This window comes from Desulfosarcina sp., from assembly GCF_033791525.1.
Taxonomy (GTDB): Bacteria; Desulfobacterota; Desulfobacteria; order Desulfobacterales; family Desulfosarcinaceae; genus Desulfosarcina.
This window is the reverse complement of record NZ_JASJGN010000389.1, coordinates 1-57,671: the sequence shown is the minus strand read 5'-3', so window position 1 is coordinate 57,671 and position 57,671 is coordinate 1. Positions and strand designations below refer to the sequence as shown.

General features: G+C 56.5%; 48 protein-coding genes (1 of these 48 running past the window's edge). 11 read left to right on the top strand and 37 right to left on the bottom strand.

Annotation, left to right across the window (positions count from 1 at the left end):
- Nucleotides 1-513 carry the 3' portion of a galactose-1-phosphate uridylyltransferase gene (locus QNK41_RS19270; RefSeq protein ID WP_319260297.1) on the top strand. It extends 537 nt beyond the left edge of the window, so 513 of the gene's 1,050 nt are visible here — the last part of the coding sequence; the start codon falls outside the window, past its left edge; it ends in the stop codon at nucleotides 511-513.
- 71 nt (nucleotides 514-584) lie between these two features.
- Here the strand turns inward: QNK41_RS19270 and QNK41_RS19265 are convergent, their stop codons facing one another.
- The 6 genes from QNK41_RS19265 to ilvD all read right to left on the bottom strand — a co-directional run bounded on the left by QNK41_RS19265 (nucleotide 585) and on the right by ilvD (nucleotide 9,468).
- Nucleotides 585-2,129, bottom strand: a complete 1,545-nt coding sequence (locus tag QNK41_RS19265; protein WP_319260294.1) for a 2-isopropylmalate synthase — start codon at nucleotides 2,127-2,129, stop codon at nucleotides 585-587.
- 230 nt (nucleotides 2,130-2,359) lie between these two features.
- Nucleotides 2,360-4,021, bottom strand: a complete 1,662-nt coding sequence (gene cimA / locus QNK41_RS19260; RefSeq protein WP_319260291.1) for a citramalate synthase — start codon at nucleotides 4,019-4,021, stop codon at nucleotides 2,360-2,362.
- 72 nt (nucleotides 4,022-4,093) lie between these two features.
- On the bottom strand, nucleotides 4,094-5,146 hold the full coding sequence (gene ilvC / locus QNK41_RS19255; RefSeq protein WP_319260288.1) for a ketol-acid reductoisomerase: 1,053 nt from the start codon (nucleotides 5,144-5,146) through the stop codon (nucleotides 4,094-4,096).
- 119 nt (nucleotides 5,147-5,265) lie between these two features.
- On the bottom strand, nucleotides 5,266-5,754 hold the full coding sequence (gene ilvN, locus QNK41_RS19250; protein ID WP_319260285.1) for an acetolactate synthase small subunit: 489 nt from the start codon (nucleotides 5,752-5,754) through the stop codon (nucleotides 5,266-5,268).
- Between the two features lie 278 nt (nucleotides 5,755-6,032).
- On the bottom strand, nucleotides 6,033-7,718 hold the full coding sequence (gene ilvB, locus QNK41_RS19245; RefSeq protein ID WP_319260282.1) for a biosynthetic-type acetolactate synthase large subunit: 1,686 nt from the start codon (nucleotides 7,716-7,718) through the stop codon (nucleotides 6,033-6,035).
- Nucleotides 7,719-7,800: 82 nt separating this feature from the next.
- Entirely contained in the window at nucleotides 7,801-9,468 is a 1,668-nt protein-coding gene (gene ilvD / locus QNK41_RS19240; protein WP_319260279.1) for a dihydroxy-acid dehydratase, read from the bottom strand.
- 328 nt (nucleotides 9,469-9,796) lie between these two features.
- On the opposite strand from ilvD, the gene QNK41_RS19235 reads away from it, so the two are divergent.
- Nucleotides 9,797-10,363, top strand: a complete 567-nt coding sequence (locus QNK41_RS19235; protein WP_319260276.1) for a YqgE/AlgH family protein — start codon at nucleotides 9,797-9,799, stop codon at nucleotides 10,361-10,363.
- A gap of 339 nt (nucleotides 10,364-10,702) precedes the next feature.
- On the opposite strand, the gene QNK41_RS19230 is transcribed toward QNK41_RS19235, so the two are convergent.
- Nucleotides 10,703-10,855: a hypothetical protein gene (locus QNK41_RS19230; protein ID WP_319260274.1), complete on the bottom strand. Its 153-nt coding sequence runs from the start codon at nucleotides 10,853-10,855 to the stop codon at nucleotides 10,703-10,705.
- Between the two features lie 307 nt (nucleotides 10,856-11,162).
- On the opposite strand from QNK41_RS19230, the gene QNK41_RS19225 reads away from it, so the two are divergent.
- Together QNK41_RS19225 and QNK41_RS19220 are read left to right on the top strand one after the other, a co-directional pair.
- The gene (locus QNK41_RS19225; RefSeq protein ID WP_319260272.1) at nucleotides 11,163-13,406 is read left to right on the top strand and encodes a dynamin family protein; all 2,244 of its coding nucleotides are present in this window, start codon (nucleotides 11,163-11,165) and stop codon (nucleotides 13,404-13,406) included.
- A gap of 30 nt (nucleotides 13,407-13,436) precedes the next feature.
- Nucleotides 13,437-14,255, top strand: a complete 819-nt coding sequence (locus QNK41_RS19220; protein WP_319260269.1) for an AAA family ATPase — start codon at nucleotides 13,437-13,439, stop codon at nucleotides 14,253-14,255.
- A 128-nt stretch (nucleotides 14,256-14,383) separates the two neighbouring features.
- Here the strand turns inward: QNK41_RS19220 and QNK41_RS19215 are convergent, their stop codons facing one another.
- The 7 genes from QNK41_RS19215 to QNK41_RS19185 all read right to left on the bottom strand — a co-directional run bounded on the left by QNK41_RS19215 (nucleotide 14,384) and on the right by QNK41_RS19185 (nucleotide 22,454).
- A complete protein-coding gene (locus QNK41_RS19215; RefSeq protein WP_319260266.1) occupies nucleotides 14,384-16,837 on the bottom strand; it encodes a heavy metal translocating P-type ATPase in 2,454 nt (817 codons plus the stop codon).
- Nucleotides 16,837-17,040 carry a heavy-metal-associated domain-containing protein gene (locus tag QNK41_RS19210; RefSeq protein WP_319260263.1) on the bottom strand — a complete coding sequence of 68 codons (204 nt, stop codon included), beginning with the start codon at nucleotides 17,038-17,040 and terminating at the stop codon, nucleotides 16,837-16,839. The genes QNK41_RS19215 and QNK41_RS19210 overlap by 1 nt, the downstream gene beginning before the upstream one ends.
- A 175-nt stretch (nucleotides 17,041-17,215) precedes the next feature.
- Nucleotides 17,216-18,970: a YcaO-like family protein gene (locus QNK41_RS19205; RefSeq protein WP_319260260.1), complete on the bottom strand. Its 1,755-nt coding sequence runs from the start codon at nucleotides 18,968-18,970 to the stop codon at nucleotides 17,216-17,218.
- Nucleotides 18,971-19,621: 651 nt separating this feature from the next.
- On the bottom strand, nucleotides 19,622-19,975 hold the full coding sequence (locus QNK41_RS19200) for a response regulator (protein WP_319260257.1): 354 nt from the start codon (nucleotides 19,973-19,975) through the stop codon (nucleotides 19,622-19,624).
- Nucleotides 19,976-20,239: 264 nt separating this feature from the next.
- A complete protein-coding gene (locus QNK41_RS19195; RefSeq protein WP_319260255.1) occupies nucleotides 20,240-20,737 on the bottom strand; it encodes a bifunctional nuclease family protein in 498 nt (165 codons plus the stop codon).
- Nucleotides 20,727-22,148: a tRNA (N6-isopentenyl adenosine(37)-C2)-methylthiotransferase MiaB gene (gene miaB, locus QNK41_RS19190; RefSeq protein ID WP_319260253.1), complete on the bottom strand. Its 1,422-nt coding sequence runs from the start codon at nucleotides 22,146-22,148 to the stop codon at nucleotides 20,727-20,729. The genes QNK41_RS19195 and miaB overlap by 11 nt, the downstream gene beginning before the upstream one ends.
- Nucleotides 22,149-22,166: 18 nt before the next feature.
- Nucleotides 22,167-22,454, bottom strand: coding sequence for a DUF4911 domain-containing protein (locus QNK41_RS19185; RefSeq protein WP_319260250.1), 288 nt, complete (start codon nucleotides 22,452-22,454; stop codon nucleotides 22,167-22,169).
- A gap of 115 nt (nucleotides 22,455-22,569) precedes the next feature.
- Between QNK41_RS19185 and recJ the strand changes: the two genes are divergently transcribed.
- From recJ to QNK41_RS19170, 3 genes are all read left to right on the top strand, one after another.
- Nucleotides 22,570-24,294, top strand: a complete 1,725-nt coding sequence (gene recJ / locus QNK41_RS19180) for a single-stranded-DNA-specific exonuclease RecJ (protein WP_319260248.1) — start codon at nucleotides 22,570-22,572, stop codon at nucleotides 24,292-24,294.
- Nucleotides 24,295-24,447: 153 nt separating this feature from the next.
- Complete coding sequence (locus QNK41_RS19175) at nucleotides 24,448-24,867, top strand: hypothetical protein (RefSeq protein WP_319260245.1); 420 nt, start codon at nucleotides 24,448-24,450, stop codon at nucleotides 24,865-24,867.
- Between the two features lie 8 nt (nucleotides 24,868-24,875).
- Entirely contained in the window at nucleotides 24,876-25,901 is a 1,026-nt protein-coding gene (locus QNK41_RS19170) for a ribonuclease Z (protein WP_319260242.1), read from the top strand.
- A gap of 100 nt (nucleotides 25,902-26,001) precedes the next feature.
- Here the strand turns inward: QNK41_RS19170 and mqnC are convergent, their stop codons facing one another.
- From mqnC to guaB, 11 genes are all read right to left on the bottom strand, one after another.
- Nucleotides 26,002-27,111, bottom strand: coding sequence for a cyclic dehypoxanthinyl futalosine synthase (gene mqnC, locus QNK41_RS19165; RefSeq protein WP_319260239.1), 1,110 nt, complete (start codon nucleotides 27,109-27,111; stop codon nucleotides 26,002-26,004).
- A 51-nt stretch (nucleotides 27,112-27,162) separates the two neighbouring features.
- Nucleotides 27,163-27,951 (bottom strand): MqnA/MqnD/SBP family protein, encoded by a 789-nt coding sequence (locus QNK41_RS19160; RefSeq protein ID WP_319260236.1) that lies wholly within the window; start codon nucleotides 27,949-27,951, stop codon nucleotides 27,163-27,165.
- Nucleotides 27,948-29,030 (bottom strand): CofH family radical SAM protein, encoded by a 1,083-nt coding sequence (locus tag QNK41_RS19155; protein WP_319260233.1) that lies wholly within the window; start codon nucleotides 29,028-29,030, stop codon nucleotides 27,948-27,950. Before QNK41_RS19155 ends, QNK41_RS19160 begins: the two co-directional genes overlap by 4 nt.
- 24 nt (nucleotides 29,031-29,054) lie before the next feature.
- Nucleotides 29,055-30,833, bottom strand: coding sequence for a UbiD family decarboxylase (locus QNK41_RS19150; RefSeq protein ID WP_319260231.1), 1,779 nt, complete (start codon nucleotides 30,831-30,833; stop codon nucleotides 29,055-29,057).
- The gene (locus QNK41_RS19145) at nucleotides 30,830-31,408 is read right to left on the bottom strand and encodes a UbiX family flavin prenyltransferase (RefSeq protein ID WP_319260228.1); all 579 of its coding nucleotides are present in this window, start codon (nucleotides 31,406-31,408) and stop codon (nucleotides 30,830-30,832) included. The genes QNK41_RS19150 and QNK41_RS19145 overlap by 4 nt, the downstream gene beginning before the upstream one ends.
- A 27-nt stretch (nucleotides 31,409-31,435) precedes the next feature.
- On the bottom strand, nucleotides 31,436-32,278 hold the full coding sequence (locus QNK41_RS19140; RefSeq protein WP_319260226.1) for a UbiA-like polyprenyltransferase: 843 nt from the start codon (nucleotides 32,276-32,278) through the stop codon (nucleotides 31,436-31,438).
- Entirely contained in the window at nucleotides 32,275-32,916 is a 642-nt protein-coding gene (locus QNK41_RS19135) for a hypothetical protein (RefSeq protein WP_319260223.1), read from the bottom strand. The genes QNK41_RS19140 and QNK41_RS19135 overlap by 4 nt, the downstream gene beginning before the upstream one ends.
- The gene (locus QNK41_RS19130; protein WP_319260222.1) at nucleotides 32,916-33,722 is read right to left on the bottom strand and encodes a 1,4-dihydroxy-6-naphthoate synthase; all 807 of its coding nucleotides are present in this window, start codon (nucleotides 33,720-33,722) and stop codon (nucleotides 32,916-32,918) included. Before QNK41_RS19130 ends, QNK41_RS19135 begins: the two co-directional genes overlap by 1 nt.
- Nucleotides 33,723-33,731: 9 nt before the next feature.
- On the bottom strand, nucleotides 33,732-34,868 hold the full coding sequence (locus QNK41_RS19125; RefSeq protein WP_319260220.1) for a DegT/DnrJ/EryC1/StrS family aminotransferase: 1,137 nt from the start codon (nucleotides 34,866-34,868) through the stop codon (nucleotides 33,732-33,734).
- Nucleotides 34,869-35,170: 302 nt separating this feature from the next.
- Nucleotides 35,171-38,713 carry a DNA polymerase III subunit alpha gene (dnaE, locus tag QNK41_RS19120; protein ID WP_319260218.1) on the bottom strand — a complete coding sequence of 1,181 codons (3,543 nt, stop codon included), beginning with the start codon at nucleotides 38,711-38,713 and terminating at the stop codon, nucleotides 35,171-35,173.
- Between the two features lie 180 nt (nucleotides 38,714-38,893).
- On the bottom strand, nucleotides 38,894-40,360 hold the full coding sequence (guaB, locus tag QNK41_RS19115) for an IMP dehydrogenase (protein WP_319260216.1): 1,467 nt from the start codon (nucleotides 40,358-40,360) through the stop codon (nucleotides 38,894-38,896).
- Between the two features lie 389 nt (nucleotides 40,361-40,749).
- Here guaB and QNK41_RS19110 point away from each other — a divergent pair, with 389 nt between their 5' ends.
- Nucleotides 40,750-41,358, top strand: coding sequence for an L-threonylcarbamoyladenylate synthase (locus QNK41_RS19110; protein ID WP_319260305.1), 609 nt, complete (start codon nucleotides 40,750-40,752; stop codon nucleotides 41,356-41,358).
- A gap of 1 nt (nucleotide 41,359) precedes the next feature.
- On the opposite strand, the gene QNK41_RS19105 is transcribed toward QNK41_RS19110, so the two are convergent.
- The 11 genes from QNK41_RS19105 to QNK41_RS19055 all read right to left on the bottom strand — a co-directional run bounded on the left by QNK41_RS19105 (nucleotide 41,360) and on the right by QNK41_RS19055 (nucleotide 51,003).
- On the bottom strand, nucleotides 41,360-41,650 hold the full coding sequence (locus QNK41_RS19105; RefSeq protein ID WP_319260213.1) for a hypothetical protein: 291 nt from the start codon (nucleotides 41,648-41,650) through the stop codon (nucleotides 41,360-41,362).
- The gene (locus QNK41_RS19100) at nucleotides 41,610-42,404 is read right to left on the bottom strand and encodes a ParA family protein (RefSeq protein ID WP_319260210.1); all 795 of its coding nucleotides are present in this window, start codon (nucleotides 42,402-42,404) and stop codon (nucleotides 41,610-41,612) included. Before QNK41_RS19100 ends, QNK41_RS19105 begins: the two co-directional genes overlap by 41 nt.
- Before the next feature lie 17 nt (nucleotides 42,405-42,421).
- A complete protein-coding gene (gene sppA, locus QNK41_RS19095; RefSeq protein WP_319260207.1) occupies nucleotides 42,422-43,318 on the bottom strand; it encodes a signal peptide peptidase SppA in 897 nt (298 codons plus the stop codon).
- A gap of 213 nt (nucleotides 43,319-43,531) precedes the next feature.
- On the bottom strand, nucleotides 43,532-45,274 hold the full coding sequence (locus tag QNK41_RS19090; RefSeq protein ID WP_319260204.1) for a 30S ribosomal protein S1: 1,743 nt from the start codon (nucleotides 45,272-45,274) through the stop codon (nucleotides 43,532-43,534).
- A gap of 188 nt (nucleotides 45,275-45,462) precedes the next feature.
- Entirely contained in the window at nucleotides 45,463-46,134 is a 672-nt protein-coding gene (gene cmk, locus QNK41_RS19085; RefSeq protein ID WP_319260201.1) for a (d)CMP kinase, read from the bottom strand.
- Nucleotides 46,110-47,333: a histidinol-phosphate transaminase gene (gene hisC / locus QNK41_RS19080; protein WP_319260198.1), complete on the bottom strand. Its 1,224-nt coding sequence runs from the start codon at nucleotides 47,331-47,333 to the stop codon at nucleotides 46,110-46,112. Before hisC ends, cmk begins: the two co-directional genes overlap by 25 nt.
- Before the next feature lie 24 nt (nucleotides 47,334-47,357).
- The gene (locus QNK41_RS19075) at nucleotides 47,358-47,894 is read right to left on the bottom strand and encodes a 2-oxoacid:acceptor oxidoreductase family protein (protein ID WP_319260195.1); all 537 of its coding nucleotides are present in this window, start codon (nucleotides 47,892-47,894) and stop codon (nucleotides 47,358-47,360) included.
- 41 nt (nucleotides 47,895-47,935) lie between these two features.
- The gene (locus tag QNK41_RS19070; RefSeq protein ID WP_319260193.1) at nucleotides 47,936-48,673 is read right to left on the bottom strand and encodes a thiamine pyrophosphate-dependent enzyme; all 738 of its coding nucleotides are present in this window, start codon (nucleotides 48,671-48,673) and stop codon (nucleotides 47,936-47,938) included.
- Nucleotides 48,674-48,727: 54 nt separating this feature from the next.
- The gene (gene vorB, locus QNK41_RS19065; protein ID WP_319260190.1) at nucleotides 48,728-49,798 is read right to left on the bottom strand and encodes a 3-methyl-2-oxobutanoate dehydrogenase subunit VorB; all 1,071 of its coding nucleotides are present in this window, start codon (nucleotides 49,796-49,798) and stop codon (nucleotides 48,728-48,730) included.
- Nucleotides 49,799-49,820: 22 nt separating this feature from the next.
- Nucleotides 49,821-50,045 (bottom strand): ferredoxin family protein, encoded by a 225-nt coding sequence (locus QNK41_RS19060; RefSeq protein WP_319260188.1) that lies wholly within the window; start codon nucleotides 50,043-50,045, stop codon nucleotides 49,821-49,823.
- Nucleotides 50,046-50,289: 244 nt separating this feature from the next.
- Nucleotides 50,290-51,003 (bottom strand): cobalamin biosynthesis protein CbiA, encoded by a 714-nt coding sequence (locus QNK41_RS19055; protein ID WP_319260185.1) that lies wholly within the window; start codon nucleotides 51,001-51,003, stop codon nucleotides 50,290-50,292.
- A 253-nt stretch (nucleotides 51,004-51,256) separates the two neighbouring features.
- On the opposite strand from QNK41_RS19055, the gene QNK41_RS19050 reads away from it, so the two are divergent.
- Complete coding sequence (locus tag QNK41_RS19050; protein ID WP_319260183.1) at nucleotides 51,257-52,438, top strand: DUF1343 domain-containing protein; 1,182 nt, start codon at nucleotides 51,257-51,259, stop codon at nucleotides 52,436-52,438.
- 286 nt (nucleotides 52,439-52,724) lie between these two features.
- Here QNK41_RS19050 and QNK41_RS19045 read toward each other — a convergent pair whose 3' ends face one another.
- Nucleotides 52,725-53,006 carry a hypothetical protein gene (locus QNK41_RS19045; RefSeq protein WP_319260180.1) on the bottom strand — a complete coding sequence of 94 codons (282 nt, stop codon included), beginning with the start codon at nucleotides 53,004-53,006 and terminating at the stop codon, nucleotides 52,725-52,727.
- A gap of 343 nt (nucleotides 53,007-53,349) precedes the next feature.
- Here QNK41_RS19045 and QNK41_RS19040 point away from each other — a divergent pair, with 343 nt between their 5' ends.
- Both QNK41_RS19040 and QNK41_RS19035 read left to right on the top strand, forming a co-directional pair.
- Complete coding sequence (locus QNK41_RS19040) at nucleotides 53,350-55,992, top strand: 1-acyl-sn-glycerol-3-phosphate acyltransferase (RefSeq protein ID WP_319260177.1); 2,643 nt, start codon at nucleotides 53,350-53,352, stop codon at nucleotides 55,990-55,992.
- Nucleotides 55,989-57,671, top strand: a 1,683-nt coding sequence (locus QNK41_RS19035; RefSeq protein ID WP_319260173.1) for a sugar phosphate nucleotidyltransferase, incomplete at its 3' end; no start/stop codon positions are given. The genes QNK41_RS19040 and QNK41_RS19035, both read left to right, overlap by 4 nt.

Below are 57,671 nucleotides of genomic sequence, written 5' to 3'. Positions count from 1 at the left end.
CACCTGCAGGTTCATGCCGACCGGATCGGCGCCAATCACCAGCGGTTCCTTTACGACCGTGCACTGACCCATTGGCAAGCCCTGCAGCGAGGGCTTTTTGGTGATTATGCCGCCCATGAAGTCCGTGCGCGAGAACGGTACATCGGCAGCACCGGACCGTGGATATGGTTGGCGGCTTTTGCGCCGGAAGGGTTTTTCGAGATCTGGGCCATCTATCCCGGAAAAACCTCCCTGATGATGCTGGACGAAAACGCCTGGCGCCATCTGGCCACAGGCATGATCCGGGTTCAACGGCTCTACCGCAGTCTGAACCGAAACGGGTACAATTTCGGCCTGCTTTCGGTGGAAACACCACAAAGCGCGCTGGAGTTGCGAGCCGTTATGGTGGTTCGTTCCAATTACGCCCCCTGGACCCGAAGCGATCACACCGGCTTCGAAGTCATGCTGGGGGATATGGCCACCTTTACCGCTCCGGAAGAGACCGCGCGGCTGGCCCGCGCCTTCTGGCAATGATGGCCCCGTTAATTTTCAGTTCCGTGAAATCAGCAGCCTGACATCGGTTGTCCGACGCCAGTCCTTCGCCTTTAGACCGACAGCGTCTGCGATGCCTTTACCGGGTGCGCCTTCAGATACTCCAGCCGGTTCAACCCGTTGATGTAAGCCTTGGCGCTGGCTGTGATGATGTCCGGATCGGAACCGCGGCCCAAGGCCATCAGGCCGTTTTCACGCAGGCGCACCGTCACCTCGCCCTGGGCGTCGGTGCCCCCGGTCAGGGCGCTGACGGTAAAACGGAGCAGTTCGGCCTTGGCGTTGGTCAACTCGGCGATGGTGTTGTATGCCGAATCGATGGGACCGTTGCCGTAGTTGGCGCCCTGAACCGAGCGGCCGTTGATGGAGAGCCGCACACTGGCCATGGGCAGGACCGTTGTCCCACAGGTGACGTGCAGATATTCCAGAGAGAAGACTTCGGCGGACCTGAGCACGCCCTCGGTGACCAGGGCTTCCAGGTCTTCGTCCATGACGTGCTTTTTCTTGTCGGCCAGGGTCTTGAACTGTTTGAAGACCGTTTTCAGTTCATCTTCGGACAGGTCGTAGCCCAGGTTTTTCAGGTGCGTGTACAGGGCGTGGCGGCCCGAATGCTTGCCTAACACCAGCTGGTTATGGCTCAATCCGATGGTCTCCGGCTTCATGATCTCATAGGTCATGGGGTTTTTCAGCATGCCATCCTGGTGAATGCCCGCTTCGTGGGCAAAGGCGTTGGCACCCACGACGGCTTTGTTGGGCTGGACCATGATGCCGGTAATCATGCTTACCAGGCGGCTGGTGGAATAGATGTGCTGGGTCTGGATGCCGGTGTCGAAGGGCATGAGGTTCCGGCGAGTGTGCAGGGCCATGATCACCTCTTCCAGGGAGGTATTGCCCGCGCGCTCGCCGATGCCGTTGATGGTCACTTCGGCCTGACGGGCGCCGGCATTGATGGCGGCGATGGTGTTGGCTGTGGCCAGGCCTAAATCGTTGTGGCAGTGGACGCTCAACGTGACCTTGTGCATGTTCGCGGTGTTGGCCATCACATACTTGACCATCTCCTCGAACTCCTGGGGGATGGCGTAGCCCACCGTATCGGGTAGGTTGATCGTGGTGGCGCCTGCTTCGATGGCCGCGCCAAACACCTTGCACAGGTAGTCCCGGTCGCTGCGGGAGCCGTCTTCGGCCGAAAACTCCACGTTGTCGGTGAAGGTCTTGGCGTACTTGACCGCCTCTATCGCTGCGTTGAGCACCTCTTCCCGGGACATTTTCAGCTTGTAGTCCAGATGGATGTCCGAGGTGGCGATAAAGGTGTGGATGCGGGGATTGACGGCGTGCTGGACTGCACCCCAGGCCTGGTCGATGTCGCTCTTGTTGGCCCGTGCCAAACCTGCAACCTCAGTGGTCTTCAGGCGTTTGGCGATTTCCGAAACCGCCTCGAAGTCGCCTTCGGAGGCGGCGGGAAAGCCCGCTTCGAGAATGTCTACGCCCAGCTTTTCCAACTGGACGGCCAGCCGCATTTTCTCGTTGGTATTCATGCTGGCGCCGGGACTCTGCTCACCGTCCCGCAAGGTGGTGTCGAATATTTTAATGCGCTCGGTCATTGCTGTTCTCCTTTGTATTGCATGCATGGTTGAAGATAAAACCCCCGGTTCACGTGAAGCCGCGGCGCTTTGGCAACTTAGAAAAAGCAGGTGATGCCGAGCATGGGCCGCGGAATCGGCCGAATGGTCGTTCCCGCGGCGTTGATACCTTCCTTGGCTGAATTCATGGTGCTTTGCTTCCTTGGTCAATCGGGTTGGGTGCGGTAGCTGCTGTTTTCCGGTTTTCGGCTTCAGGCGTTAAACGACATGGGCCATCCCTGTTTAAGATCTTCCGCCTCACTGCTTGGGGACGGGTTGCTGCGTCGTTGGGCTTCCTTGGCCAGCTTGAACTGAAAGCTGTCGGCCAGGGCCTGCCAACTGGCCTCGATGATGTCCTCGGAGACGCCGATGGTGCTCCAGATCTGGTCCTGGTCGCGGGATTCAACCAAAACCCGGACTCTGGCCTCCGTGCCCTCACGTCCGTCCACCACGCGCACCTTGAAGTCCACCAGTTTCATGGTGTCCAGGTCCGGGTAGAAATTGCCCAATGCCTTTCTCAAGGCATTGTCCAGGGCGCTCACCGGGCCAAGACCTTCGGCGGCGGTGATCTCGTGACTGTCACCCACCGAAATTTTAATGGTGGCGTGTGCAGAACAGGGTAGGTCCTTGTCCTTTTCGATGGTCACCCGGAAGGACTCCAGATCGAACAAGGGCCTGAACTGCTCGGTGAACTTTTCCAGCATGATCTGAAAGGAGCCGTCAGCCACGTCGAACTGATAACCCTCGTCTTCCATCTGTTTGATGGCGGCAACGATGGCCTTGCTGTCACTTCCGTTGGCGCCCAGGTCCACGCCCATTTCCCTGGCCTTGTACTCCACGTTGCTCTTGCCGGCCAGGTCGGACATGAGCACCCGGCGCTGGTTGCCCACGGTTTCCGGGTCAATGTGTTCGTAGGCCCGTGATTCTTTCATGATGGCGCTGACGTGAATACCGCCTTTGTGGGCGAAGGCACTGCGCCCCACGAAGGGGCGGGAGTTCAGCGGAACAATGTTGGCCGTCTCGCTCACATATCGGGAAATGCTTTTCAGTCCGGCCAATTTTTCTTGCGGGATGCAGGGCCGGTTCATTTTGCTGCTGAGAACGGGAATGATGGTGGTCAGGTCGGCGTTGCCGCAGCGTTCTCCGTAGCCGTTGATGGTGCCGTGAACCATGATTGCACCGCAGTTGATGGCGGAGATGGCATTGGCAGCAGCCATGCCGCAATCGTTGTGGGTATGGATGCCCAGTTTGAAATTCCCTGTATCGCCGAATCGTTGCTTCAGACCCTCGCTGACCGATTGGACGGTCGATTCAATTTCCTGGGGAAGGGTGCCACCGTTGGTGTCGCAAAGGACCAAAAAATCGGCGCCGGCGCCAAAGGCTGCTGCCAGCGTTTCCAATGCGTAGTCCGGGGAATCCTTGAATCCGTCGAAAAAGTGCTCGGCGTCATATATCACTTCCCGATCGTTGGCTTTGAGAAAGGCAACACTGTCGGCGATCATGGCCAGATTCTCCTCCAGGGTGTTGTCCATGATGGACTGCACGTGAAAGGTCCAGCTTTTGCCGAATATGGCCGCCGCCGGCGTTTCACTTTTCAGAATCGCATTCAGGTTGGCATCGTCGGCAGCATCGATGCCGGGCCTGCGCGTGGATCCAAACGCCGTGATGCGGGCAGTCTCGAATCGTTCCCGTTTGGCCAGGTCGAAAAAGCGGATATCCCGGGGATTGGATCCGGGCCAACCGCCCTCGATGTAGTGGACTCCCAAATCGTCCAACCGCATGGCGATCTTGAGCTTCTCGTCGGCCGTGAAGGTGATGTTTTCTCCCTGGGTACCGTCTCTCAATGTGGTGTCGTAGATTAGGATTGGTTGCATTATTTTTCTCCTGACACTGCAATGACTCCGGGAACAGGCTGGCTGATGGCTCCGGCCGGAACCCCATGCCATTTATTTTCGTCGGTTTTCCGGTCGCAGGGCGCGCACCGCGGCACCGGTCCGCCACATCTCGGAATCGTGAATAACTTTCAGCTCCGCATCCAACCGTTCCCGGTAATCCGGGGCGCTGTTGCATTCAAGGGTCCGTCGGGTCTCCTTACCGGAAACAACGCTTGTGTATAGTTGTTCGAACACCGGTGCCACGGCATCCCGGAAGCGGGGGGCCCAGTCCAGGGCGCCGCGCTGGGCGGTGGTGCTGCAGTTGGCGTACATCCAGTCCATGCCGTTCTGGGCCACCAGTCGTATCAGGCTCTGGGTTAATTCTTCCACCGTCTCGTTGAAGGCCTCACTGGGGCTGTGGCCGTTCTTGCGAAGTACGGCGTACTGGGCCTCCATGACACCAGCCAGGCACCCCATGAGCACACCGCGCTCGCCGGTAAGGTCACTGTGGACCTCTTTTTCAAAGGTGGTGGGAAAAAGGTAGCCGGAGCCGATGGCGATGCCTAAAGCGATGGTGCGCGCCCTGGCCCGTCCGGTATAGTCCTGATGAACGGCAAAACTGGAATTGATGCCACTGCCGTCCAGAAAGTTGGAGCGCACCGTGGTTCCCGAGCCTTTTGGTGCCGCCAGGATCACATCCACGTTTTTCGGTGGGACGATCCCGGTTTGATCCCGGTAAACGATGCCAAAGCCATGGGAAAAGTAAAGGGCATCACCTTCGTTGAGGCAGGCTTCGATTGTGGGCCACATGACCACCTGGCCGGCATCGGACAACAGGTACTGGATCACGGTGGCCTTCCGGGCGGCTTCCGCGATGGGGAACAGGGTTTTCCCGGGAACAAAGCCATCGGCAACGGCCTTGTCCCAGGAGGCTGACCCTTCCCGCTGACCCACAATGATCGCAATGCCGTTATCGCGCATGTTCAGTGCCTGTCCCGGCCCCTGGACCCCGTAACCGAGCACGGCAACCGTTTCTTTTTCAAGCAGTTCGCGTGCTTGCTGGAGGGTAAATTCTTCTGAGGTGATCACTTCTTCAGTCGTTCCGCCAAAATCGATATGAGCCATCTGTCACTCCTTGATTAATATTTTAATTCCGGTAGGTTATCTTGCGTTTTATTCCAAATCGGTTTAACAGCCTGTTAATACGCCGCCGCCACATACCCCAGCGGCATGCAATCGACAGTTTAGTGGGGCTCCCTGAACAAGGCGATGGTGCCTGTCCGGGCAATCTTCTTGATGCCCATGGGCTTGAGCAGGTTGATCAGGGCCTTCATCTTATCTTCGGTCCCGGTTGCCTCAATAATATAGTACTCGGAACCCACATCTACCACCTTGCATCTGAAAATATCGACAATCCGCAGTATCTCGTCGCGATTTTCCGGTTTGGCCCGAACACAGACCAGCGCCATTTCCCGTTGGACCGATCCGGACCCGGTAAGGTCTCTGAGCTTGATCACATTGATCAGTTTTCGAAGCTGCTTTTCGATCTGTTCAACAAGTGGTTCATTGGCTTTGGTGACGATGGTGATCCGGGATACTTGTGGATCGATGGTTTCCGCCACGCAGAGGCTTTCAATGTTAAATCCACGGCCGCTGAACAACCCGACGATCCGGGAAAGCACCCCGGGTTCATTGTCCACCAGCATGGTCAGGATGTGTTTCTCTTCTGTCATTAAGCGTGGTTCCCTTAAATTCAGCAAAAAGTGACGGTTAAAAAATCGTAGCCGTTTACGGGTTCAAAGGTTCAGGGTTCAGAGGTTCAGAGAGCACCGAAACCTCAGCCAAAGTAGCCACTTGCGATAAACGCTGATCCGGTGAATGTTTACATGCCTGAGTTACTCGCTCTGGGATTGGCGGTTTCATCAGGAATTTATTAGCCTGCGAACGAGGTCAACCAATAAAAAACCAACCCAGAACGGTGAACGCTGAACCTGTGAACGCTTACAGCAAATTATACCAGCAGCATTTCCGTGATGGGTGCCCCGGCCGGTACCATCGGATAGACGCACTCTTCCTTGGCAACCCTGAAATCCATGATCACCGGGCCGGGCGTTTCGAGACCCTGGCGCAGGACGGTTTCCACCTCGTCCGGCCGGGTGGCCCGCAATCCAACGGCACCAAAGGCCTCGGCCAGTTTGACGAAGTCAGGCGCGTGATCCATGCATGTGCAGGCATAGCGCTTGTCGTAAAACAATTCCTGCCACTGGCGGACCATGCCCAGGTAGCAATTGTTCAGGATGACCACCTTGACCGGCAGTTGGTACTGTACGGCGGTAGCCATTTCCTGGATGTTCATCTGGATGCTGCCGTCTCCGGCCACATCCACCACCAGGGCATCGGGGAAGGCCACCTGGGCGCCGATGGCTGCCGGCAGGCCGAAGCCCATGGTGCCCAGTCCGCCGGAGGTGACAAAACGACCCGGAGTGTCGAAAAGATAAAACTGGGCCGCCCACATCTGGTTCTGACCCACTTCCGTGGTGATGATGGCATCGCCCCGGGTCAGTTCATAGAGTTTTTCCACCACGTACTGGGGTTTGATCTCTTCCTCCTGGACGTAGGACAGCTTGAAATTCTGCTTCCATGCGTCGATCTGATCCAGCCAGGGGCTCCGGCTGGCCGTCAGCTTGTCCAGGTCCTCTTCCGCCAGGTAGCTGTTGATCACTTCCAGTGTGGTTTTGCAGTCTCCGACCACCGGGATGCTCACCGGCACGTTCTTGCGAATGGAGGTGGGGTCGATGTCGATGTGAATGATTTCGGCCTGGGCGGCAAAGCAATCGGTCTTGCCGGTCACCCGGTCGTCGAAGCGTACGCCGATGCCGATGAGCAGATCGCATTCGCCGGTGCTCATGTTGGCCCGGTAAGTGCCGTGCATGCCGATCATCCCCAACGAGAGGGGATCGGAGCCGGGAAAAGCGCCCAGCCCCATGAGGGAGGTGGTCACCGGGATGCGGGCAGTGCGGGCCAGCCTGGTCAGCGCCTCGGCCCCTTTGGAAAGGATGACGCCGCCACCGGCAAATATCACCGGACGCTTGGCCGACATGATCAGATCCACCACCTTGCGCAGCTGTTTCGAATTGGGTTTGTAGGTGGGGTTGTAGGATTTGAGATTGACTTTTAGCTTGGGTTTGAAATCGGTCGTGGCCTGCTGCACATTCTTGGGAATGTCTACCAGCACGGGCCCCGGTCGGCCGGATCGGGCGATATGAAAGGCCTCCTTGAGAATCCGTGGAAGTTCCTCAACCGAGGGCACCAGGTAGTTGTGCTTGGTGCAGGGTCGGGTGATGCCGACGATATCCACTTCCTGGAATGCATCATTGCCAATGAGGTGGGTGGGTACCTGGCCGCTGATGATCACCACGGGAATGGAGTCCATATAGGCGGTGGCCACGCCGGTGACGGCGTTGGTGGCGCCCGGTCCGGAGGTGACCAGACAGACGCCGACTTTTCCGGTGACGCGGGCGTAACCGTCGGCCGCATGTACCGCACCCTGCTCATGACGCACCAGGTAGTGGCGGATATCGGTTGTTTCCAGACGGTCATGAATATCGATAGTGGCACCGCCGGGAAACCCGAAAATGGAATCCACGCCCTCTTCTTTAAGGACTTCCATCAAAATCTGCGCTCCGGTGAGTTTCATTTTATCGTGCTCCTTTTTACTGAAGTCCGAGGTCGGAGATCGGATATCCGACCTCTGCCTTCCGGCTTCTGTCGTTTGTCCGTCATCTGACAATCGCCCCCTGGCTGGCCGACGATACCTGCCGGGCGTAGCGGGCCATGTACCCATGCCGGATTTTCGGTTCGGGTTCCTGCCAGCCGGCCATACGCCGGCTGATCTCGCCATCGGATACTTTCAGAGAGACGGTTTTTGCGGGGATATCGACGGCGATGCGATCGCCTTCTTTTACGATGGCAATGGGGCCGCCCTGGGCCGCTTCCGGTGAGATGTGACCGATGGCGGCTCCGCGTGATCCGCCCGAAAATCGGCCGTCGGTAATCAGGGCCACGTGGGCATCCAGCCCCATGCCGGCGATGGCCGACGTGGGGGTGAGCATTTCGCGTATGCCCGGACCGCCCATGGGACCTTCGTAACGCACGATGATGACATCTCCCTTGTTGATGCGGCCCGCCATGATGGCTTCAGTTGCCGTCTCCTCGGGATCAAAGACTCTGGCCGGCCCTTCATGGTGCATCATTTCGTCGAGAACGGCCGACGGCTTGACCACGCATCCTTCCGGTGCCAGGTTGCCGTAAAGCACGGCCAGGCCTCCCTGAGGGTGGTAGGGATGGTCCAGCGGCCGTATCACCTCGGGGTCACGGGTTAGGACACCGTCGATATTCTCGGCGATGGTCGTGGCGGTGACGGTCAGGCAGTCTGCATGGATTAAACCGGCCGCAGACAGTTCACCCAGGACGGCGCTGATGCCGCCGGCACGGTTCAGGTCCTGAATGTGGTGTTCGCCGCCGGGGCTCAGGGAGCAGATGTGAGGCGTTTGTTCACTGATTGCGTTGATCATGTTCAAATCCAGAGAAACATCGGCCTCTGCGGCAATTGCCGGCAGGTGCAGCACGGTGTTGGTGGAACATCCCAAAGCCATGTCGACGGTCAGGGCATTGTGGAACGCCTCGGGAGTCATGATTTTTCTGGCGCTGAGCTTTTTTTCCCACAGGTCCATGATTTGAATGCCCGCCTGCTTGGCCAGGCGCACGCGGGCGGAGAAGACGGCGGGGATGGTGCCGTTTCCCGGCAGGCCCATGCCGATCACTTCGGTCAGGCAATTCATGGAGTTGGCGGTGAACATGCCGGCGCAGGAGCCGCAGGTTGGGCAGGCGGCGTCTTCGATGTCAGCCAGTCGGTCTGCTTTCATTTTTCCGGCTTTTACGGCGCCGACAGCCTCAAAAACGGTAATCAGGTCGATTTTCCGGCCGGGTATTTCCGGGTGCTCACCGGCCAGCATGGGGCCGCCGCTGATGAAAATGGTGGGCAGATCCAACCGCGCGACTGCCATGAGCATGCCCGGCACGATCTTGTCGCAGTTGGGGATCATGACCATGGCGTCCAGGGCATGACCAACGGCCATTACCTCGATGGAGTCGGCGATGAGTTCGCGGCTGGCCAGTGAGTACTTCATGCCGGTGTGATTCATGGCGATGCCGTCGCAGACGCCGATGGTGCCGAATTCCACCGGCGTGCCGCCGGCCATGTAGATTCCGGCCTTTACCGCCTGAGCGAGGGTGCCCAGGTGAACATGGCCGGGGATGGCGGTATTGACGGCATTGGCGATGCCGATCAGCGGCCGCTTGATCTCCTCATCCGTGTATCCAATGGCTTTGAAAAGGGCTCTGTGGGGTGCCCGTTCGATACCTTTTTTGGCGTCGTCACTCTTCATTCACTGGACGTCCTTTCTGAAAATGGGCAAAAAAAAATCCGTTATCGCCTCGGGGGGTGATAACGGATTACGTGATTTCCGGTGTTGGCTGGTTTAGACCATTATCGCCCCTGTTTCCTCGTTGTGGATGAGGACACCCACTACGAGGATAAGAATAAGACTGATAATGTTGATAAGGGCGTAGCGGCTATTCATTTTTTTATGATACCATTTAACGTTGACCCTCCCCTAACAGCCCGTTTCCGGCAAGTCAAGCTTTTTCTTGCCTTTGGGCCGGCGCCCCGATAAGATGAGTAAAGCATTCACACATCCTAATGAGGTTTACACCATGGACCAGACATGGCAATCCTTGAAAGGGCAGTTTTTGATGGCCATGCCCGGGCTGGCCGACCCCAACTTCTACCAGTCTGTCACCTGCCTGTCAGAGCACAATCCAAAAGGAGCCATGGGGATTGTTCTCACACGGGTCCACCCGACTGTCAACGGTAAGATGATCTTTGATGAATTGCAGATCCCAACCGCTGCCGGCGCTGAAAAAATTCCCATTCACATCGGAGGGCCGGTCCATATGAATGAAATATTTGTGCTTCACGGCGCTCCCTTCACCTGGGAAGGCAGCATGATGATAACCGAAGAACTGGCCTTGAGCAATTCTCGCGATATCCTTGAAGCCATCTCCGGGGGAAGCGGGCCCCGGGCGTTTATCATCGCCTTGGGATGTGCCGGTTGGGGGCCCGGGCAACTGGAAAGTGAAATCCGCAGCAACTCCTGGATTAACGGGCCCTATTCGGAAGCCATCGCCTTTCAAATGGAAGTGGAGAGACGCTGGGAAGCGGCCCTGAAAGGTATCGGCATTGACCCGGCCTTGCTATCCGATACGGCGGGTCATGCCTGACGGCTTCGTAAAAAGCCCGATATCTGCGTTACGCTTCATCCCTCGTCACTGCGGAGTACGATCAGTACACTGCCTACGGCACCCGCGATAGCGGTATTCTCGGGATGGAACATGAATGTTCGCCGTAATGATGAAGATCGATATACTGTTCGCTCGCTAAAGCTCGCTTTCGCGGCCCGCAAGCCTTGATCTCGGGCTTTTTACGAAGCCGTCGGAAATGCGACTTTTTGCGAGTTTGCAAAAAGTGAGTTTGAAAAGAGTGACCCGCTATGTTATCAAGGGAATTGTAGGAAAGGCTGAATGAGGGGGGGGCAAGGGGCGCTGATTGGCCCCTTTTTTTTATTCGGTGTCGTCCTTTTTGGGTTTTTGTTTGGGTTTTTTCTTTTTCAGACAATCCTTGTCCTTCCTGACGAATGCACAGAGCTTCGGATTGTAGTACTCCTTGCAGTTCAGCGGATTGTATAATGGGCATTCCGGATGTTTTTCTGACATGTTTCTGGTGTTCCTTATGCTGGATTTATCGCCTTTGAGCCGCCCATCTCATCTATTTCCGGTCAGCTGTATATCATTAAACCATAAGATTTACAAGCCATTGTGTTCATTTGTAAGATGCCTGCACCACTTGACCACCGGATGGGAAACCTTTGACAACCGATCCTTTTAAATGTAAAAACCTTTAGCCGGTGCCCGGATAATTCCCACGGACAAATTCCGGCCTTTCAGTATCCGCATCCGTTGGTTTCGCAACCATCACCAAACCTGAGACCAGATCTGAGACCAGACCCGAGAAAAGATAGACATGCCTGCATACGAGACACTCAAGCTCCAGCTTACCCGAATCAGCGAGGATACCGCGCATCTCATTGAAGACGCCGAGAAGATTATCGAACGGGTTGATGATGGGTTTTCCCAGTGGAAGACAACCTGCCAAATCATATCCGAACAGATATCCGAAGAGACGATGCGCGTGGCTGTAGTGGGTGCCATTAAATCGGGGAAAAGTACCTTCGTGAATACCCTTTTTGGCGGTGATTACCTCAAACGGGGGGCCGGGGTGGTCACTTCCATCGTCACCCGGGTGAGAACCGGCAGCCGTTTGCGGGCCATCCTTTATCTCAAGAACTGGGATGAGGTGAACCGGGACATCGATCAGGCATCGGTGCTGCTGCCAGCCCACAAGCGTTCCGGTGAGGCGCATCCCTTAGACATCCGCCGGGAAACGGATCGGCAGATCCTTGAGCGAGCGCTGGCCGACCTGGCGGCCGACCAGTTGATTTCCAACGACACCCGCAGCGCCGGCAGCGTGCTGCTGGCCTCCTATCTCAACGGCTATGATCGTGTACAGCCGGTCGTACAGGCGGATTATGCCACGGTGGTGTTTGGGAACGACCGGTTCCCCTTGCACCGTGATTTCGTTGGTGACGATGCCATGGCCGTATACCTGAAGGACGTGTTGCTGGAAATTGACACCCCGGGACTCGGCGAAGGGGTCGAAATAGCCGACTGCCAGGGCAGCGACTCTCCCAACCCGTTGCACCTGGCCATGATCCAGGACTATCTGATGCTGGCCCACCTGACGATTTATGTGGTCAGCAGCCGCACAGGGCTTCGTCAGGCAGACATCCGGTTTTTATCCATGATTCGAAAAATGGGAATTCTGGAAACGATAGTTTTCGTCGTGAACTGCGACCTCAGCGAGCACGAATCCCCTGAAGATCTTGCCGAGGGGCTTCGGAAGATTGAAGCGGACCTGAGCCTTATCTGCCGCGAGCCCCGGATGTTTACCTTCTCCGCCCTGTTTCTGCTCATGTCGCAGATGGAATCCGATCTGTCCCAAAGAGACCGTGACCGGTTCGGCCATTGGCGCCGGGAGACGGAGATGGTCGATTTTGTGTCGGCAGAACAACGCCGTTTTCAGCAGTACCTGGAACAAAAGATCCGCCGGGAGCGAACCTCCCTGCTGCTGAAAAACCATCTGGAACGGCTGGAAATAGTAGCCGGCGGCATTGGCAGCTGGATTGATTTCAACCGTGATCTGCTGGCCCGGGACGCTGGTGGGGCGCGGGAGCTGGCCGACCGTGTCGACAGTCAGCGGGGCCGATTGGAGCGCATGAAGCTGACGGTGAAAAACACCCTGGACGGCGCCGTCAATCAAGTCAAACGCGATTTGAAAACAGCCATAGACCGGTTTTTCGACGAGCATGCCGACGGAGTGGTGTCCGGGGTTGTCCGTTATGTTCGCAGCTATCAGGTGGAGATGCACCGCTATGATGAAAGCCTGATGAGTGTGGGATTTGCCAAAACGCTGTATATGGTTTTCCAGGAGTTCAAACAGGCCTTGGATGAGCACATGGCCGAAACGGTTAACCCCCAGGTGATCCGGTTCGTCAAGGCGCAGGAAAAAAATCTCATGGTCTATCTGGATGAGATTGCCGGACCATATGGTGCCATGATCGATGAAGCCCTGGCGCAATACACCAACGCCATGGATGAGGGTAAGATGCCCCAAGGGCGAGAATCGCAGCCGATTCGCTTGGGGCCGGAGCTGGAATCGATCCGCAAGGTGGCCGGGTTGTCGCTGCCGCCGGCTGCGGCAACCATGCGTTATTCCGCCCAGATCAAAACCGAGGCGGTGATGCGCTTCGGTTTCTACAAGATCGTCAACCTGGTCAAGAAAGCCATGAAAAAATCGGCGGACAAAGTCCATCAGGAACAGTTCCTGGCGCTCGCCTCGGGGGTCAAACGCATGAAGCGCGAAACCGAGCGATCCGTTTTGTTTCACTTGAAAGACTACAAGGAAAATATCAAGTTTCAGTATATGCTGAAACTGGCCGATGCGGCCGCTTCGGCCCTCAACGGCAGGATGCTGGAGCGGTTCCAACACCATGGGGCCGATCTCTCCAGGCTGGTTGACCTCATCAGTGAACAGCGGCTGGACAAAGAAAATGTGTCGGCTTCACTCGACCGGATGAGAGACGCTTCCCGGTCACTGCAGGAGAAGATCGGCCATCTTAAGGCAGATCTTGGGCAATTGAACGGCTAATGCGACAACGCTAACGGAAGGGGAGGCAAGATGGCTAAAAAGAAAACCAGGGCAATTGCGGTGGCAAACGAGAAAGGGGGGGTGGGCAAGACAGTAACGGTGATCAACCTGGCAGCAGCGTTGACTATGGCCAACCAATCCGTGCTGGTGGTGGACATGGATCCACAAGCCAATGCCACTCGAGGGCTGGGTATTCTGCCTGATGACGAGCTGCCCTCGGTCTACGACCTGATTATGAACAACGGCCGTAAAGCGGTTGAAGAGACGGTCCTTTCCACGCAATGGGACGGGCTTCACCTGATACCCTCCCATGTGGATCTATCCGGTGCCGAAGTGGAATTAGTGGAGGCCGAAGGGCGGGAAAACCGGCTCAAGGATGCACTGGCCCCGGTGGCCGGGAATTATGATTTTATTTTAATGGACACCCCGCCCAGCCTCTCTCTGCTCACCGTCAATGTCTTCTCGTTTGCCTCGGAAGTGCTGGTGCCCTGCCAGACGCACCCTTATGCGTTCGGGGCCCTTGCCGAACTGTTTGACACCGTCGATGCGGTGCGTGAAGAGATCAATCCCGGGTTGTACATTACCGGCATTGTCCCCACCATGGTGGACCTGCGCACCCGGGTAGCCAATGTCGTTATGGATCAACTCAAGACCGACATCCGCTATCGAAAGCTGGTATTCGATACGGCCATTCGCAGCAACACCACCATCGCCGAAAGCGCCGAAGTGGGCAAGCCGGTGGTGTTTTATCGCCGAAGCAGTTACGGGGCAATCGATTACAATCGTCTGGCGGATGAACTGCTGACAAGGAAGCATGCTTGGCCCGCAAGTATTCGGTTAAAGGCGTAAGGTTGAAGGTTTAAGGGGTAAGATCAGGCAAAGGAAAAGCATGATTTCCTGATTCCGCCCTTGACGAGCAACCGATCCCGTTTCATTTCGATATCAGCTATCAGCTATCAGCTATCAGCTATCAGCTATCAGCTATCAGCTATTTTCGTCCGGTAGAGCCTCAGGCTGTTGGAAACCACCGTGATGCTGGAAAAGGCCATGGCCAGGGCGGCCAAAATGGGGTGCAGTTGCCGCAACATCATGGGCAGGGCGTCAAACGGGAAAAGGGCGCCGGCGGCTACCGGAATCAATACGGCATTGTAAAAAAAAGCCCAGAAGAGGTTCTGGCGGATTGTCCTCATGGTGGCCCGGCTCAGCGTGATGGCTCTGGGAACACCACTAAGCGATCCGGCGGCCAGGATCACGTCGGCCGTTTCGATGGCCACGTCGGTGCCCGTACCGATGGCGAAGCCCACGTCGGCCTGGGCCAGGGCCGGGGCATCGTTGATGCCGTCGCCCACCATGGCCACCTTCTTACCTGCCGTCTGCAGCGTTTTGACCCGCAGGGCTTTGTCTTCCGGCCGCACCTCGGCTTCCACATGATCCACGCCTGCCTGCCGGCCGATAGTCGCGGCGGCCTGGCGGTTGTCTCCGGTGAGCATCACCGTCTTCAGACCCATTCGTTTCAACCGGGCAATGGCCGACGGCGAGTCCGCCTTGATGCGATCCGATACGCAGATCAGACCCAGCAGGCGGTCCGCTTCAACGGCCACCATGACGGTTTTCCCCTGGGCCTGAAAAATCGATATTTGTTCGGCCATCGTTGCGGAAACCACCCCTGGCCACGCGTCAAACCAGTGCGGCTTGCCCACCTTGATAAGTCGGCCGTTCACCCGGGCTTCCACCCCGTCGCCGCCGTGGGCTTTAAAGGCCTCCGGCGCTGTCAGTGTCAGACCCGATGCTTCGGCTTTTTTGACGATTGCGCGGCCCAACGGGTGCTCAGAACCTTTCTCCACCGATGCGGCGAGCAGTATCAGTTCGTTTTCAGTCACCCCGTTGCCCGTATCGACAACCAGGTCGGTAACCACCGGCTTGCCTTCGGTGATGGTGCCGGTTTTGTCCAAAACTACCGTGGACAGGCGGGTGGCACCCTCCAACGCCCGGCTGTTTTTGAAAAGCATGCCCCGTTCGGCTCCCTTGCCGGTGCCGGCCATAATCGCGGTGGGTGTGGCCAGACCTAATGCACAGGGGCAGGCGATGACCAGTACGGCCACCATGCGGATCATGGCGGTCACGAAATCGCCGGCGACGACCCACCAGACCGTGAAAACCAGCAGGGCAATCACGATGATCGCCGGAACGAACACCGCGGCGACGCGATCGGCCAGGGCCTGGATGGGGGCTTTGCTGCCCTGGGCCTCCTGCACCAGGCGGATGATCTGGGCAAGGGCGGTTTCCCGGCCTACCCGGGTGGCTGTGAAGACGATGTTTCCCTGGCCGTTGATGGTGCCGGCGGACATCGTGTCGCCGGGTTGTTTGTCCACCGGAATGGGTTCTCCGGTGAGCATGGATTCGTCTACGGCCGAGGCGCCATCGATGACCTGACCGTCGACGGGAATGCGTTCGCCCGGTCTGATCAGAACCACATCACCCACGCGCACCCCTTCGATGGGGGTTTCATGCTCGATTCCTTCCCGGAGCACCGTGGCGGTTTTGGGGCGAAGTCCCATGAGCTTGCGGATAGCGTTGCCCGTCTTTCCCTTGGTTCGGGCTTCGAGCAGTTTGCCCATTTTGATCAGGGTGATGATGACTGCCGACGTCTCGAAATAAACATGCCCGCCCAACGTGGGTAGCAGCAACACGGCCAGGGAATAGGCGTAGGCCGTGGACGATCCCATGGCCACCAACACGTCCATGTTGGCGCTCTTGTTGCGCAGGCTTTTCAGGCCGCTGACATAATAGTCCCAGCCGGTGTAAAACTGCACCGGCGTCGCCAACACAAAAAACAGCCAGTTGACCCAGGCCTGGTGGCTCCATGGTCCGGTGAGCCCAAAATCCCTGGCCATGCTGGTCACGAAAAGAGGCAGGGCAAAGACGACGCCGACCATAAACTTGCGGGTCTGGTCGGCGATCTCCGACTGCCGCGCTTTGGCTTCCGCGTCTTCCGGTTCCCCTTCCTGCTGGATCAGGGCACCGAATCCGGCCTTTTCCACCGCTGACACCAGGTCGTCAGGGGCGACCATGGACGGCAGATAGTCAACCGCTGCCCGTTCGGCGGCAAAATTCACCGCAGCATTGATCACCCCCGGAACCTTCTTCACAAGCGCCCGCTCCACGTTCATGGCGCAGTTGGCGCAGGTCATGCCCATGACCGGAAAGTCAATCCGGGCGGTGGTGACGCTGAATCCGAGTTTTTCGACCTGCTGGATCAGATCCATCGGTGACGCGTGATGGGGATCAAAGGTCACCGAGGCCCGCTCGGCCGCAAAGTTGACGTTGGCCTCGCTGACTCCGGGCAGCTTTTTAAGCCCACGGGTAATATTCATGGCGCAGTTGGCACAGGTCATGCCGGTGATCGGCAGGATGAGGGTCTGGGAGGTCATCACTGGGCCGGATAATTGATTTCCGTCAGGGTGGCCCGGATGCGTTCAATTGAGGCCGGGGCGTCCCATTGGACGGTGACGGTTTTGGTTTCGGCGTCGGCCTTCACCGAGGACACCCCTTCCATCTCGGCCAATTCAGCCTCGATGGCCGACACGCAGTGACCACAGGAGATGTTTGGAATGGTCAGTGTCTCTTTCGACATAAAAGACTCCTTTGTTTTCAGTTTGGTTTTTAACGCACTTAAGTTAAGTGGCCGGAGGGGCGCTTGCAAGGTGTGCACAGGAAAAGACCACAGTTGCTGAATGAAGACTGGCGTCCAGAAACCATCGTTCAGATGACGGCGGACAGATGACGGCGGACAGATGTCAGATTTCGGACTACGGTCTTCCGTCCTCAGTTTTACCGGTGAGCCGTTCCAGGTTGTCCCGGGCAAAATCGATGGACGGGTCCAGTTCCAAAGCCAGCCGGTAGTAGCGCTCTGCATCGGCGTCTTTGCCCATGTCCCGATAGTTGGATGCGATGTTGGCATAGTCGATGGCCGAACTGGGATCCAACGCGATGACTTTTTCAAAGCTTTGGATTGCCGCTTCGTGGTCTTTGCGCATGAAGTGGCAAAAGCCTTTGAGATTGTGTATATCGGTGCGTTCCGGATCCAGAGCTTCACCTTGAGCCAGCACGGCAAGGGCCTTTTCATAATTGCCCAGTTCCTTGTAGCAGACCCCCATGTAAGAATAGATGCTGGGGATGTCCTGATTCGCCGGCGACAGTTCACGGGCCCGGGCAAAATGTGACAGGGCCATTTGCGGTTCGTTTCGCTCCAGGTGGCAGTTTCCCAGATAGAACTGGATGAAATACTTGCCGGGCAGCAGTCGCTCCATGTCCATCAGTCGTTTGATGGCCTCATCCACACCGTAATTTTCCATGGTGATCTTGGCGGCAAACATGGCCACGCTGGTGCCGGCGGCGCGTTCTCTGAAGTGGGTGCCGGGGACGATGGTGTAAAAGGCCGGGACAGCCAGTTGCGGATGCATGGTATCCACTACCAGCACCTCAAAATCGCGTTGCGCCATGGCATGGATGCAGGATTCCACCTCGTTGCGGATGTTCGGGTGTGAAATGTCGGGCAGACTGTCCAGGGGGATTGGACCGGGGGCGTTGATTACGTAACCGGCATCTTCCAGGCGGGTGAACTTGGGCAGGCCCGAGGCCACGTAATTGGATCCGGAGTTGAAGTCGCCTGCCAGTTGGGCCACTTCGGTCAGGGCACGGCTCAGGGCCTTTTCCGGACTGGGGGTGGTGCCGGCGGTCCAGACGATTTCACTCTTGCCCGGAAAAGTGACCGGATCGTAGGCCAGGACGCCCACGGAGGGAATGCCCATGTCCTGGGTAAAGTCGGTGATGAATACCATGATGCCCGCTTTGTCGTATTTGCCCAGCACTTCCCGGACCAAAAGGTCGGTTGCCGAAGCAGGGTCGATCAGCGGTGTGGAAATCTGCCTGCGGCTGATCACCGACGAGACGTGACGTTCGACAATTTCGCAGATGCCCTGGCACAGGGCCTCTTCCACACAATTGCCGGCCGACGGGCCGTTGAAGGCGTTGATTGCGTAAAACCAATCCAGCGGGATCAGCACCTCCTTCTCCCGGGTCAGGCTCCAGGCACCGGTCCATCTCAGGGGCAGGGAATCAAAAATCTGTTTGGATACGGCAAGGTCCCCGGATTCGTCGTGTACTGACTTGGCAATTTGATCGAAGGCAATGGCCTCGTCGGCAAACTGGCCGTAGGTGCCCAAGCGGGTGTGGTCGCGGTTGGCGTAGAAGCTGAAAAAACTGAACCGTTCGGCGAGTTCCATCACAGCGCTGGCCTCGGCCTGGGCCGTTGTCGCACCTTTTCCCATCTGTTTTTTGGTGCCGATGACGGCCTGGGCATCGTGGCCGCAGGTGCTGAAAAATACGGGGATGTCCAATCGACCATTGTCGATTCGCATGGTCCGGTCAAGGATCTTCAATTTCATGGCCTGCATCCGTTGCTTGACCATGGACACGGTTTGTTCCGGCTGTAAAATTTTATCCTGATCGTCGGTTGCCCGCTTGATGGCGTCTGTCATTTTAATGGGACCGGTTCGCTTCATTGAATCTCCTTGTCTGGGGACGATTGTTGTCACTAGTGTTTATTTCATTTAAAACGACACAGCTATGTACGATGTCGCTCTTTATTTCAATGTGCGCCCGAAACCGAATATAAACACGGCTTTTGCATCGTGCCAATTAGTAGTGGATGATTGTGGATCGGATCAAGTCCGAAGATCGGTGGAACCCGCCAAAAAGGAACGCTGAGTGATACACCGGCGCAGCTGCGCTGCATCAAGGCATTCCATAGCATTTGCATTCAGAACGGAACAGCACGGTACCATTTCAAAATGGGCACGCCATCGTCAAGCCCGATCCAAGCAATCCAATGCTGCAGGCGGCGTAAACCCTGTTGCCGATCCGATAACCCTCGTTCGAAGCGCTTGCTTTCATTCAAACTTAAAGGTGACGGATTCGTAAAAAGTCCGATATCTGCGTTACGCTTCATCCTTCGTCACTGCGGCGTACCGTAAGTACGCCTCATTCCTCAGGATGGAACATGAATGTTCGCCGAATGGATGGCGATCGATTTATTGTTCGCTCGCTCAAGCTCGCTATCGCGGCCCGCAAGCCTTGATCTCGGGCTTTTTACGAATCCGTCGGAAATGCGACTTGTTACCAGTTCATCAATTTTTAGGCTACAGAAAGCCTGTTCACGAAGCCCGCAAAGTCAGCGTTTTTGCAGTTTCCATTAGGCGGTCGAGTTGAAAGGGTTTGGACAGCACCCGATCGAACATGTGGTTGGCCAGTTTCCACGGTGTGCCGGACATCCCGATGACCGGCGTGCGGTTGCGCGGTGAATGACGGATGTGATCGACGACCCGATTGCCGTCCGTTTCCGGCATACAGACGTCGGTAATGACCAGATCGTAAATGCCCGCGTCGAACTTATCGATCCCCTTCCTGCCGTTTTCCGCGGTCTCGACCGAATAGTCCAGTCGATGAAGGGCCTGCTCAACGAGCTGGAGGATCATCTCTTCGTCGTCAATCAATAAAACCTTGCACATATGCGACACCTGGATTGGAGGGATTTTCATTGGTTGAGAGTGGACCGGATTTACCTCAACCGGTGGGGTTTGTCAACACCATATGGTATCTTCTACATGTTAGACCACAATATATTGTATATTTTCGATCTTTAATCATAGCCGCTTAAAAATGAAACATGAGCCCCACCATCCGGTATTCAAGGCAAGAACGCAAAAAAGCCCGACAGGTTAGTGCCGGGCTTTTGGGATGTTGACGGGAGGCCTCGATTGCCGAAATTAATTTTAGACTTTGTATTTACCGAAATCCTCGGGGGAGAGTTTTTCAAGATATTTGGCCCACTTTTTCCCCTCCTCGCTGTCGTCCAAAACCTCTCCGGTCACCTTGCCGCTTTGCGATTTTTCCATTACCCGCTCATCTACGAAAATGGGCGCATGAAAACGCAGGGCCAAGGCGATGGCGTCGCTGGGCCGGGCATCCATGGTAAATGACCGATCTTCCGAAGCAAAATGGATCTCTGCGAAGAACGTATTTTCTTTCAGGTCGCAAATGTCGATCCGATTGATGTGGACATTGAGCACCTGAGTCAGGTTCTTAAACAAATCATGGGTCATGGGCCGGTCAAATTGAATGTCCTGAAGGGCCGACGCGATGGAGGTCGCCTCAAGCAACCCGATCCAAATGGGAAGGGTTTTATCCCCCTCTTCGGTTTTCAAAAGGATAATGGGCGTATTTGACGCAGGATCCATGGCCAGACCCGCGATGTTTACCTTATGCAGCAATGGTCGTCTCTCCTTTTCCTGGTGCGGCGTTCTTGGGTCCGCGAATCAGCCGCCCCCACAACGAGTGCGCGTGGGCTCCCTCTATCATTATATCCGCAAAGGTCCCTGTCAACAGTTCTTTCTTGGTCAACAGGTCGTCGGGAACGGCAAAATGGATGATGTGGTTGGATGATGCGCGGCCGGACCATCGGACGGGCTGGGATGCACTGTCGGTGTCATCGGATTTGAGACCCCGGCTGGGACCTTCCACCAGAATTTGCAGGGTCTGGCCGACGATGGCCTGGTGCTTTTCCCGCGTGATGGTTTCCTGAAGATTCAGCAGTGCCTGAAGTCGCTCCTTTTTAACCGATTCGGCAATCTTGCCGGAAAAGGCGGCGGCCGGGGCGTTGGGCCGATCCGAGTACATGAATGCGAAGAGCCCGTCGTACCGGACGCTTTCAATCAGGCCCAACGTGGCCTGAAATTGACGATCGGTTTCACCGGGAAACCCCACGATAAAATCAGAGGTAATGGCGATATCGGGGCATGCCGTCCTGAGCCCGGCGATCTTTTCAAGGTAGGCGTTACGGGTATACTTGCGGTTCATGCGCTTTAATATCCCATCATCACCGGATTGCACCGGCAGATGGATGTGGTGGCACAGTTTTTCAAGACGGCCAAACGTGCGAATCAGATCATCGGAAAGGTCTTTGGGATGGGAGGTGGTGAACCGTATCCGGCTCAACCCATCGACACCATCCACCCGCGCCAGTAATTCGGCAAAGCTGCAAAGCCCCTCTTTGCTCCCGTAGCTGTTGACATTCTGGCCAAGAAGGGTCACCTCTCGGACACCTTGTTCCACTCGCATCCGAATCTCTTCTATGATGCGGTCCGGATCGCGGCTGGCCTCACGTCCGCGGACATGGGGCACCACACAATACGTGCAGTAGTTGTCGCACCCGCGCACAATGGTGACAAATGCCGACACCTGGCCGTCGGATACCGGGCCGGCCACCGGGCCATCCACATCGATGGTGTCCGACAGCCGTACGTCCACGATGCGGCACCGGGAGGATTCGATACGACGGACCATCTCGGGCAGGCGGAAAATCGCATGCGTCCCGAAAACCAGGTCCACATGGGGCATGCGTTTTAAAATGGTTTCGCCTTCCTGCTGGGCCACGCAACCGCCTACGGCCACAATCAGGGACGGGTTGGCGATTTTGATTTTGGCCAGTCGCCCAAGATAACTGAAGGCCTTCTGCTCCGCTTTTTCACGGATGGTGCACGTGTTGACAATGACCATGTCCGCCGATTCGATCGCATCGGTTCCGATATATCCCAAAGGCGCCAGCACACCGGCAATCTGATTGGCGTCGTATACGTTCATCTGGCAACCGATGGTGCTGATATGGAGCAATTTTGGCTTCATCAAAAGAATCGATCCCTTCTATTCAACGGCCACCTTTCCGTTATCACCGGCCGGCCATCTGAAATTATCATCCGCAAGGCCGTCCGAAACTGCATCGTCAACCGGAACCACCGCCACCTCGCCGGCAAAACCGGCCATGATGCCGTCCACCATCGTTTCACAGCCCGGCGCGATGATGATCTGCACCAGGCCCTGCTGGGGGTTTAGGGTGGACATGACGGCCACGTTGTCATAGGCCTCAAGGATGAATTTGACAAAGCCGATCTGACACCGGTCTACCCGGTAAACGCGTCTGGTTGTTTCCACTGTTGCCTATCACCTGACCTTTGCCGTTGACAACCCGAAACCGGCAGAAATGCCCTGAGCGACGTCACGGAGTTTCTTTCTTGTTCGCAACCGGTTAATAAGATATGCCCCATCTATGGAAAAACAATGGCAGACCATCAACCCGGACCGGGAAATGGTTCGCAGCCTGTCCCGTCAGGTTCAATGCAGCCCGCTTGTCGCAAGGCTTCTGGCCATTCGGGGCATCCAATCCAAGGTCCAGGCCACCCGATTTCTTCATCCCTCGTTAAGCGATCTTACCCCGCCAATGGAACTGGCTGGTATGGGCGACGCGGTCCTGCGTATTCACCGTGCCCTGGAGAATGACGAAAAAATTCTCGTATTCGGTGATTACGATGCCGACGGCATCACCGCCACAGCGGCGCTCATCGCCTTTCTCAGACACTGTGGTGCACGGGCCAGCTATTACATCCCCCACCGGATTGCCGACGGCTACGGACTGGGCACCGATTTCATCAACAGTCGGGCGATTCCGGCCGGCGTCGACCTGATCATTACCGTGGACTGCGGCTCAGGCAGCAGCGACGCCGTATCTGTCGCCCGGCAAGCCGGCATCCATACCATCGTCACCGACCATCATCCGGTTGCCAGAATTCCCGATGATGCCGTCGCCGTGATCAACCCCACCCGGCCTGAATGCCATGCGAATCTTGCTCATCTGGCCGGCGTGGGAGTGGCCTTTTACCTGATCATTGCCCTGCGAGCCCACCTGAGAAAAACGGGGTTCTGGAAAAACCGCCGTGAACCCAATCTGAAACACCTGTGCGATTTAGTGGCGGTGGGCACAATCGCCGATGTCGCTCCGCTGATCGGCGAGAACCGCGCACTGGCAACCGCCGGCCTTCGACAAATAAACCAGTGTGCTCGTCCCGGCATTGCTGCATTGATGCGCATGAGCGGGTCGCCGGACACCCCGACGGATGCGGAAGCCATCGCATTCAGACTGGCGCCCCGTCTCAACGCGGCCGGCCGCCTGGTGCACGCCCGCATGGCCTGCGAGTTGCTGCTCACCGATGACCGTCAAAAAGCCGACCGCCTGGCCAAGGCCCTCTGCAGACTAAACAATCGGCGCCGATCCATGGAACAACACCTGCTGGAAACGATCCTGGACAGCCTGCCCCGCCCACCTGGGCAGATGGCCCAGCCGGTGTTGGTCATGGATGGCAATCGCTGGCACGAGGGGATTCTGGGCATTGTCGCCTCCCGCCTGGTCCGCCAGTTCAATCGGCCCGCAGTCGTGATCAGCACCCGTAACGGCATGGGCAAGGGATCGGCCCGCAGCATCGACGGCATTGACCTGTCGGCCGTTTTGAAGCGATGTGTGGATCTTCTGGATCGATTCGGTGGACATCCCCTGGCGGCGGGACTGTCGCTCCCCACTGCCAATATCGCCGCATTCAGAAGCCGTTTGGAAACGGTTGTGGGTCAAATGGCGGCCAATCTTGACCCTGAACCGACACTGTCAATTGATGCCCACGTTCCACTGGACACGATCACCCCGGACCTGATGAACAGTCTGGACCGCCTCGAGCCATTCGGCCAGGGTAATCCCTACCCGCTTTTCATGGACACCGGGGTGCGGGTACACGCAAGTAAAACCGTCGGTGATCGCCACTGCCAGATGGTTCTGGAAAGCGAATCCGGGAAGGGTGGAAAACACCCGGCCATACAGTTCAACGTTGCGGGTGTGCCGCCGGGGGTGGACCGATTTACGAAAATTGCATATAGGCCCCAATGGAATTACTGGAACGGCAGAAAGCGCCTTCAACTCATCATCGAAGATGTCGACCCGGGATCCTGATGGTTGGTGGGTAAAGGTCTGTACCCGCGAACCCTTCGCACCGATCTTTTAATCGACACTTTACTTTTTTTTGCTTGCAATGGCCTGGACATCTTTCCTATATAGAGACAGTCAAATGGCATGTGCCAATCCATTAACCACAGGTGACCTTCCATGGCAAAAGTTTTCAGACCCAGCAATCGCGAATCCAGTATTCTTTCTAGAATCGAATCTTCTAAAGAGCATGCCAGACGCGCAGCAATCAACATCGTAAGGGATGATCCGACCCGGTTCGCCAATCCTATCGCCATGAAACTGGTGGAAGAGCACCTGGTGGAGACCACCAACAAAAACGCTCTGGAAGAACAGATTCTCAATTGTCTGGAAACACTGTGTCATGCCGATGAGTTTGATGTGGACTACCAGATCGCGCCCTTCAGGAATCTGGTCCAGCAGCCCAACGTGATCAGCCTTTTTTTGACCGCCTTCGTCATCGAAAAGCTGATTAACCACAAATCGGTGGTGGACATCTTCGGATCGGACGCAGACATCTACCTATGCGTCCACAAGCAGGTTGCCAAGCTTCTTCCCTGAGCGAAACCATGGGCCCGAGTTTCCTCCCCCGACTGGTCAACAGTCCTTTTGACGATCCTGCCCTGTTCGTCCCCTTTCGTTACCAAAACCGCGCCATGCTCTTTGATCTGGGAGATATTGCATCCCTATCTTCTCGTGATATTCTCAAGATTACCCACATTTTTATCACCCACACACACATGGATCATTTTGTGGGGTTCGATCGACTGCTGCGAATTTTCCTCGGCCGGGACAAGGACCTTTTCCTGTGGGGTCCGCAGGGCTTTCTGGCAAACCTGGAGGGGAAACTGGCCGGTTATTGCTGGAATCTGGTGGAAAAGTACCAGAACCGATTCATCCTTCAAGCCATCGAACTGCATCCGAACCGGGCCATCGTCAAAAGCTACCCATGCCATAACGGGTTTACGGCCAATGCCAGCATCCGGGAAATACCCTTTGACGGCACCGTCCTCGGTGAACCGGGCTTAACGGTGAGTGCGGTGCATCTCGACCACGGCATCCCCGTTTTAGGCTTTGCCCTGCACGAACGATTTCACATCAACATCATGAAAGGGCAGCTGGAAAGCCTGGAATTGAAACCCGGCCCATGGCTGAACCGCTTCAAGGCCATGCTCTACAGCGGCGCTGACCCGCAAACGCCGGTGGAGATTCCATCACCTGACCATCCGGGCTCCGAATTGCGGTTTCCCCTGGTAGAACTGCAATCAGCCATTGCACGCATCACACCGGGCCAGAGTCTGGCATACGTGGCCGACGCCGCCGGAACCGGCGAGAATTTAAAAAAAATCCGTGATCTTTCAGCTGATGTGGATCATCTGTTCATCGAAGCGGCTTTTTCTCATGCTGACCGGGACATCGCCGAACGAAAACGTCATCTCACCGCCCGTCAGGCAGGCGAAATCGCCCGTTCCTGCCGGGTGAGGCAGTACCACCTGTTCCACCACTCTCCCCGCTACGCGGACTGTCCCGAAATGTTGGAAGCGGAAGCGGAAAAAGCCTTTAAGGGGCATACGACGCCTACGGATGAAAACTGAGTGCGTGGGGAGCGTTAAAATCCGTGGAAGTGGTTTTATGGGGTGGATGGGTTCTGCTGGTTTAAAAAAAGGGCAGGATTCGTTCAACCCCCTTCACTTTTCACCGATCAGCATTAATTGACCCAACGCCAACCGGCACCGGTGGGGGCATGGTTTCCTGAATCCGGTAGAAGGAGTCCCGCCTTGCCGGTGTAAAACCGGCCCGGCGGATGATGGTGACGACAGCCCCAACGGAAGCCTGGCGGTCGTGACCGGCCTCTTTGTGGACATGTTCTTCCACCAGCACCCCGCCAAAATCATCAGCCCCTGCCAGAAGCCCCAGCTGCCCGGCGGAAATGTTTTCCGAAAACCAGGATGACTGAATATGGGGAAAATTATCCAGCACCAGCCGGGCCACGGCGATGATTCGCACGTATTTGGCCGGGTGGGCGGGATATTTCACCTGTTGAGACAGCGGTGTCCGGCCCGGTTTGAATGACCAGGGGATAAAACTGGTAAATCCCGAGGTGCGATCCTGCAGGTGACGCAGCCGGAAAAAATGGTCGATGATGTCATCATCGGTTTCCACATGGCCGAACATCATTGTGGCGGTGGTCTTGAACCCGATGCAGTGGGCCTTTTCGCAGACGTCGAGCCACTGGTCGGTGGTGGCCTTGCGGGAGGCGATAATCTTGCGAACCGATTCAGTGAGAATTTCGGCACCCCCGCCGGGGATGGTTCGAATACCGGCATCCCACAAGGTCTGCAGCACATCGGTAACGGAACAATTCTCCCGGCCGGCCATGAAAATGATCTCGGCCGGGCTGAATGGATGGATGTGCACATGCGGACAGGCGCTGTTGATGGTCGCAATGTAGGCCTGCCAGTCTCTGAGCCTGACTTTTGGATTGTGCCCGCCCTGGAGCAGCACCGTGGTCGCGCCTTTAGCGGCAGCGGTTGCCACTTTCTCCGCCAGCTCCTGTGGGCTGAGCAGATATGCGTCTGCATCGTGGTTTTTTCGGCAGAAGGCGCAAAAGGCACATCCGGTCACACAAACATTGGTGTAATTGGGATTGGTATCCACCACAAAGGTAACCGTGCCGTCCGGAAAACGCCGGACGCGCTCCTGGTGCGCCAGATTCATCAGCTGTCCCATCGGTAAATCGGAGAGCAGTTCAAGTGCCTGGGCGCGACTATAACGGTGTTTTTTCTCGGGTTTTGGATTTGGCAATTGTGATTTACTTGTCATTTGTTTTTTGGCTTTGATGATTTATTGACTGACTCAACCGTCAGTTTGAAAAAGCGGGCTGCGGCCCAGTTCCTCAAACTGCCTGAAAAATAATTGTTGACCGCAGATATCCCGCTCGTCCAGGCTCCGCCGGATGACTTGAAAATACCGCCGGATAATGGCGGGTGGAAGGTTGAGGGCTCCGGCTGCCCCCGGTACGGCCTGTTCAACCAGGGAGGGCTCTCGGACCCTAAATTCGTCCAGCCAGTCTGAAATGGTCGATTTGATCGCTTGGGAAGCGTCTTTTCTCACCACCCACCGGGCAAAGACAAAGGGAAGCCGATGGATCTCGAACCATTTGCGGGAAAGGTCGGTGATGAATAATGGCTGTGCACCACCAGCTGTCTGACCTTTTACCAGGGCACGGTCACCGATCAGCAATTCCCCATCCGGAACCCGGCCAACGGCCGCAATATGCGGAAGCCGACTGAACCCGTGGAAGTTCCCCAAAAGCAGGTACAGCAGCCGGACGCTTGAAGCAGACTCGCCGGTCACCCGGATGGTTCTCGGTGAGTGTATCTCCTCAAAGGGGAGGCGTGAGAAAAAAAGCACGCTCATGCATTCACCGTCGGCGGCAATGCCGAAGCGCCCCACCGTTTCCACCACCCCGTCAAGCGCCTTTAGTCCGCCGACCGGCACGGCAGCGGCAACGACCTCCCCGGACAAGAGGGCCCCAATGCTTGCCCTGGGTATCACCGGCACGAACCGGCATCCCCGGGGAGCACCTAGTTGCCGGTAAGGCGCCATGTTGGTGTAGGGGATCATGGCCACCGATGCGGTCATTTAACCCCGCCTCTGGGTGAGAACACACCGTCTCGCTCCACGGGCGCGAATCCAGCTGTATGGATGCTCTCCTTCATCCTGGCCCGAGCCATCCCCACCGGTGTGGTTGCGCCGGCAAGATGGGCGATTTTCTCCACGCTGATGGTGCCGTCCATATCGTCAGCCCCCCAGCTCAACCCGGCCGACCCGGTTTCCAAACCGGTCATGGGCCAGTATGATTTCAAATGGGGGATATTGTCCACCACCAGCCGCGAGATGGCCAGCACCGACAGCGTTTCCAACGGCGTGGGGCCGTGCTCGATAAAATTGCCGGCTCCGGGCTGGAATGGCAACGGGATAAAGCAGGAAAATCCACCCGATCGATCCTGGGCACGCCTTAAAATCAGGAGATGGTCGATGCGCTCATTCCAGGTGTCGCCGAACCCGAAAAGCATGGTGGCGTTGGTGGATATCCCTTTGCTGTGGGCCAGCTGGTGGATACGCACCCAGCCGTCGGGACTGGTCTTGTTTTTCCAGTGCTCCCGGTAAAGCCGGTCGGAGAAGATCTCCGCGCCGCCGCCGGGCATGGCGTCCATGCCGGCGGCCTTTAGCTGATCCAATACCGTCGATTCGGGCAGGCCGGTGGTTTTGGCAAAGTAATCGATTTCCACGGCCGTGAAGGATTTGATGTGCAGGCCCGGATAACGGTTGCGCAGGGATCGGACCAGTTCCAGGTTCCGCGCAAAAGGCCAGATCTGGTTCAACCCGCCGACAATGTGCACTTCCGTTGGCCTCAGCCGTTCCACCTGGTCGAGGATCTCGGGTTCTTCAAGCACGTAAGCATGGGGGGCATTTTTGGACGCCGCGTAATTACAGAATGTACAACCGCTACCGCAGATATTGGTGGGATTGATCTGCAGGTTGAACACATAGGTGGCCTGCCGGCCAAATCGCTGCTGGCGATTGGCCAGTGCTGCCTCTCCCAGCCGGTGAAGGCGATCCGGGGTGATGGTTTCGGCCAGGCCGTAAGCCTCTTCCCGTGAAAGCCGCTCAGCGAGCGCGCCCTTTTTCAGGGCTCGCTCAAAAATATCATTGCCCATGGTCGATGGTACCTGATTTAATGTTCAGCATTCGGGTAAACCAAGGGACTTCCACATGTGGTCCACCCTTTTTTCCACGTCCGGGTTAAATTCAACGGGTTTGGGATACCCTGTTTTCCAACGGGCGTCAATGGCAATGGGGAAATCGAAAATCAAGCGGTTGCCGGTAACCGTCCGACCGGCCGGATAAAGATCGGCCAGTGGATCGAAACGGGTGAACCAGCCCCAGAGCATCAGGGTCGGGTCGCTTAACGGAACATCCTCGGAGACGATAATGTGAAACAGGTAGTCCCTGGCCGCCACATGGCGGATCAGCGCCCGGCGGACCGGTTCCGTGTCCCGGCAGGCGTCTTTGACCTTGACCATTAAAAATGCCGGTCCCAACGCCGCTGTCTCCTGCACATCCGGATGCAGGTCAACCGGTTTGGGGAGATGACGGGGTTCGTCGCCGCGAACGGGCTGGCCACTGTCAGTGGCCATGAGGATCAACCGGCTGCCGGTGTTCATGGCCGGCCCGGTGAAATCCAGGGTGTCCTGGGCCGTGGGGGCGAGCAGGAAAATGCCGGTTTTTGCATCCAGGTGCCTCCACAGGGCCCGGCTCACCGCCACCATGTCACGCACGTTTACCCGATGGTCGACCGTAATCATCACCTTGGTCAGGGATACCTGCCCCTCTCCGAGCATGCCCAGGGTGTGCTTCAAGGCTTCTTTGGGATAGCGCTCGGCCACCGACATGACTGCCAGGGAGTGAAACCCGGTTTCCGGGTAGGCCCACAGGTCGACCACCGCCGGCCGGATCATCTTCAACAGCGGCAGGGTCATCTCCTGCAGGGCTTCGCCCATGTAGAAATCTTCCTGCACCGGCTTGCCCACGACCGTGGCCGGATAAATCGCGTCTTTTCTCGCCAGCACGCGATGAACCCTGAACACCGGGTAATCGGCGGCATGGGAGTAATGGCCGAAGTGGTCTCCGAAGGGCCCTTCCCATTGCATGTCACCGGGGGTCACCGACCCCTCCAACACAAATTCGGCACGGGCAGGGACACGGTGGCCGGTCGTTTTGCGGGCGATCACGTCCAGCGGCCGGTTCATCATGTATGCGGCCAGCAGCCGCTCGTCGATGCCTTCGGGCAGCGGAGCCACCGCCGCGGCAATCAGGGCCGGCGGTCCGCCGAGCACCACGCTCACCGGCAGGGGCCGGTTCATGGCGGCAGCCTTGTGATAGTGAAACCCCCCGCCTTTTTCGATCTGCCAGTGCATGCCTGTGCTGCTGCCGTCAAAACGCTGCAGCCGGTAAATGCCCAGGTTGCCCGTGCCATTTTCCGGGTCTGTGGTGTGAACCAGCGGCAGGGTGAAAAAGGGGCCACCGTCATCGGGCCAGCAGACCAGTACCGGCAACCGATTCAGATCGGGGGAATGGGAAACGGTTTCAAGAATCGGCCCGTTGCCCACCTTGCGCAGCCGTGCCCTGGAAAGGGCCAGCAAATCCCGACGGGCCTTGAGGATGCCCTTGACGCTGGGCGGCATCAGAATTCTGGAAAGCCGCAACACCCGCTGGCCAAGCTCGGCCGGATCACCGCCGAAGACCAGGCGGGTTCGCCGGCGGGTGCCGAACAAGTTGGTGACGACGCGATAGGGGGAACCCGCGACGTTTTCAAAAAGCAGGGCAGGCCCACCGCAGGCCATCACCCGGTGCTGGATGATGGTCATTTCCTGATTGGGGTCCACACGAACAGGAATACGGGCCAAATCACCGGCTTGTTCCAGATGGGCAAGAAAGGCGCGCAGATCGACGAAACTCAACGGATGTCCTCCCATGTAAGGGAAGGCTGCTGACCCAGCAGGGCAAGCACCCGATCCACGTAGGCATCCAGCAGGTCGTCCATGGACACCGTTTTCGGATCCCTACCGGCAAACATGAAAAATGGCGGGCTCATGGGCGTGATCACCGCACCGGCCGCAGATGCCCGCCGGGCGTTGCCCAGATCGATCAGGGTCAACGGCGCTTCCCGCAGGCAGAGAATCAGCGGGCGCTGCTCCTTGAGTTGGCAGTGCGCCGCACGGGTAATCAGGCTGTCACCCAACCCGGCGGCAATCTGAGCCAGGGTGTGCGCCGAGCAGGGCAGTACAACCATCCCCACGGCGGCAACCGACCCCGACGCCAGGGGCGCGAAGAGATCGTCGGGCGTGAATACCCTTTTTGCATGGGCTTCGATGGCTTCGATGCCGCCGCATTCGGTGCCGGCGACGTTCCTACCCCACCGGCTGGCCACCAAGTCAACCGGCCAGGGAGATTTTTCAACGAGCAGCCGGGCGGCATGAATGCCCGACGCACCGGTGATACCGACGATCAGATGGGGGGTGTCCGCTTTAGCCATAATTATCGCTCCGTTCACCGTCCCGACTCATGCAACCATGGGTGCCAGGGCACCGGCAATGCCGGCAAAGGTGGAGATGGGGAAAAACCGTTTCGGTACGGGAATAGTGGGGACGTACATCAACCCAAAAAACACGGCCGCCGTGGCCAGGAGCATCCAGGCCATCACGCCGCCGCCCACGGTCTGGACTACAGCCACCAGGATGCCCCATGCCATCAAGTGAACCCCGGCCGCCACCCGGATGGCACCGTCGGCACCCAGACTGGCCGGCAGACTGTGAATGTGGTTCTGCCGGTCGCTCTCCACGTCCATGAGCGCATAGATGATGTCCGCCCCGCTCAGCCAGCAGAAAACGAATCCGGAAAAAAGAATCACCGCGCCTGAAAATTGCGGGTGACCGGCAGCCGCCACATAGGCGCCCAAAGGTGCCAGGGCCAGGCAAAAGCCGATGCCGAAGTGGCAAAAGGGGGTGAAGCGCTTAAGCAGCGAATAACCCAACAGCGGGATCAGAGGAATGGGAGACAGGATCAGGCACCAGCCGCCCAGAATCCAACAGGCCATCAGGTAGACCAGCAGTCCTGTGAAAGCGATGGCCAAGGCCAGGGTTAAGGTCATTTTCCCGGCAGGCAGCTCCCGACCGGCGGTGCGCGGATTCATCTGGTCAATCCGTCGATCGAGCACCCGGTTCATGGCCATGCCGAAAATACGGGCACCCACAGCGGCGACGACGATCAGCAGCATCACCCCCATCGATGGGAAACGGTTGCCCGCCCCCAACCATGCACCGGTGAAAATCAGCGGCAGGCTGAAAACGGTGTGTTCGATCCGGGTGAAGTTCAAGATGTTTTGCAGCGTCGATTCAGGCTTCATGGCTTTTTGTCTGTTGGGTTTATGGATAGTTCACGCGCCAGCGCATCGGCGATGCGCCCCGAAACCCAATCTATGTGGCTGGTCACATCCTGCCGCCCGTTTTCATCGGCGGCGTCGCTGATGCCCTTGATCATGGCACACGGGATGCCGTAAAGCCTGGCCACCCGTGCTACGGCAGCGCCCTCCATGTCCGCCAGTTCACCGAAACCGACCAACTGGCCGCGCCGGTTCACATCAAAAACTGGTCGATCCTGGGTCACCAACCGCGCCGCTTTGAGTTCGCCGAACCATCGGGCATCGCATGTTACGGTTTGCTCTGCATGGCCGAACCGGTCGCAGTCACTTTCGACGGCAGTGTCAATTCGAAAAAGGTCACCGACTGACCAGCCGTTGTCCGTGGTCAACCGGCCGCAAAGACCGGCGTTGATCAGCCTCGAGACCCGGTGGACCAGCACCAGGTGGGTGGCCGCAATCGTGGCCGCGACTTTGCCCATGCCACTGATGACCGTGATGAAATCCCGATGGCTGCCGCCGGTCTTCTGGAACATCGAAAACGGTTGGGCGGCCAGGGGATCGGGAGATAGTCGCGACAGGAAGGGCTCCGCTTCGCGCCGGGTGGCATAAACGATGCCCACCATCAGATGGCACCGGCGTTTCGGGCCATCGCTTCCAACTTTTCAATCGCCCGACGTCCCAGGCCTGTCTGCGCCAGGCTGAAACCGTTCACGAAGGTACGAATGTGTGCCTGAAGCACCGTATCATCCATCTCCTGAGCATGCTGCCGGATGTAAGGCATTGTCTCATCCGGATCGGCCATGGCCCGCCGGATGCTGGTGTTGACCGCCGCATCGATCTGCTGGATCAGCGGTTTTCCCAGGCTTCGCCTGGCGGCAATCCCACCTAAAGGGATGGGCAGACCGGTCATCTCTTCCCACCATGCCCCCAAATCCACCACCGGCGTGAATCCGGCGGCTTCGAAGGTGAAGCGGCTTTCGTGGATGATCACGCCGCAGTCGGCCTGTCCTGAGGCCAATGCGTCGAAGATCCGATCGTAAGGCGTAAAAAACCGCTGGTGGGCATCCGGGGCCCATAATCGCAGCAACAGGTGGGCGGTCGTCCACCGGCCGGGCAGCGCCACACGGCAGCGATGAATCTCCGCTTGCGTTAACGGCGTTCTGGCAATAAGCACCGGACCGCAACCGAAGCCCATCGCCGCACCGCTGTCAAGCAGCTGGTATCGATCTTTCGTCTTGAGCCAGGCGTAAAAAGAGAGCTTGGTGACATCCAGCACCGCATCCATGGCCATGCCGTTGAGGGTCTCTATATCGTGAAGCACCGGCTGCATCTTATATCCGTCAACGCCGACGGCACCATGGGCAATGGCGTTGAACATGTAAGTGTCGTTGGGACAGGGGGAATAGCCGAATGTCAGTTCCTTGGCCATGAGACCATCCTAACGGTTGAAAAACGCATCGATTTTCTCGACCACGTAGGCCTGCTGGGATTCGGTGAGCTCCGGGTAGATGGGCAGGGCCAGGGTCTGATTGGCGGCCTGTTCGGAAACGGGGTAATCACCGGCTTGACAGCCCAGGCCCGCAAAGCATTCCTGCAGATGCATGGGAACCGGGTAGTACACCTCGGTTCCGATCCCCTGCTCCCCGAGATCGGCCCGCAGGTCGTCCCGGCCGGTGTCGACCCGGATGACAAACTGATTGTAGATGTGGCGGTTCTCTTTTTCCACCGGCGGGTGGACGCGGTCCGTCAGCCCGGCCGATGCGAACATCTTCCGGTAGCGAGCCGCATTGTTTTGGCGCGCAGTGGTCCAACCGTCCAGGTAGTCCAGTTTGACGGCCACGATGGCCGCCTGCAAGGCGTCGAGACGAAAATTGCCACCCACCACCTTGTGAATGTATTTGGGTTTGGCGCCGTGAACCCGCAGGATTTTCAGCCGCTCGTTGACCTGCGGATCGCCGGCCGTCACGATGCCACCGTCACCGAAGGCCCCTAAATTCTTGGACGGGAAGAAGGAGAAACACCCGTAGTCGCCCATGCTGCCTGCCCGTCTGCCCTTGTATTCAGCACCGATGGCCTGGGCGGCATCTTCGATGACCACCCACCCGTGGATCGCAGCCACATCCAGAATGGGATCCATATCGGCGCACTGCCCGTAAAGATGAACCGGGACAATGGCCTTGACCGATTTCAAATCATCTTCAGACATGGCCGCCACGGCGGCGTTGAGTTTGTCCGCAGAAAGATTGTAGGTGTCCGGGTCGATGTCGACGAAAACCGGCGTGGCCCCCACCCTGGCGATGGCACCGGTCGTGGCGAAAAAGGTGTACGGCGTGGAGATCACCCGGTCTCCCGGCCCGATCCCTGCCGCCATCAGAGACAATACCAGCGCGTCCGTTCCCGATGAGACCCCCACCGCATGGCCGGTTTGGCAGTAGCCGGCGATTTTTTTCTCCAGCGCCTCCACCTGGGGGCCCAGAATAAAATACTGGCTTTCGAAAACCTGTTGGGTAACTTCCAGGACTCGATCCTTAATGGTCCGGTATTGGGCTTTAAGATCCAGCAGTGGGACATGCATATTAATCGTCCTTTTAATTTACCTCGGAAAACATAACCAGGATAAAGCGGAAACAAAAAATTACAAAAAACAAATCTCAAATAAATTCCAAATTACAATATCAAAATCTCAAACAGGGGCAAAAACCAACTATTGATTGTCATTTTGAATCCTCCAATATTGATGATTGGAATGCCCTTTCACCAAGATCGCATTGTTTGGAATTTTGAATTTGGTTATTGTGATTTATTTGTCATTTGGTTTTTGGCTATTGTTATTTACTGTCTATTTCAGGATTAAGATATCGAGATAGTCATCCAAGATCAGTTCCTGGAAAATTGTCGGCCATTGTTCCGGCGCCCATTGAGGCCACTGTGTTTCATGGCGCTGGCGGCGTCGCTGCAGCGGGTCTGCACGGCGGCATAGCCGAAAATGCCGTTGACCTCGCGGGTCATGGCCTCGCAGCATTGGATGCGCACATCATCGGCCATGGAAACGACTGCCTCTGCCTGATCCTTGAGGCAAATGTGTACGAACCCTTTACAAGAGCCCGGGTATCGCCGCAGCGTCCGATGGACCTGTGTCAGGGTTTCCCGGTCCGTGATCTCGGGATCCACCATCAGCCGCACCTCCACGGTCCAGGTTGCTTCAGCCCGGTCCATGGGAATGATGGCATCAGCAAGAATCTTTACCCCATTCTCCTCCACCTGGGCCTGACCCTGCACCAGGACAGGGGTATCCGATGAGAGCAGATCGGCACAGCCTGCATATATGGAAGGAAAGATCACCACTTCCACGGTCCCGTTCAAGTCCTCCACCGTGGCAAATCCCATCAGCTCTTCCTTGCGGGTGCGGATCACCTTGGAACTGCTGATGGTGCCGCCGATGCGCACAGCGCTCTTGTCGGCCACTTCCCGGATGCTGAGGGCATCCACGTTGGTGAATTTTTCCAGTGTATTCTTGTACCGGTCCAACGGGTGGCCGGTGACATAAAAGCCAAGGGTCTCTTTTTCCTGCTGGAGTTTATCCCGATCATCCCATTCGTCGATGGCAGGAATGGCCGGCTGGTTGATGGCCAGGTCTTCTCCGGTAACGGTGTCGAAAAGGCTCATCTGGGCGCTGTTCTTTTCCCGCTGAATGCGCTGACCGTAATCCAGCGCCTCTTCCAGCACCGCCATGAGGCGGGAACGGTATACTCCGGTGAAATCCAGTGCCCCGCATCGGATCAGGCTCTCCAGCACCCGCTTGTTCACTTTGGTCAAATCCACCCGCTGGAGGAAATCGAAGAGCGATAAAAATTGACCATTGTCTTCACGCTCCTTGATAATCAGGTCAACCGCAGCCTCACCCACATTTTTAACCGCTGCCAGGCCAAAGCGGATGCGGCCGCCGACAGCGGTGAACACCGTACTGCTCTCGTTGACATCCGGCGGCAGCACTTCAATGCTGTGGCTGCGGCACTCGTTGATAAACTTGACCACACCGTCGATGGTGTCGATTTCGCTGGTGAGCAGGGCCGCCATAAACTCGACGGGAAAGTGGGCTTTGAGATAAGCCGTCTGGTAGGCAATCAGCGCATAGGCAGCGCTGTGGGATTTATTGAAGCCGTAGCCACCGAATTTTTCGATCAGGTCGAACAGATCGGTGGCAATGGTCTTGTCCACTCCGTTTTTTACCGCACCGTTGACGAACTTCTCCCGGTGTTTGGCCATCAAGGCTTCAATCTTCTTGCCGATGGCCTTGCGCAGACTGTCCGCATCGGCCATGGAATAACCGGCCAGCTCGCCGGCCACCTGCATGACCTGCTCCTGATAGACCATCACCCCGTAGGTTTCCTGAAGGATCGGTTCCAGGCAGGCCACCGGGTAGACAACCTTCTTGCGGCCGTGTTTACGGTCCACAAAATCGTCGACCATACCACTGTCCAACGGGCCGGGACGATACAGCGCGACCAGGGCGGTGAGGTCGTCAAAGGATTCTGGATGCAGGCGGACCAGCAGGTTCTTCATGCCGCTGGATTCCAGCTGAAACACGCCGGTGGTGTCCCCGGCCTGGAGCAGGGCAAATGTTTTTTCGTCATCATAGGGCAGGTCGGACAGGTCCGGTGCGGTCTTCCCCTGGGCGGTGATGCTTTTCAACGCGTGGTCGATGACGGTCAGGTTGCGTAGACCCAGGAAATCGAATTTCACCAGCCCGATATCCTCGACCTTTTTCATATCGAACTGGGTGACCACCTCCCCTTTTTTCCCCTTGTACAGGGGCAGGTAATCCACCAGTGGCTTGTCGCCGATAACCACTCCGGCCGCATGGGTGGAAGCGTGGCGGGAAAGCCCTTCCAGGGCCCTGCTGATTTCAATCAATTCAGCGATGCGCGGATCCGATGCCACCATCTGGGCCAGCTTGGGTTCTTCCTTCAGGGCCTTGTCGATGGTCATCTTCAAACTGTCTGGAATCAGCTTGGCAATGGTATCCACCTCCGCCAGTGGGAGTCCCAGGGCCCGTCCCACATCCCGGATCACCAGTTTGGCTTTCATCTTGCCGAAGGTGATGATCTGGGCCACATAATCACCGCCGCCGTAACGTTCGACCACATAGTTATACACCCGTTCCCGTCCGTGGATGCAAAAATCCACGTCGATGTCAGGCATGCTGATACGTGACGGGTTCAAAAAACGCTCAAAGATCAGACCGTGCTCGATAGGGTCCAGGTCGGTGATGTTCAGGGCGAAGGAGACCAGGCTGCCGGCGGCAGAGCCACGGCCGGGTCCCACCGGGATGCCGTTTTCCTTGGCGAAGCGGATAAAGTCGGCGACAATGAGAAAATAACCGGGAAAGCCCATCTCTTTGATGGTCTTGAGTTCGTATTCCAGGCGTTGGCGATAGACCGTTTCGTCCAGGTCCGCCTTTTTCTTGCGCACCACCGCCATGCGGCGCTCATATCCCTCGCGCACCTGTTCGTCGAACAGCTCATCGGCCGATTTTTTTGATTCGGGATCGAACTGAGGGAAGTGATAGGTCTTGAAGTCGAACTCGATGTAGCAGCGGTCGGCAATGGCGACGGTATTGTCTAAGGCTCCGGGATAATCGGCGAAATAACCTTTCATCTCCTCGGGGGATTTGAAATAGAGCTGATTGGAATCGAAAACGAACCGGTCGGTATCGGCCATGGTCTTCTGGGTCTGGACGCACAGGAGAATCTCATGGGCCTTGGCGTCCTGCTGATTCAGGTAGTGGCAATCATTGGTGGCCACCAGCGGAATACCGAGCTTGCCGCTGAGCTCAACCAGGCCCTGGTTGACCTTTTCCTGGGCCGGAATCCCGTTGTTCTGCAATTCCAGAAAATAATTCCCTTCTCCAAAGATCTGCTGGTAGTTCCGGGCCGCTTCCTCGGCCTTGTCCATCTGGTTGGCCAGAATATATTGGGGGACGTCCCCTTTGAGACAGGCGGACAGCGCGATGAGGCCTTCGGCGTGGGCGGCGAGCAATGCCTTGTCGATCCGTGGCTTGTAGTAGTAGCCTTCCATCTGACCGACGGTGGCCAACTTGCACAGGTTGCGGTACCCCTGCTGGTTTTCGGCCAGCAGCACCATGTGACGGGTGCCATCCCGATCGAGGGGGGTTTTGTCGGCAAGCGTTCGCGGGGCCACGTAGCATTCGCAACCGATAATGGGTTTGATGCCGGCAGAGGTAGCCTGCTGGTAGAAATCCAGCGCGCCGAACATGGTGCCGTGGTCGGTGATTGCTACCGCCGGCATACCAAAGGCTTTCACTTTTTTGAACAGGTCCTCCAGTCGGATGGCCCCGTCCAGCAGGCTGTACTGGGTATGGACGTGCAGATGGACAAAATTAGTAGATGTCTGGGTCATGATTTATGATTGAAACGCTCAGTTGGGGTAATGTCCATCCAGAAATAGTAAGATTGTGGTTCAACCCAAAACCGCAGCACCCTTGAAACCGCAGGCGTAGCAGTGGGCGACGTCGAGGATTTCAAGGATGGTAGAACGCCGGCCTGTGCCGAAAGATGTCCTTTCTGGATGGTCACCCAGTTAATTTTCCATCCGGTAGTTGGGCGCTTCCTTGGTGATGATTACGTCGTGAACATGGCTTTCACGCATGCCGGCGGCGCTGATCTTCACAAAACGCGCGTTTTGGCGAAGTTCTTCGATGGTCCGGCAGCCCACATAGCCCATGCCGGCCTTGAGCCCGCCAATGAGCTGGTGGATGTTCGCGGACAAGGTTCCCCGGTAGGGCACCCGGCCGACGATGCCCTCGGGCACCAGTTTGTCGTCGGTTTCCTGTTCGGTCTGATAATAGCGGTCCTTACTGCCCTGTTTCATGGCTTCCAGGGATCCCATGCCCCGATATACCTTGTAGCTTCGGCCCTGGAACAGGATAGTTTCCCCCGGACTCTCCTCGGCCCCGGCGAACAGGCCGCCGACCATGATGGTATGGGCGCCGGCACCGATGGCCTTGGTGATGTCTCCGGAAAACTTGATGCCACCGTCAGCCACCAGGGGGACCCCCGTCTTTTCCGACACCTCCCGGCAGTTCATAATGGCGGAGATCTGGGGCACACCGATACCGGCCACGATGCGCGTGGTGCAGATGGATCCCGGGCCGATGCCGATCTTGACCGCATCCACGCCGGCATCAACCAGCGCCTGGGCGCCTTCACCAGTACCGACATTGCCAGCAATGAGTTGAATGGCGGGGAAATCCCCCTTCAGACGCTTGACAGCCCGGATGACGTTGCCCGAATGGCCATGAGAGGTATCGATGACGATGACGTCGGCGCCGGCCTTGAGCAGAGCCTCTACCCGGGGCATCATGTCTTCGCCCACACCGATGGCAGCACCTACCCGCAGCCGTCCCATGGCATCCTTGCAGGCATTCGGGTATTTTTTAATCTTCTCGATATCCTTGATGGTAATCAAACCGGTCAACCGTCCGTTTTTGTCCACCACCAGCAGCTTTTCAATGCGGTGCGCCTGGAGCATCTCCTTTGATTCCTCCAGGCTGATGCCTTCGTTCACCGTTACCAGTTTTTTACTGGTCATGACGTCGCTGACCTTTTTGGTCATGTCGGTTTCGAAGCGCAAATCACGGTTGGTGACGATGCCCACCAGTTGCTCGCCCCGGGTCACCGGAACCCCGGAGATGCGATAGTGAGCCATCAGTTTCATCACTTCTTCGATAGGCCGGTCTGGGCCGATAGTCAACGGGTCTACGATCATGCCGCTTTCCGATTTTTTAACCTGGTCCACTTCCATGGCCTGGTGTTTGACGCTCATATTGCGGTGGATGAATCCGATCCCGCCTTCACGGGCCATGGTGATGGCCGTCTGTGCTTCGGTGACCGTATCCATGGCAGCGCTGACGATGGGAATGTTCAGGGTCAATTCACGGGTCAGGCGAGTTCGGGTATCGACATCCTTGGGAAGAACATCGGAATAGCTGGGCACCAGCAGGACATCATCAAAGGAATAGGCTTCCTCTGCGATCAGGTTGGTCATGGGATCCTCCGCATCCAAATGGAAGTTGGCCGGGTCGGCGGTGGTGATATTGGGTGACCCCCGCCGGCAGACCGATTGGCCCTATGAAGGGCCAAAAAAAGGCCTAAAAGACGGTGGTCGTAAAGGTTTCGGCCTAAAGGCGATAGACCCTTTTTAATGCGGACCAAATTAACATCGGACCGGAAACCGATTGAGCGATCAAACTAACAAATGAAGGGGGCTTTATCAATCTTTATTTGGCTGCTTGACACCCCCGTCAGGCCGTAATAAGTTGTGCTCTTTGTTATAAATGGAGCGTGCCGAAGTCAGACGAAATCGGCCATTGGACCTGTCCCATCGGCATGGACGTTGTCCTCACACTTTTTCCCAACTGGAGCCTGAACGCCGCCATGCTGTTCACCATCAATCCAGACAATCCCCAGCAACGACTGATCAATCGGGTGGCGGACATATTGAAAAACGGCGGGCTGATCGCCTATCCCACCGACACCTACTACGGCATCGGATGCGATATCCTGAACAAACGGGCCATTGAACGAATCTACCAACTGAAACAACGCAATAAAAATCAACCCTTCAGCTTCATCTGCGCCGATCTGAAAAACATCAGCCAGTATGCCAAAGTCTCCAACTATGCCTATAAAACCATGAGACGGCTACTCCCCGGTCCCTATACCTTCATTTTGACAGGATCCAAACTGGTCCCCAAGATCATGCTCACCAAACGCAAAACCGCCGGCATTCGTGTTCCTGCCAACAACATCTGTCTCGCCCTGGTAGATGCCTTGGGCAACCCCGTGATATCAACCAGTGCCACCGCACCCGACGGTGATGTCTTTCACGACGCCTCCCTGATCAACGATCACTTCGGGTCAAGACTGGATGCGGTGATCGACGGGGGTCCAGTGTCGGGCATGCCCTCCAGCGTGGTCTCCCTGGAGCAGGATGTACCTGAAATCATCCGTGAAGGATTGGGGGATGTCAGCCTGTTCATATAGGTCAGTCTAATCGTTTGAGCAGTTGGCTGGCCTCTCCCCGGTCCATGTCGTCAAGCGCAAAGTGAAGGGCCATTTCGGCCAGAACCGATTTATTTTCTACAGGCACCCCGTCGAGCTTCAACTGATGGAATTTGCGGGTAAACCGGTCCAACAGGGCCTCTGAAAAATAAAAACCGGCCTTTCTTTTGGGAACCGCCGATTTGGATGCCGGGCGTCCGGTGGCCACAGATACCGGATCCATTCGTTTTTCGTCAAAGAAATCGGGGATGGTCTTGTTGTCTGATGCCGTCATTGATCAACCTTTCTGCCAACTTTCGATAGTCTTTTGCACCCGATGCGCTGTCGGCAAATTCGAAGATGCTCTGCCCGACCACCGGCGCCTCGCACAAACGGACATTGTGGTGGATGGGATCGCAGATCTGTTTGCGGAAAAGACGCCTGAGCCGGTTGTAGATGTCGTGGCTCTGACGGGTGCGGCGGTCGAACATCGTGGGCAGGATATACTTAAGCCGAAGAGATTTATTCATTTGCTGGACAGAGACCAGGTATCCGAAGAAGGTTTTAAGACCCTCCAAGGCAGGGCCCTGGAGGGCCACCGGGCACAGCACCTCCTTGGCGGCCATGAGGATATTTACGCTCAGGACATCCCACCCCGGGGCACAGTCGAAAATCAGGTAATCCAGCCCGTTGTTTTTCGGTGTCAGGCTCTTGTGCAATATGGCATGCCGATGTTCACGAGGCTGCTCGCCCAACCAGTTTTTAAGCTCCACCAGCTTAATCCCACCGGCCAGCACCCATAGATTGTTGCGGGCCGAGTGAATGGCCTCTTTCTTTAAGATCGTCCTGCCGTTGCCGTCGTGACCGGTAATGAACTCATACAGTCCGTGGGGAGGCGCAACACCGAGGAAGGTCGTGGTCTGCGCCTGGGTGTCGCAATCGACGAGCAGCACCCGCTTGCCCGCCAGGGCCAGCCCGTGGGCAAGGTTGACAGCTGTCGTGGTTTTCCCCACACCCCCCTTAGCCATGGCCACCGCGATGATTCGCATACGCCTTCCTTTTCGGATCACGGCCCTACAGGTAGGTACCGGTATTCGGCATAGATGCCGGGGTGAATCAGCGTGGACATCCAATCGGATAGGGAAGAGGACATCAGGTAGCGAAGCAGCGACAGTTTTTCGTCGCGGGCATAAACCGGGACCACTTCACCATCAATACCGCCCAATTTTCCGGCCCATTCAAGGGCATCTTCAAAGTTGCCAAGACGGTCCACCAACCCCCGGGCCTTGGCATCTTCACCAGTGAAAATTCGCCCGTCGGCGGCCTGTTCCACTTGGGCACGGTCCATTTTTCTACCCTCGGCAATGGCCGTGACAAATTGTTCGTGAATGTTGCCGGTAATGGACTGCAGGATTTCACGTTCGTCGTCCCGCATTTCCCGTGTTGGCGACCCGGTATCCTTGTAAGGTCCGCTCTTTATAACCACGGGCACCATACCGATCTTGTCCAACAGCTGCCGAAAGTTGGTGTATCCCATGATGACCCCGATGCTGCCGGTAATCGTACCTGGGTTGGCCACGATGCCGTCGGTCGCACAAGCCACGTAGTAACCGCCGGAGGCGGCAACCGCACCCATGGAGGCCACAACCTTTTTGGTTTCAACTGTTTTTCGAATCTCTCGGTAAATTTCCTGAGACGGCCCCACGGCACCGCCAGGGGAATCGATGCGGATCACGATGGCCTTGATGTCTTCATCTTCACGGAACCGGCGGATGTGCTCGATTGTATCCCGTGCATCGGCAATGACCCCTTCAATTTCAACTACCCCCACCGCCTCGCCGTCGAAATCACCGGCCCCCCCGCCCATCCAGGCCACCATGGCCATGACACCCAGCACAAGACTCGAAAAAATGGAAAAAGAAACCAGTAGGAAAAAAAGGTAGGGATGGCGTCTAGTAAACATGGCGGGTTCCTTCTTTCGGTATAGGCTTAGGCAAGATCGAAAAAGCCTCGGCCGGCGCAATCAGTGGACCATGGGCAAAGAATAGAGAAGGCAGGTCGAAAAAGACGGAGCGGACGGCAGTGGCCGGGTAAACGGTGCCTGTCGGTTCATGAAGATGAATGCCGGCGGGCCTTTCAGGCAAACCGCCGGCATTCATGATTTGGGTCAATGGATTTATTGTTCGTCGTTGTTGAGTTTTTCCTGCAGGTTCTCGCGAAGGATTTCGCCGAAACTGGAGGTTACCGGTCCCATGTTGGTGACATACTCGGTCAGCAGCTCCTGGCCATCTTCCATATCGAGCCGTTTGATGGAGAGACCGATGCGCCGCTCTTCACTATTAATGTTCATGACCTTGGCGGTCATCACCTGTCCCACTTCAAACTGGCCTACCGGGGTTTTGATCTTCTCTTTGCTGATCTCGGAAACATGCACCAGCCCTTCGATCCCCTCCTCGAGTTCGACGAAGACACCGAAATCGGTTACATTGGTGATGGTACCGGTGATTTCCTTGCCCACCTCATAGCGCTCGGCAACCGTATCCCACGGGTCGGCCTGCAGCTGTTTGATGCCCAGGGAAAATCGCTCCTGACCCTTGTCGATCTCGAGAACGATGGCCTGAATGACGTCTCCCTTTTTGTAGATTTCGGAGGGATGCTTGATGCGCTTGGTCCAGGAGATGTCTGAAATATGGACCAGTCCGTCGATACCTTCATCGATCCCGATGAACAGGCCGAAGTCGGTGATGTTCTTTATTTTGCCTTCTATGGTCGTACCCACCGGATATTTGTCGCTGATCACATCCCAGGGATTGGGCGCAGCCTGCTTCATTCCCAGGGAAATCCGCCGGTTTTCCGGCTTGATATCCAGCACCAGGGCATCCACGATCTCGGCCACGGAGACTACCTTGGAGGGATGGCGGACCTTGCGCGTCCAAGACATTTCAGATACGTGAATCAGGCCTTCGATTCCTTCTTCCAACTCGACAAAGGCGCCGTAATCGGTCAGGCTCACCACCTTGCCGCTGATACGCGAACCCACCGGGTACTTGTCGATGGCGCTGGCCCAGGGATCTTCACTAAGTTGCTTCATACCTAAAGAAACGCGTTCACGCTCCAGGTCCAGGCTCAGGATCTTGACATCGATCTGATCGCCCACGCTGAACAGCTCGGACGGGTGCTTGACCCGACCCCAGGAGATATCGGTGATGTGCAGCAATCCGTCCACGCCGCCGAGGTCGACAAACACGCCGTATTCGGTCAGGTTCTTGACGATGCCGGAGACCACTTTGCCTTCGTGGATGGTGGCCAGGGTCTTGGCCCGTTTGCTTTCACGCTCTTCTTCCAGAAGCACCCTTCTGGAAAGAACGATGTTGCTGCGCTTGCGGTTGTATTTCAGAATCTTGAACTCGAATTCCTTGCCGACCATTTCATCCAGGTTGCGAATGGGTCGAAGATCCGCCTGTGATCCGGGCAGAAATGCCTGAAGGCCGATATCCACGGAAAAGCCACCCTTGACGCGATTGGTGATGGTTCCGGTGATGGTTTCATCGGCTTCGTGGCGTTTCTTGATGTCGTCCCAGACCTTGACCTTCTCGGCTTTTTCCTTGGATAGAACAACCACTTCATTCTCGTCGTCCCACCACTCCACCATCACTTCGACGGTGTCGCCCACTTGGGCACTGACTTCACCATCCACTTCGAATTCCCGGATGCGAATCTGGCCTTCGGATTTGTAGCCGATGTCCACCAAGACGTGGTCTTTGTCCACTGAAATGATCTTTCCGTTGACCACCTCACCTTCGGCAAAGCGTTTGAAGCTTTCCTCATACAGATCCATGAGCTCAGCCATGCTTTCACCGGTAACACTGTCTTTCTCGATTGGTTCTTCAGTTGATTCGTTGTCTAAAAAGTTGTCCATTGACTGATGATTACCCCCTTAGCCTCTTTTAATTTTACTGCCAACACTTGCACATGCAGTATAGCCTGAAGACAATACAGAAGCGACAGGCAAAATGCAATGATTTATTTATGGTGGCGGCCATGATCGCCCTCGGTAGGGAATCGTCGAGCGGCCCGGATGATAAAAAGCCATTGTCAGGCCCGGGGTCAGGACAGTTCGATTATCCTGCGGACACGCACCATCATCAAATCGACCACCCGTTGGACGGTCATGGTCGTCGAATCAATGATAACCGCGTCGTCAGCCGGCCTCAACGGCGCAAGATCACGACTGCTGTCATTTTGATCCCTGCGGCGGATATCCTGCTCGATCTGCTCGAGGGTCTGACCATTTCCTTGGTCGTATTGCTCAAAGCGTCGGAGCGCCCGCTGTCGAGCCGTGGCATCCAGAAAAAATTTGAGATCGGCTTCGGGAAAGACCACTGTTCCCATGTCGCGGCCCTCGGCCACCAGGCCCCCGCTCCGTCCCATGTCCCGCTGAATTCCCAAAAGTGCGTGTCTCACCACCGGGCGGGCCGACACGGCAGACGCCAGCATGCTGATCTCCGGAGAACGGATCTGACCGGTAATATCCACACCATTCAAAACCAGACGGTTCCACTCAACGCTGAGCCGCAATGTATCACAGACACCACCAAGCCCTTGATCATCGTCCGGTCGGATACCGGCCGCACGGACTCCAAAGGCGACGGCCCGATACAGGGCCCCCGTATCAAGGTATCGGTACTCCAGTCCCCGGGCCAGCATTTTGCTGACCGTGGTCTTTCCGGCACCGGCAGGTCCGTCGATAGTTATCAGCAGCATCGGTTGATTGACCATTTGGCGTTACCTGGGCGAATCCGCTTTGGATGGTCTTTTAGGGAAAGAACCGTTTCCAGTGCACGCAGAAAACGCCGGTTTTCCGAGTCAAGCCCAACGTTGACGCGGATGTAGGTGGGGAATCCGTAGGCACGCATGGACCTTACGATCACCCCCTGCCGCAGCATGTGTTCAAACACAACATCCGCCGGCTGCCCAACATCGATGAGAAAAAAGTTGGCCTCGGTTTTAAAATAGGTCAGGCCCAGCCTGTCCAATGCCTCATACAGGTCGCCCAGTCCCTGGTGGATCAGCGCTACCGTCTGCTGCAGAAAAGACCGGTCATCAAGGGCCGCAGCGGCCGCAGCCTGAGCCATGCTATTGACATTAAAGGGCGGCCGAACCCGGTTGAGAAGCTCAGCCAGTGAAGCCGGCATAATGCCGTACCCCACCCGCAACCCGGCAAGACCATACACCTTGGAGAATGTGCGCAAGGTCACCAAGGGGCGGTTCAGGTCAGACGGCTGACCGGTTTTCAGACAATTGGAATTTCTGGCAAACTCAATATAGGCCTCATCCACAACCACGACCACATCGTCCGGCAACCGGGCCATAAAACGGTCAAAGGCCTTCTGGGTGACAACCGTGCCGGTTGGGTTGTTGGGGTTGCACACAAAAACCAATCGGGTGTCGGCGGTCACCCGTTCGGCCATGGCGTCAAGATCCATGGCCAGGGCTTTAAGTGGCACGCTCTCCACCACGGCACCGGCGGTGCTGGCCGCAATGGCGTACATGAGAAATGAAGGGCGCGGCACGATCACCCGGTCACCGGGCCGTATCAGGGCACGCACCATCAGGGCGATAATATCGTCCGAACCGTTTCCGATCACCACATTTGCCGGCAAAATGCCGTTGGCGTCGGCGATCTTGTGGGTCAGCAAGTGACCGGCACCGTCCGGGTAACGGTGAAGCGCGGACAACCCGTTCCGGATGGCCGCCAAGGCCTTGGGAGAAGGTCCCAAGGGGTTTTCGTTAGAAGCCAGCTTGACCGAATCGCTGATGCCGTATTCTCGCTCCAGGGCCTCAAGCGGCTTGCCGGGAACATAGGGCTCGATGGCCTTAATGTAATCGGGAATGGTCAACTTCATGGTCCACCACCAGTCGAAAAAAACAGCCAGGCGCTCGGCCCAGCCGTTGATGCATGCATGGCAACATGCCACAGGACCCCACGGCGTGGAGTGGGTCTATTTCCGGGCGGCTTTCTCACCGGCAGCCACCGCCTCCATGTTCAAGGGGATCAATTTGGGTTTTTTACTGAACTCTTCTTTTATACAGTTTTTCAGCGTTTCCATGGGAACGATGCCGCTTCGGCTCACGAAGGCAGAAAGAGCTACGATGTTGGCGGCCTTGACGCTTCCCAGGTCTTTGGCGATGTCCACCACCGGCACACGCAGTTCATCCACATCATCACGGTTCGCCCCGAAGGCGATCAGCGAACTGTTGATGAAGATTATGCCGTCTTTTTTAACCGTCGGGGCAAATTTTTCCAGGGAGGGGCCGTTCATGGCCACCAGGTGAAGCGGGTTTTTAATGATCGGTGAACCGATGGGCCGGTCGCTGATCACCACCGTGCAATAGGCCGTTCCGCCCCGCATCTCAGGCCCGTAGGAAGGAACCCATGCCACTTCGTAGCCCTCCTCCATGGCGGCATGCGCAAGAACCTTGCCGATTAAGAGTATGCCCTGTCCTCCGAACCCGGCGAACATAATTTCGCTCTGCATTGTGCCTCCTTCAGTCCCGTCCAGCATGGCTGATCCTCTCGTCATGCCGGAACTTTGTAGTCCCCCGGTTGGTAGTATGCCAGCAACGTCTTTTCGGTCCATTCCACTGCTTGAACCGGAGTCATCCCCCAGTTGGTGGGACAGGTGCTGACCAACTCGACAAGGCTGAAGCATTTGTTCTCTAATTGATAGGTAAACGCCTGTTTTATCGCTTTTTTAGCTTTTGTGATATATTTTGGCTTGATCACGGTCTGGCGGCTGATGTAGGCCGGTGTCTGCAGGGCAGCCAGCAGCTCAGCCATCTTGATGGGCATGCCCACCTCGTCGACATTTCTGCCGAAGGGGGAGGTACTGGTTCGCTGCCCCGGCATGGTGGTGGGCGCCATCTGGCCGCCAGTCATCCCGTAGATGGCGTTGTTGACGAAAATAGTGGTGAATTTTTCGCCCCGGTTAGCCGCGTGGATGATCTCGCCCATGCCGATGCTGGCCAGGTCACCGTCACCCTGATAGGTGAATACCATCAGATCGGGTCGCACCCGCTTGATGCCCGTGGCCATGGCAGGTGCACGGCCGTGGGCCGCCTCCTGAAAGTCAAAGTTGAAGTAGTTGTAGGCCAGCACGGCACAGCCGACGGGGGCGATGCCCACCGTGCGACCGCGGATGCCCAGTTCGTCGATGGTCTCGGCCACCAGCCGGTGGATCACGCCGTGGGTGCATCCCGGACAGTAGTGGGTGTGGGCATCGGAGAGGGACTCCGGTTTTTTAAACGTCTTTCCCATTTTAGCTATACTCCTTGCTTGTGAGCCTGAAATTCGTTGGGGATTGCGCGTCGATCAGGCGATACGTTCCTTTACCACGTCGATGACCTCTTCGGGGGTCGGGATATCACCGCCACACTTGCCGTACCAGCTGACCGGAACCCGCCCCTGGACGCTGCGCTCCACATCCTCGATCATCTGGCCCATGCTCATCTCGATGCTCAGCACGTGGGTGCACGACGGTTTATTCGCTGCCTCCGCAACGGCCTGTTCAGGAAACGGAAAGACCGTCTGGGGGCGGACCATACCCACGTCGATGCCGTCGGCCGCCAACATGTCGATGGCCGTGCGGCACACCCGGCTCATCGTGCCGTAGCTGACGATGAGCCCCTTGTAATCGCCGTCGGTATGGTAGGATTCGGACATCACCTCTTCGGCACGCATGCGGTCATACTTGGCTTTCAGGGCCAGGTTGTTGTCGTTGAGCTGAACCGGGTCCAAAAACAGGGATTTGACCAGATTGCGGGTGTTGGCCTTGCGGTGATCCATTCCGTTGGTGGCCCATGCATCCTTGTTGGTAGGCTCCGTTTTTAGATGGTCGGGGAATTCCACCGGTTCCATCATCTGCCCGATGAGGCCGTCGCCCAGAATCATCACCGGATTGCGGTATTTTTCAGCCAGGGGAAAGGCTTTCATGACCATTTCGACGGCCTCCTGAACGCTGGCCGGCGCCATCACCAGCAGGCGGCAGTCGCCGTGGCCGATGCCCTTGGTGGCCTGAAGATAGTCCGCCTGGGAAGGCAAAATACCGCCCAACCCTGGTCCGCCGCGCATGATGTTCACAAAGACAGCCGGGCACTGGGCCGCGGCAATGTAGCTGATGGCTTCGCTCATGAGGCTGATTCCCGGACTGGAGGAGGTGGTAAAGACCCGTTCACCGGCTCCGGCGGCCCCAAAAATCATGTAGCCCACAGCCACCTCGCTCTCCCCTTGCAGAAAAACACCCCCGACCTCCGGCATGCGACGGACCAGATATTCCGCCACTTCGGACTGCGGGGTGATGGGATAGGCGAAGTAGTTCAGGCAACCGGCCCTGATGGCTGCTTCACCGATGGCCTCATTTCCCTTCATCAATACCTTTGCCATGGTACTCCTCCATTTACCGCCCTTAGGCGTTCGGTTCTTCGGTTTCTTTGATGGTTATGGCCACATCCGGGCACATGATGCAGCACATGGTGCAGTGGATGCAATCGTCCGGACGCGCCTGAAATGCCGGGTAGTAGCCTTTCGCATTCACATCGGGAGAAATTTCCAGAACATTTTTTGGACATACGGTGATGCACAGGCCGCAGCCTTTGCAGCGGTTCTTTTCGATGTTGTGTTGATACGCCATGAATACCTGCTCCTTATCGCGATGGAACCGTGTTCCATTGGAAATGCGGCGATGCCGTGCCTTTGGATGGCCGGCATGCCGGTGGTTGGTCGCGTGCTGCGTCAGGGCGGTCGTGATGCCCTTTTGGCAGATTGAGCCCTCCCCGCGGCACCGATGCTCGGTATCTCTGCTTCGCTCCGACCCCGATAAGCGGGATTTTTGCTTCGCGCCAACAAGCGACGGGCAATGCACGCGCCATTGCGGTTCAGCCGTTTGACCCCGATGCGCCCAAGGTATCAGCCTGCCTCCAGGGTGGCACCAACTGCCGCCTCAGCGCAAGCACCGGGCAATGGATATCCTTTTTGTCAAGCCGGGTCAACAGTGCCGCCGGTGTGGTGATGAACACAAGGGGTATGTCGGCGGCCTCAGCCACGTTTTTGGAAAATGCGTACCCCGCCAGTATATCCTGTTCGGTGGTCTTTTCCATGAAGTTGGCATTGCCAATGATGCCGGTGATCGTCATCCTCGCCTTGGCCTCGATCGCTTCGCGCATTTTCAGGCAGCCACTTACCGTATCCGTGTAAGGGCGATTGGGATTGATCACCTGAAGCACCTGCAGCGTTTTCCCCTCCATTGCATCGGCAAGCGCGGCCAGGACCGTCGCCCCCACGTCGTCTCCCCCCACATCCAGCAGGGTCAGCCCCGACGGATGTCTCAGCATGCCGGACACCTCGGGCGTAAGGATGGGCAGGTCTGCCTGCATATACCGGGCGGGCGGCAGCACCACGTCGATGCCAAGGCGTCGCAGCGCCTGGCGGGCTTCCCGGATCCTGAAATAGGGATTGACCAGATCTAGGTCGGCCAACCGAACCGCTGTTCCCTTTGCATTCATGTGAACGGCGAGGTTGATGGCCACCTCGGTTTTTCCGCTGCCGTATGCGCCGACAATGATCACGATACCGCTGAGTTCAAGTTCCAACTGACAATGGGCCCCTTGTTAATCGTTGACATCGCCGTCCGGCAAGTGGCGTATGCACACCAGAAGATATCGGAATCATGCGGCCTGTTTTCGGTAGTACAAAACGAGAAATGAATTACATATTTTCAAAAACCGGCTGTGTCAAGGGATTTGGGCCTGTCGATGGATTTCGCCTTTTACTGGCTGATGGGTTGTGCTAAAAGACAATGGCGCTATTCGCTGTGAACACCATCCCAGCAAAGGATCGATCCAGATGACAGCGGTTAAGACCGGTCTCGACCTATTTTCCGATTCGCCTCCCGCGTCATTGAAACACCAGCGTATCGGATTGCTGTGCAATCCGGCATCGGTGGACAGCCGTTACACGCATGCCCGTGAACGGATTCGACGGGCCTTTCCGGGTCAGCTAAAAGCCCTGTATTCCCCCCAGCACGGCTTTTACGCGGAAAGGCAGGATAATATGATCGAATCCGCCGACCGGTTGGATCCGGTGACCGGCTTGCCGGTGTTTTCCCTTTACGGAGACACCCGCATTCCCACACGTTCCATGATGGACCCCATAGACGTCATGCTGGTGGATCTTCAGGATGTGGGAACCCGGGTATACACCTTCATCTACACCCTCTCCCACTGCATGGAGGCAGCACGGCAATACCATAAAAAGATCATCGTCCTGGATCGGCCCAATCCGTTGGGCGGGCTTCGGGCGGAAGGAAATCTGCTGGTCCCCGATTGTACCTCTTTCGTGGGCCGCTACCCCATCCCCATGCGCCATGGCCTGACCATCGGCGAACTGGCGGTCCTGTTCAACACCCGCTTTGGCATCGGCTGCGACCTCGAGGTAGTTTCCATGCGAGGCTGGAAAAGAGCGATGACGTTCAGCCAGACCGGCCTGCCCTGGGTGGCGCCGTCGCCCAACCTGCCCACACCGGCGTCCGCCATGGTCTACCCGGGCCAGGTGATCTGGGAAGGCACCAATATCTCGGAAGGCCGGGGCACCACCCAACCCTTCGAGCTGTTTGGGGCGCCGTTTTTAGCGCCCGAGCAACTGATGGAGAAGATCGACACGAGGCTGTTGAGCGGGGTCGTGCTCAGGCCCGTTGAATTCGAGCCCACGTCTAACAAATGGGGGGGGCATCCGTGCAAAGGGTTTCAAATCCATATCATTGACCCGGGTGTCTATTCACCCTACGCCCTGTCACTGGCATGCTATCAGGCCATATACCAATGCTGGCCCGACCGCTTTGCCTACAAGCAGCCACCTTACGAGTACGAATACAACCGACTGCCCATGGACTTGATACTTGGTGACCGCCAGATCAGGCTTCAGATCGAAGCAGGAACGCCGTTGACGGAGATCATTTCGGGCTGGGAAGCGTCCCTATCGGCATACACGAAAATGCTTGAAACGATATATATCTACAACCCAAACTGAGCGATTGTCGAGGTTGCCGCAGATTCAAGGCAGATGTCGTTGCGCTATAGTGGACTATGCGCGGCGATAGCTAACGCCGAAGATGTGGTGATCCGCCTGAGGCGGATAAAGATCGGCAAACCCAATGGGTTTCACTTTTTGAAGACAACAATCGATGGTACCCAACCGTGATCGTTACCAATCGACCTTCTTCGAGAAAGGTGAATCGCTCAGTTTGGGTACAAATAAAAAGCCCCGACCGGCAAGCCGTTCGGGGCAACATTCAAATTTCGGAAGGTAGGCGTATTTATTTTTCGGTTTTCAACGTCTCAATCTCTTTCTTGAGTTCGTCAATCTCTTTCTTGTACTTCTCGGCATCGTCATCGGCGGCGACGTCATCAGCGGAACTGTCGTCTTTTTTCCAGGTATCTTTGAGTTCATCGAACCCCAGATAGAGAGCAAGACCGCCGCCGAGCAACAGCATCACCGGAATCGCGCCGGCCAGAAGTTGAAGAAATTCACCAAACCACACCGACAGACCGATCAAGCCTAAGACTGCTGCCACTGCTCCACCAATTAACGTTTTCATAGAAAATCATCCTCCTTCTTTAACCTTTTTGAGTTAGACAGTTTAAAATGGATTCATCGATCCATCCGTGCACATGACGCTGCGATGGCTCGACGTGCTTGGCAATTATCTTCGTTTTCTCCGGCGGTTGTCGAACGCTGCGTGTATTTTAGAATATCAATGGGATTTCAATTAGATAGCAACCTGGCGGTGACGCTATCAAGTATTATGGAAATAACATAGAAGCCGGAGCAGCGCAAGCATATTTTTCTCCGTTGAATATGGCGTTGCAAAGGGTCAAGGCTTCTGTTATTTTTTTTAAATATCATCAACGTCCAGCCTTCTTGGAATCTACCATTCTCAAATGATAAACAATCCAAAAAAACACCTGATTGCTTCAATTGTGCTGAAGATTCACGAGTGGATCAACCGGCTGCTTAGGCATTCACTCGACCACTATTTCTGTTTTCTGCCATCACCGACCGGGACCATCTCGGCTTTTTTTCTGAATCGCCTGTTCTCAGGGGTTTTCATGGGCGGTGAACAGGCGGACATCATTAATAACATCCCCGATGGGGCTATCGTCGTCTATACAACCAAATATAAGAGCCGCTTCGAATTTCTCTTTGCCCATACCCGGTATCGACAATTGCGCCTGCCGGTGCCGCAACTGGCCTTCGATTTCGACATCTATTTCTGGCAGCCGCTGTCGCGGGTATTCCGCATCTGCCTGGCCTACCTGGATGAGCTGGTTCAACGGCACCGGATCCAGGACCCCTATCGCAGTGGTTACTACAAACGTGCCCTTTTAGAATCGGGTTGTGGCTTACTCTCTCTGGTTGAAAAAAAAGGGTATTATCGCCGGTTCGTCAAGGAGAAAACCGATCCGCTGAGTTACCTGATCCAGATGCAAAAAGAGATTGACAGGCCTATCTACCTGGTTCCCCAGCTGATGTTTTTCGGCAAGAAGCCCCTGCCTGCCGTTCCCGGTTTAGTGGACTCTTTTTTCGGCACGTCACAACGTCCGGGAGTGGTCCGAAAGATCGTCACCCTGATTCGGTATCCTGGTAAAATTTTTGTGGAGCTTTCCCAGCCGCTGAACCTGCAGCAGTGGCTCAGCCAATCCGCACAACCGGATAAAACCATCGATTATCAGGCGCTTCAGCTGCGACGCAAGCTCCTGTTGAAGAACAACCGTCACCGGCAGAGTATCACCGGACCGATCTTGAAATCCAACGAAGAGCTGAAAGAATCCATCCTCACCGGCGACCGGATGGGAAATTTCATTAAAAAACATGCCGCATCCCGACAGGAGCCCATCTATAAAATCCGAAAAAAAGCAGACGGTTATCTGGATGAAATCGCCGCACGCTATAGCCCAACCGTGATCCGCATCATGTCATCGGTGGTGGGGTGGATCATCAACTCCATGTTCGACGGGGCCGTCATCGACCGGGCCGGCCTGGCACGGGTCAAGGCCATCTCCAGAAAAGGTCCGCTGATCCTCATGCCCTGCCACAAGAGCCATATCGACTATCTAATCCTGTCCTACGTGCTTTACCAGAATAACATGCCCTGCCCGCATATTGCCGCAGGTAAGAACCTCTCTTTCTGGCCGCTGGGCCCTATTTTTCGAGGAGGGGGAGCCTTTTTTCTGCGACGGACCTTCAGGGGGGCGGTGCTTTATGCCCGGGTCTTTTCCGCCTATATTCATAAACTCTTGGAAGAGGGCTTTCATATCGAGCTGTTCATCGAGGGGGGAAGGAGCCGAACCGGCAAACTGCTCATTCCCAAACTGGGGATGATATCGATCCTGCTGGGTGCCTACCGCAATGGCGCCTGCGAAGATATGATCTTCGTTCCCGTTTACATCGGCTATGACCGGATTGTCGAAGAACACGCCTACGTTCACGAAGTGGAAGGCGGGAAAAAAGAAGATGAGAACCTCGGTCAGGTGATCCGTGCCCGGCGTTTTTTGAAAAAACGTTACGGGAAAATCTATATCAACTTCCACGACCCTATCTCTACCCGTGATCTGCTGGCTGACTCCCCGGTGCCAATCGACCGGATGGCCCAAAAAGATGTGAATGCACTGTGCCGGAATCTGGGCTGGCGGATAATCAACGCCATCGACAAGCAGACCGTAGTCACACCCCACGGGCTGGTGGCCGCCGCCGCCTTGAATATTTCCAAGCCCCGCTTCACCCAAGAGGAACTGATGGAAGCGGTGAATGCTTACCTGACCTTCGCCACTGCCCAAAACGCCAAGCTGGCAGACACGATAATTCTCAACCCGGACGGTGCCATGGAATATGCCATCGACCGCTACCTGTCGCGCAAACTGCTTGAAAAAGCGCCCGGAGACAAGGACCTGCCGGAAGATCAGGCCGACTACACAGTAAACGTTGCCAAACGATCACTGCTGGAATTTTACAAAAACAACTGCATTTCCTATTTCGTACCGGCTGCTTTTACCGCACTGGCCATTCTGAAAAAGGATGCTTTCCAGTTCAATGCCGCCGAATTGCACAATGAGTACCATTTTTTACAGGATTTTTTCAAATATGAGTTTGCCTTTGATTTGGATCGACCGCCGGTACATTATGTGAGAAAAACCATCAAATCATTTATCGATGACGCGATGCTCATGCCCCACCAGACTATCCCCGATAGTTACCAGATCACCTCATCGGGATATCGGAAATTGAAGCTGTTTGCCGCCTTTTTAAAGCCTTATTTCCAATCCTATAAGGTGGCGCTCCATTTTCTGAGAACCAACCGCAAGGAAAAAATGGAGACCAAGGACAAACTCAAGAAAATTCAGAGCATGGGCCTCCAGATGATAAAAAACAAGGAGATCGAACTGATCGAATCGGTTTCCAAGGTCAATTATGCCAACGGCCTGAGCTATTTTTCCACCAACGGCATCAGAAATCATGAAAATGAGGCGGCCATCTCTCATTACGAAACACTCATCCTGAACTATTTGAATCTGTTAGGCCCATGAAAGCACTGATTCTGGCTGCAGGGTTCGGCACCCGGCTGGCACCCCACTCCCGGACATTTCCAAAGGCCCTGTTCCCGGTTGCCGGCACCCCGGTACTGGGAAGAATGCTGGGCAACCTGAAACGCGCCGGCTGCACCGCTGTTGCCGTAAACGCCCACCACCTGGCCCATCATATCCAGTCCTATCTGGCGGAAAACGATTTTGGAATGCCTGTGACCCTGAGCGTTGAGCCGGAAATTTTAGGCACCGGAGGCGCTATCCGCCACCTGGCTGGCTATTGGGACGACGACCCGTTCATGGTGATCAATGCGGATATCGTCACCGACATCGAGCTGGCTGACGTTTATCGCCGCCACCGAATGCGTGGCGGTCAGGTAACGCTGGTCATGCATGACCATCCCCCCTTCAACCAGGTGTGGGTGGATGAGCAGAATCGAATCGCCGGTTTCGAGCGTTTTTCGAGCCTGGCGGACCCTGGCCGCCACCGTAAAATGGCCTTTACCGGCATTCACGTCATGGACGCCGGCATGATCCGGCGCATACCCCACGACGGGTTCAGCGATATCATTCTCGTTTACCGGCAGATGCTGGACGACGGCATACCCATCCATGCCCATGTGGTTCACAATCATTACTGGCAGGACATGGGAAGTCCGGATCGCTACCGGGAGGCGGTGGTGGATGCCATGGCCCCGGGCGTATTCCAATCAGCCTTCCCCGATTATCGGGGGGCTGCCATCCTTAGCTGTGAATTGACCGGCGATGGTTCCGATCGTGGCTGGTTCCGCCTGACCGCCGGCCCACACCGGTTGATCCTGGCAGACCACGGCATCAACACCACTCTGCCGGGCAGTGAAGTCAACGCATTCGTCAGGATCGGCACCCACCTTGACACCTGCGGCCTGCCGGTTCCCCGAATACACGCCCACGACGGTTTCAGTGGGCTGGTGTTCCTGGAAGATTTGGGGAACTGCCATCTGCAGCAGATGGTGCAACAAGCACCGGGTGGCAGCGGCGTTGAAACGCTTTACCGGCAGGTCATCGACACCCTTTTCGACCTGACGAAAAAAGCCGCGGACAGCTTTGACCCGGGCTGGACCTGCCAGAGCACCGCCTACGACCTTCCGCTGATACGAGACAAGGAGTGCCGTTACTTTGTGGATGCCTTTTTAAACGGCTACCTGGATTTGGCGGTCGCTTATGATGACCTGGCAGCAGAATTTGAGCTCCTGGCCACGCGCACCATCGACCACGGCTTCACCGGCTTGATTCACCGTGACTTTCAATCCCGCAACATCATGATTCATGACGGCCGACACTATCTCATCGACTTTCAGGGAGCGCGAACCGGCCCGATCCAGTACGACCTGGCCTCACTGCTGATTGATCCCTATGCGGGCCTGAACCCGGACCTTCAACGACGACTCTTGCGGTATGCCGCCGAACAGGTGGCACGGCTGTGGAAATGCGCCCCAGACCGGTTCATCCGGGGCTACCGCTACTGCACCGTCACCCGAAATCTTCAGATGCTGGGGGCCTTCGGGTTCTTGAGCCGGATCAAACAAAAAAAAGCCTTTGAACACTGGATTCCTTCTGCGGCCAGCATGCTGGCCGGCCACATCCGCGCCGCTGATCAAAAGGCGTTTCCCAAACTGACCGCCATTGCCAAAAAAATTGGT

Coding starts and splice junctions, on each gene's coding strand:
- QNK41_RS19265 (WP_319260294.1), bottom strand. CDS start 2,129: ATGACCGAGCGCATTAAAATATTCGACACCACCTTGCGGGACGGTGAG.
- cimA (WP_319260291.1), bottom strand. CDS start 4,021: ATGCAACCAATCCTAATCTACGACACCACATTGAGAGACGGTACCCAG.
- ilvC (WP_319260288.1), bottom strand. CDS start 5,146: ATGGCTCATATCGATTTTGGCGGAACGACTGAAGAAGTGATCACCTCA.
- ilvN (WP_319260285.1), bottom strand. CDS start 5,754: ATGACAGAAGAGAAACACATCCTGACCATGCTGGTGGACAATGAACCC.
- ilvB (WP_319260282.1), bottom strand. CDS start 7,718: ATGAAACTCACCGGAGCGCAGATTTTGATGGAAGTCCTTAAAGAAGAG.
- ilvD (WP_319260279.1), bottom strand. CDS start 9,468: ATGAAGAGTGACGACGCCAAAAAAGGTATCGAACGGGCACCCCACAGA.
- QNK41_RS19235 (WP_319260276.1), top strand. CDS start 9,797: ATGGACCAGACATGGCAATCCTTGAAAGGGCAGTTTTTGATGGCCATG.
- QNK41_RS19230 (WP_319260274.1), bottom strand. CDS start 10,855: ATGTCAGAAAAACATCCGGAATGCCCATTATACAATCCGCTGAACTGC.
- QNK41_RS19225 (WP_319260272.1), top strand. CDS start 11,163: ATGCCTGCATACGAGACACTCAAGCTCCAGCTTACCCGAATCAGCGAG.
- QNK41_RS19220 (WP_319260269.1), top strand. CDS start 13,437: ATGGCTAAAAAGAAAACCAGGGCAATTGCGGTGGCAAACGAGAAAGGG.
- QNK41_RS19215 (WP_319260266.1), bottom strand. CDS start 16,837: ATGACCTCCCAGACCCTCATCCTGCCGATCACCGGCATGACCTGTGCC.
- QNK41_RS19210 (WP_319260263.1), bottom strand. CDS start 17,040: ATGTCGAAAGAGACACTGACCATTCCAAACATCTCCTGTGGTCACTGC.
- QNK41_RS19205 (WP_319260260.1), bottom strand. CDS start 18,970: ATGAAGCGAACCGGTCCCATTAAAATGACAGACGCCATCAAGCGGGCA.
- QNK41_RS19200 (WP_319260257.1), bottom strand. CDS start 19,975: ATGTGCAAGGTTTTATTGATTGACGACGAAGAGATGATCCTCCAGCTC.
- miaB (WP_319260253.1), bottom strand. CDS start 22,148: ATGAAGCCAAAATTGCTCCATATCAGCACCATCGGTTGCCAGATGAAC.
- recJ (WP_319260248.1), top strand. CDS start 22,570: ATGGAAAAACAATGGCAGACCATCAACCCGGACCGGGAAATGGTTCGC.
- QNK41_RS19175 (WP_319260245.1), top strand. CDS start 24,448: ATGGCAAAAGTTTTCAGACCCAGCAATCGCGAATCCAGTATTCTTTCT.
- QNK41_RS19170 (WP_319260242.1), top strand. CDS start 24,876: ATGGGCCCGAGTTTCCTCCCCCGACTGGTCAACAGTCCTTTTGACGAT.
- QNK41_RS19160 (WP_319260236.1), bottom strand. CDS start 27,951: ATGACCGCATCGGTGGCCATGATCCCCTACACCAACATGGCGCCTTAC.
- QNK41_RS19155 (WP_319260233.1), bottom strand. CDS start 29,030: ATGGGCAATGATATTTTTGAGCGAGCCCTGAAAAAGGGCGCGCTCGCT.
- QNK41_RS19145 (WP_319260228.1), bottom strand. CDS start 31,408: ATGGCTAAAGCGGACACCCCCCATCTGATCGTCGGTATCACCGGTGCG.
- QNK41_RS19140 (WP_319260226.1), bottom strand. CDS start 32,278: ATGAAGCCTGAATCGACGCTGCAAAACATCTTGAACTTCACCCGGATC.
- QNK41_RS19135 (WP_319260223.1), bottom strand. CDS start 32,916: ATGGTGGGCATCGTTTATGCCACCCGGCGCGAAGCGGAGCCCTTCCTG.
- QNK41_RS19130 (WP_319260222.1), bottom strand. CDS start 33,722: ATGGCCAAGGAACTGACATTCGGCTATTCCCCCTGTCCCAACGACACT.
- QNK41_RS19125 (WP_319260220.1), bottom strand. CDS start 34,868: ATGCATGTCCCACTGCTGGATCTTAAAGCCCAATACCGGACCATTAAG.
- dnaE (WP_319260218.1), bottom strand. CDS start 38,713: ATGACCCAGACATCTACTAATTTTGTCCATCTGCACGTCCATACCCAG.
- guaB (WP_319260216.1), bottom strand. CDS start 40,360: ATGACCAACCTGATCGCAGAGGAAGCCTATTCCTTTGATGATGTCCTG.
- QNK41_RS19110 (WP_319260305.1), top strand. CDS start 40,750: ATGCTGTTCACCATCAATCCAGACAATCCCCAGCAACGACTGATCAAT.
- QNK41_RS19105 (WP_319260213.1), bottom strand. CDS start 41,650: ATGACGGCATCAGACAACAAGACCATCCCCGATTTCTTTGACGAAAAA.
- QNK41_RS19100 (WP_319260210.1), bottom strand. CDS start 42,404: ATGCGAATCATCGCGGTGGCCATGGCTAAGGGGGGTGTGGGGAAAACC.
- sppA (WP_319260207.1), bottom strand. CDS start 43,318: ATGTTTACTAGACGCCATCCCTACCTTTTTTTCCTACTGGTTTCTTTT.
- QNK41_RS19090 (WP_319260204.1), bottom strand. CDS start 45,274: ATGGACAACTTTTTAGACAACGAATCAACTGAAGAACCAATCGAGAAA.
- cmk (WP_319260201.1), bottom strand. CDS start 46,134: ATGGTCAATCAACCGATGCTGCTGATAACTATCGACGGACCTGCCGGT.
- QNK41_RS19075 (WP_319260195.1), bottom strand. CDS start 47,894: ATGCAGAGCGAAATTATGTTCGCCGGGTTCGGAGGACAGGGCATACTC.
- QNK41_RS19070 (WP_319260193.1), bottom strand. CDS start 48,673: ATGGGAAAGACGTTTAAAAAACCGGAGTCCCTCTCCGATGCCCACACC.
- vorB (WP_319260190.1), bottom strand. CDS start 49,798: ATGGCAAAGGTATTGATGAAGGGAAATGAGGCCATCGGTGAAGCAGCC.
- QNK41_RS19060 (WP_319260188.1), bottom strand. CDS start 50,045: ATGGCGTATCAACACAACATCGAAAAGAACCGCTGCAAAGGCTGCGGC.
- QNK41_RS19050 (WP_319260183.1), top strand. CDS start 51,257: ATGACAGCGGTTAAGACCGGTCTCGACCTATTTTCCGATTCGCCTCCC.
- QNK41_RS19045 (WP_319260180.1), bottom strand. CDS start 53,006: ATGAAAACGTTAATTGGTGGAGCAGTGGCAGCAGTCTTAGGCTTGATC.
- QNK41_RS19040 (WP_319260177.1), top strand. CDS start 53,350: ATGATAAACAATCCAAAAAAACACCTGATTGCTTCAATTGTGCTGAAG.